Origin of the sequence: Streptomyces sp. NPDC052225 (assembly GCF_040679615.1) — a bacterium.
GTDB lineage: Bacteria > Actinomycetota > Actinomycetes > Streptomycetales > Streptomycetaceae > Streptomyces.
Genome location: NZ_JBFAVD010000012.1, coordinates 167,469 through 223,177, shown reverse-complemented (window position 1 = coordinate 223,177; position 55,709 = coordinate 167,469). Strand labels below are relative to the sequence as shown.

Here is a 55,709-nt window from a genome sequence, read left to right as displayed (position 1 = left end):
GCTCGTCGACGCGCTGCACGACCGACTCACCGAGGCGGGCTGGCCCGCGCACCTGTCCGAGCGGGCCCGCCGCCGCTCCGGCGTCGTCCTCGCCGCCGCCGGGTCGCGCGACCCCGAGGCCGCCGTCGACACCCACCGCACCGCCGCCCTGCTCGCGCGGCGCCTCGGCGTCCCGGTCGTGCCCGCGTACGCCTCCGCCGCGTCCCCCGACGTCGCCACCGCGGTCCGCGCGCTCGCCGCCCGCGGCCGTCACCGCACCGCGCTCGCCTCGTACTTCACGGCGCCGGGCCGTTTCGCCACCGAGTCGGCCGAAGCCGCCCCGGGCATCGTCGCCGCCCCGCTCGGCACCCACCCGGCCCTCGCGCGGCTCGTCCTGCACCGCTACGACACCGCGACGGCGGCCGCTCCCGAGAGCGCCCCACGGCATCTGGCGTCCGCCTGACCCCAACGGCCCCGTCCTCATTGTCAGTGCGTGCCCGTACTGTCAGTACATGGACGGCAGCAACATCTACGAAGGCGCGACCGCGTACGACGACGGCGCGGTGGAGCGCTGGGCCCCCGAGCCCGACAAGCGCCCGGGCCGCACCGCGTTCCAGCGCGACCGCGCCCGCGTCCTGCACTCGTCGGCGCTGCGCAGACTCGCGGGCAAGACGCAGGTCGTCACGCCCGGCACGCGCAGCAGACACTGGGACGCGAGCCCCCGCACCCGTCTCACCCACTCCCTGGAGTGCGCCCAGGTCGGCCGAGAGCTCGGCGCCGCGCTCGGCTGCGACCCGGACCTGGTCGAGACGGCCTGCCTCTCGCACGACATGGGCCACCCGCCCTTCGGCCACAACGGCGAGCAGGCGCTCAACGAAGTGGCCCAGGACTGCGGGGGGTTCGAGGGGAACGCGCAGTCGCTGAGGCTCCTCACCCGCATCGAGCCCAAGCGTTTCGTGCGCTCCGAGGAGTCCGGCGAGCTCGTCAGCGTGGGGCTGAACCTGACGCGGGCCGCGCTCGACGCCGCGACCAAGTACCCGTGGCCGCGCGGCGAGCACCCCACCGATCCGCACTCCCCGAAGTTCGGGGTCTACGAGGACGACCGCCCCGTCTTCGACTGGATCAGGAAGGAGGCGCCCGGCCGCCGCACCTGCTTCGAGGCGCAGGTCATGGACTGGTCGGACGACGTCGCCTACTCCGTGCACGACCTGGAGGACGGCCTGCACGCGGGCCACCTGGATCCGAACGTGCTGCACGCCGAGCCCGAGCGCGCCGAGATCTTCGCCGTCGCCATCGGACGCTATGTGTCGCACGACACCGACCCCGCCGAACTGTCCGCGGCCCTCGACCGCCTCCTCGACCAGGAGTGGTGGCCGCACGGCTACGACGGCACGGCGGTCGCCCAGGCCCGCCTCAAGGACGCCACCAGCCAGCTCATCGGCCGCTTCTGCCTCGCCGCCGAGACCGCGACGCGGGAGCGGTACGGCACGGGCCGCCTGACCCGCTACGGCGCGGAGCTCGTCGTCCCGCGCGCCGCCCGGTACGAGTGCGCGGTCCTCAAGGCCGTCGCCGACCGGTACGTGATGCAGCGCCCCCAGCAGGAGCGGCTCCGCGCCGACCAGCGCATCGTCGTGGCCGAGCTGGCCGAGGCCCTCACGGCCCGCGCCCCGGGCGGCCTGGACCCCCAGTTCCGCGCCCTGTTCGACGACGCGCCCGACGACCGTACGAGAAAGCGCGTCATCGTCGACCAGATCGCCTCCCTCACCGACGCCTCGGCCCGCTCCCTGCACGCCCGGCTCACAGCCGACCGTCCATGAGCGCGTCGCCCAGCCCGGTGCGCCGGTGCAGCACGCTGTTGCCGCGCCGCACCGAGGCGACCAGGCCCGCCTCGCGCAGCACCGTCGCGTGGCGGCTCGCGGTGGACGCCGTGAGCCGCAGCAGCTCCGCCAACTGACCGGTCGTCCGCGGCTGTTCGAGGGCGTCCAGGATCTGCGCCCGGGTCGGACCGATCAGCTGGGCGACCGGCGGCGGCGTGGACCGCGCGTGCCGCGCGCGGGCCAGCCAGCCGGGCGCGGGCCCCAGAGGATGCACCAGGACCGGATCCAGCGAGTCGTCGGCGAGGGCCACCGGCGTCACCACGCAGAAGAAGGACGGCACGAGCGTCAACGGGCGCCCGTGCAGCGGCAGTTCACGCTCCACCGGATACTCCGCCACCAGCGACGACTCCTCCCGCGACAGCGCGGGGCCGTAGCTCGCGAGCAGCCCGTCCCCGCCGCTGCCGAGCGCGGCCCGTGCCCGCACCGCCCGGTCGTCCGCGACCGCACCCCGCACCGCGGGCAGATACGGCTCCACCGCCACCGCGTAGTACGCGCGCAGCGCCTCCCCGAGCCGGCGCAGCGCCTCCACGTCACCCTCGGCGAGGCGCCGCGCCCCGTCCGGCACCGGTCCTCTCGCGAACACCTCGGACAGCTCGGCCGTGAGCCGCCGCCGCGGTGTGCTCAGCACGGTCGCGATGCCCGCTTCGAGGCCGCCGCCCGCCCCCGGCGTCAGAAAGTCCGGAAAGTAGGCAGCCCACGGCGACAACCGCGTCAGCGCGGCGGCCGTCCCCGTCAGCCCCGCCCGCGCCAGCCCCGCCCGCACTTCGCGCCGCCACGGATCGAACACCACCGCCGCCTGCCGGTTCTGGAGCAGATGCAGGCTCAGCACGATCTCCCACAGCGGATCGGCGTCCGGCGCGACCCGCAGCCGCCCCAGATCCTCCGCCGTGAACGCGATACGCAGCATGCGCCCAGGGTCCCCCAAGCTGTTTGCGTTGTGAACGAAATACCCCGCAACTTCCGCCTCGTACCGCACGGTTGGGACAGGGGGAACACGGGGGAGGGCACCGGCCGGGGCCGGGACGACGTTCACCGCCGCCCCGGACCCGGCCGCGCGCCGCCCTTCCACGGAACCCCACCCTCCGCGCCCCACGACCACTGGGCGTGACGAAAAGATGGTCTGTTCGGGCCACGCCCCCTTCCCGCATCACGCTCCGTGCGGGACGCTCGCATATGACGGCATGGCAACGAGGAGGCATCAAGTGGTCGACGCGGACCAGACGTTCGTCATCGTCGGAGGAGGGCTCGCCGGCGCGAAGGCCGCCGAGACGCTCCGCTCGGAGGGTTTCACCGGGCGGGTCATCCTCATCGGCGACGAACGGGACCACCCCTACGAACGTCCACCCCTGTCCAAGGGCTACCTCCAGGGCAAGGAGGAGCGGGACAGCGTCTTCGTCCATGAGCCCGCCTGGTACGCGAGCAACGACATCGAGCTGCACCTGGGCCAGACGGTCACCGGCATCGACCGGGACGCGAGGACGGTGCGCCTCGGCGACGCCACCGTCATCCGCTACGACAAGCTGCTGCTCGCCACCGGCGCCGAGCCGCGCCGCATGGACATCCCCGGCACCCACCTGGCCGGCGTCCACCACCTGCGCCGCCTCGCCCACGCCGAGCGGCTGAAGAACGTGCTGGCCGCCCTCGGCCGGGACAACGGACACCTGGTGATCGCCGGCGCCGGCTGGATCGGCCTGGAGGTCGCCGCCGCGGCCCGCGAGTACGGCGCCGAGGTCACCGTCGTCGAGCCGGAGCCCACCCCGCTGCACGCCGTGCTCGGCCCCGAGGTCGGCCAGATCTTCGCCGAGCTGCACAGCGACCACGGCGTCCGCTTCCACTTCGGCGCGAAGCTCACCGGCATCGTCGGCCAGGACGGCATGGTGCTCGCCGCACAGACCGACGACGGCGAGGAGCACCCCGCGCACGACGTGCTCGCCGCGATCGGCGCTGCCCCGCGCACCGCACTCGCCGAGGCCGCGGGCCTGACCCTGGTCGACCGGCAGCACGGCGGCGGCATCGCCGTCGACCAGCAGCTGCGCACCTCCGACCCCGACATCTACGCGGCAGGCGACGTGGCCGCGCTCCAGCACCCGCTGTTCTCCGCCCGGCTGCGCGTCGAGCACTGGGCCAACGCCCTGAACGGCGGCCCGGCCGCCGCCCGCGCCATGCTCGGCAAGGACATCACGTACGACCGCGTGCCCTACTTCTTCTCCGACCAGTACGACCTGGGCCTGGAGTACTCGGGCTGGGCGCCCCCGGGCAGTTACGACCAGGTCGTGCTCCGCGGCGACGCCGGCAAGCGCGAGTTCATCGCCTTCTGGCTCAAGGACGGCCAGGTCCTCGCGGGGATGAACGTGAATGTGTGGGACGTCACTGAGCCCATCCAGAAGCTGATCCGCTCCGGCGTGCGGCCCGGCGCCGAGCGCCTGTCCGACCCGAGCGTCCCGCTGAGTGATCTTCTGGAGGAGTAACGGGAGTGTCGGTGCGGGACCGTAGACTTGCCGCGTGGCAGGCAGGATCAATGACGAGGACGTGAAGGCGGTTCGGGACGCGGTCCCGATCGACGCCGTGGTGTCCGAGTACCTGCAACTGCGCAACGCGGGCGGCGGGAACCTGAAGGGCCTGTGCCCGTTCCACGACGAGAAGTCCCCGTCCTTCCAGGTCAGCCCGAGCAAGGGGTTCTTCCACTGCTTCGGCTGCCAGGAGGGCGGCGACACCATCACGTTCGTGATGAAGGTCGACCACCTCACGTTCTCCGAGGCGGTGGAGCGCCTCGCCGGCCAGGCCGGCATCACGCTCCGCTACGAGGAGGGCGGGTACAACCCGCAGCACCAGCGCGGCGAGCGGATCCGTCTCGTCGAGGCGCACAAGGTCGCCGCGCAGTTCTACGTGGATCAGCTGGAGTCCCCGGAAGCCGAGATCGGCCGCAAGTTCCTCGCCGAGCGCGGCTTCGACCAGGCGGCCGCCGCCCACTTCGGCGTCGGCTACAGCCCGGCGGGCTGGGACCACCTGACCCGCTACCTGCGCGGCAAGGGCTTCAGCGACAAGGAGCTGACCCTCTCCGGGCTCTCCCAGGAAGGCCGCCGCGGACCCATCGACCGGTTCCGCGGCCGCCTCATGTGGCCGATCCGCGACATCGGCGGCGAGGTCGTCGGCTTCGGCGCCCGGCGCCTGCGCGACGACGACAACGGCCCGAAGTACCTGAACACGCCAGAGACCCCGATCTACAAGAAGTCCCAGGTCCTCTACGGCATCGACCTCGCGAAGAAGGACATCGCCAAGTCCTCCCGCGCCGTCGTCGTCGAGGGCTACACCGATGTCATGGCCTGCCACCTCGCCGGCGTCACCACCGCCATCGCGACCTGCGGCACCGCGTTCGGCACCGACCACATCAAGATCCTCCGCCGCCTCCTGATGGACAACGGCAGCGCGCGCGTCATCTTCACGTTCGACGGCGACGCGGCCGGCCAGAAGGCCGCCCTGCGCGCCTTCGAGGACGACCAGAAGTTCGCCGCCGAGACGTACATCGCCATCGCGCCGGACAACATGGACCCGTGCGACCTGCGCCTGGCCAAGGGTGACGAGGCGGTCGCCGACCTGGTCGAACCCCGCACCCCGCTCTTCGAGTTCGCGCTGCGCCAGATCGTCTCCCGCTACGACCTCGAAACCCCGGCGGGCCGCGCCGCCGCGCTCGACGAGGCGGCGCCCGTCGTCGCCCGGATCAAGAACAGCGCGTCCCAGCACGAGGTCGCCGTCCAGCTCGCGGGCATGCTCGGCATCCTCGACACCCAGTTCGTCGTCAAGCGGGTGGCGCAGCTGGCCCGTTGGGCGCGCGACCGCGGCGGCAAGGGTCCGGCGCCCGCGCGCGGCCAGGCCCCGGTGGAGGCCGCCACAGGCCCCGCGTTCGGCGGCCCCGCCCTCACCCTGCGCAATCCGGTCTACGCGACCGAGCGCGAGCTCCTCAAGCTCGCCCTCCAGCACCCGCACCTGGTCTCCCCGGCGTTCGACGCGTACGGGATCGACGAGTTCACGGCCGCGCCCTACGCCGCCGTACGCCTGGCGATCCTGGAGGCGGGCGGCGCCGAGCAGGGCATCCAGGACCCGCACGAGTACCTGGTCAGGGTCCGTGACGCGGCACCCGACGACGCGGTGCGCGCCATGGTCACCGAGCTCGCCGTCGAGGCCATCCACCGCAAGACCGTCGACGAGGCGTACGCGGGGGAGCAGCTCGTCTGGGTCCGCCGGCGCGCCGTCGACCGCCGCATCCGCGACGTCCAGGGCACGTTGACCCGCCTCGGCTCCGGCGGCGACCCGGCCCAACTGGCAGCCGTGCAGAACGAGTTGTGGGTCCTCCAGCAGTACGGTCAGGCCCTGCGCGAGCGGGGCGCGGAAGCGCTCTAGAGGGCCGCGCGCGCCCGACCGCACATTCACGCGCTGTTTGTATCCGTATCGGTCGGGGCAGGGCGGGCACTCGTACATCACGGTAACCGCGCGGTCACGCACCGGACTCAAAAAGTCAACGCACGCCCCTCGTGGCGGCACTGTGTCGTACTCCACACTGGGTTGCGGTGCCTGAGTCCTCGGAGCGCGGCCGGAGCCCGGACAACGGGTCCGACACCCCCGCGGTTCCGCTCATCGTGTACGGGACGGACAGCGGCGAGGCCGCCGCTGACGCCCCCCGGCCGCACGCCTCAGAAGCGATCACCTTGGAGGTCGCCCCCGTGCAGACCCAGACCCTCAGTCAGAGCGACAGCACAGCGCAGGCCCTCGCCGATCCCGAAGCCGCGGCGGACAGCGACGTCCTCACCACGGTTCCGCCCCAGAGCCGTGCCACCCACCACCCGGAGGCGGAGGCCGCCGAGCCCGAAGCGCCGGACGAGCCGCCGGCCCCGGAACACAGCGAGCCCGTCGAGCCCCCCGAACCGGTCCGCGGCGCCCGCGCCGACACCAGCGGCCCCTCGTCCGACCTGTTCCGCCAGTACCTGCGCGAGATCGGCCGCATCCCGCTGCTCACCGCCGCGGACGAGGTGGAGCTCGCACGGAGCGTCGAAGCGGGCCTGTTCGCCGAGGAGAAGCTCGCCAGCACCCCCGACCTGGACTCCCAACTCGCCCTCGACCTCGACAAACTGGTCGTCATGGGCCGGATGGCCAAGCGCCGCCTCATCGAGGCGAACCTGCGCCTCGTGGTCTCCGTGGCCAAGCGGTACGTGGGCCGCGGCCTGACCATGCTCGACCTGGTCCAGGAGGGAAACCTCGGCCTGATCCGCGCCGTCGAGAAGTTCGACTACGCCCGCGGCTACAAGTTCTCGACGTACGCGACCTGGTGGATCCGCCAGGCCATGAGCCGCGCCCTCGCCGACCAGGCCCGCACCATCCGCGTCCCGGTCCACGTCGTCGAGCTCATCAACCGCGTCGTCCGCGTCCAGCGCCGCATGCTCCAGGAGCGCGGCTACGAACCCACCCCGGAAGAGGTCGCCGCCCACCTCGACCTCCCGCACGAGCGCGTCAGCGAAGTCCTGCGCCTGGCCCAGGAACCCGTCTCCCTGCACGCCCCCGTGGGCGAGGAGGACGACGTGGCACTCGGCGACCTCATCGAGGACGGCGACGCGACGAGCCCGGTCGAATCGGCGGCGTTCCTGCTGCTCAGGGAACACCTGGAGGCGGTCCTCTCGACCCTCGGCGAACGCGAACGCAAGGTCGTCCAGCTCCGCTACGGCCTCGCCGACGGCCGCCCCCGCACGCTGGAGGAGATCGGCCGCATCTTCGGAGTGACCCGCGAACGCATCCGCCAGATCGAGTCCAAAACCCTGAACAAACTCAGGGACCACGCTTTCGCGGACCAACTGCGGGGCTACCTGGACTGAAGCCCCGTGAGGGGCGCGGGGAACTGCGCGACCAGCCACATACGACCGGCACCCGACAACAGAACCCCACGCCCGACGGCGCCTAGTCGACCTCGGCGACAGCCTGAGCGAACTGGGCCTCGTACAGCCGCTGATACGCCCCACCGGCGGAGACGAGCGCGTCGTGCGAGCCCTGCTCCACGATCGCCCCGTCCTCCATGACCAGAATCGTGTCGGCATCGCGGATCGTCGACAGACGGTGCGCGATGACGAACGACGTCCGCCCGGCGGCGAGCCGGGCCATGGCCTTCTGAATGAGAACCTCGGTCCGCGTATCCACGGAACTGGTCGCCTCGTCAAGCACGAGAATCACGGGATCCGACAAGAAGGCCCGGGCGATGGTGATGAGCTGCTTCTCACCGGCGCTCACCCCGGTCCCCTCGTCATCGATCACCGTGTCGTACCCGTCGGGCAGCGTACGGATGAAGCGATCCGCATGCGCGGCCCGCGCCGCCTGCTCGATCTCCTCCCGCGACACGTCCTTCGCCGCGCCGTAGGCGATGTTCTCCGCGATGGTCCCGCCGAACAGCCAGGTGTCCTGGAGCACCATGCCGATCCCGGCCCGCAGCTCGTCGCGCGACATCGTGGCGATGTCGACCCCGTCGAGCGTGATCCGCCCGCCGGTGACGTCGTAGAACCGCAGCAGCAGGTTGACCAGCGTGGTCTTGCCCGCGCCCGTCGGCCCGACGATCGCGACGGTGTGCCCGGGGTCCGCCGTCAGCGACAGGTCCTCGATGAGCGGCTTGTCCTTCTCGTAGCGGAAGGCGACGTGCTCGAACTCGACGTGCCCGCGCAGGTTCTCCGGCTTCGCGCCCGGCACCGGATCCGCCGACTGCTCCTCCGCGTCGAGGAGTTCGAAGATCCGCTCGGCGGACGCGACACCCGACTGCACCAGGTTCGCCATCGAGGCGACCTGCGTCAGCGGCATGGAGAACTGCCGCGAGTACTGGATGAACGCCTGCACGTCACCGATGGAGAGCGACCCACTGGCCACCCTCAGCCCACCGACCACAGCGACCAGCACATAGTTCAGGTTGGAGATGAAGAACATCAGCGGCTGCATGATGCCGCTGTTGAACTGCGCCTTGAACGACGCCTGGTAGAGCGCCTCGTTCTGCTCGGCGAACTGCGCGGCCGACTCCTCCTGCCGCCCGAACACCTTCACCAGGTTGTGGCCGGTGTACATCTCCTCGACGTGCGCGTTCAGCACCCCCGTGGTCTTCCACTGCTGCACGAACTGCGGCTGCGAGCGCTTGCCGACCTTCGCCGCGACGAGCACCGACAGCGGCACCGTCACGAGCGCGACCAGGGCGAGCAGCCACGAGATCCAGAACATCATCACGAGGACGCCGACGATGGTCAGCAGCGAGTTGAGCATCTGCCCCATCGTCTGCTGGAGCGTCTGCCCGATGTTGTCGATGTCGTTCGTCGCCCGGCTCAGCACCTCGCCGCGCTTCTGCTTGTCGTAGTACGACAGCGGAAGGCGCTGGAGCTTCGCCTGCATGTCGCCGCGGAGCTTGGACACGGCCAGGTTGATCGCCCGGTTGGCGAGCCGCGTGCCGATCATCATGGACACACCCGCCACGGCGAACACGGCGAGCGCGAGCAGCAGCACCTCGCCGATCGCCCCGAAGTCCACGCCCTGCCCGGGTGTGAAGTCGACGCCGCCGAGCATGTCGGCCATGCCGCCGTCACCCTTGGCCCGCAGGCCCTCGATGACCTGCTCCTTGGTCTGCCCGGCCGGCATCTGCCCGCCGACGATCCCGCCGAACAGCAGGTCGGTGGCGTGCCCGAGGATCTTCGGCCCGACGACCGAGAGCCCCACGCTGATCACCACCGCGACCAGCACACCGACCACCGACGCGCGATGCGCCGCGAGCCGCTTCAGGAGTCGCTTGCCCGACCCCTTGAAGTCCATCGAGCGCGAACCGGGCCCACCGGCCGCCATCCGCGCCGCCATCGGCCCACTCATCAGGCGGCCTCCGCTTCCGTCAGCTGGGACAGGACGATCTCCCGGTACGTCTCGTTTTCGGCCATCAGCTCGTGATGCCGCCCGGTGCCGACCACCCGGCCCTCGTCGAGCACGATGATCCGGTCGGCGTCGCGGATGGTCGCGACCCGCTGGGCCACGATCACCACGGTCGACTCGGCCGTCTCGGCGCCGAGCGCACGGCGCAGCGCCGCGTCGGTGGCGTAGTCGAGCGCGGAGAACGAGTCGTCGAAGAGATAGATCTCAGGACGCTGGACGAGCGTGCGCGCGATGGCGAGCCGCTGGCGCTGACCACCGGAGACGTTGGTGCCGCCCTGCGTGATCGGCGCTTCCAGGCCGCCCTCCAGCTTGCTGACGAAGTCCTTCGCCTGCGCCACCTCCAGCGCGTGCCACAGCTCCTCGTCGCTCGCGTCGGGACGCCCGTACCGCAGGTTCGAGGCCACGGTCCCCGAGAAGAGGTACGGCTTCTGCGGTACGAGTCCGACGGTCTTCGCCATCAGGGTCGGGTCGATCCCGCGGACGTCCTCGCCGTCGACGTAGACGACGCCCGCCGTGGTGTCGTACAGCCGCGGTACGAGTCCGAGCAGCGTGGACTTGCCGCTGCCGGTCGAGCCGATGACCGCCGTGGTCTCGCCGGGCAGCGCGATCAGGTCGACGCCGCGCAGGACGGGCTCCTCGGCACCCGGGTAGCCGAAGTCGGCGCCCCGGATCTCCAGGTGCCCGCGCCGCCGCAGTTCCCGTACGGAGGCCTCGGGGGCCGGCGGCACGACGCTCGACTCGGTCGCGAGGACCTCCTGGATGCGCTCGGCGCACACCTCGGCGCGCGGCACCTGCATGAACATGAAGGTGGCCATCATCACGCTCATCACGATCTGCATCAGATACGCGAGGAACGCGGTCAGGTCACCGATCTGCATGCCGCCGCTGTTGATCCGGTGCGCACCGAACCAGACGACGGCGATGGACGCGACGTTCACGATCGTCATGACGAACGGGAACATCAGCGCCATGATCCGGCCGGTGGCCAGTGACGTCTCCGTCAGATCCCAGTTGGCCCGGCCGAACCGGTCCTTCTCGAAGTCGTCGCGCACGAAGGCGCGGATGACCCGGTTGCCGGTGATCTGCTCGCGCAGCACCCGGTTCACGGTGTCCAGCTTGACCTGCATGGACCGGAACAGCGGGCGCATCTTGCGGATGATCAGCGAGAGCACGACCGCCATCACGGGCAGCACGGCGAGCAGCACGCCCGACAGCGGCACGTCGAGCCCGAGGGCCATGACCACACCGCCGACGCACATGATCGGCGCCGACACCATGAGCGTGAAGCCCATGAGCACCAGCATCTGGACCTGCTGCACGTCGTTCGTGGTCCGGGTGATCAGCGACGGCGCCCCGAAGTGGCCGACCTCGCGCGCCGAGAAGGACTGCACCCGGTCGAAGACCCCGGAGCGCATGTCCCGCCCGAGGGCGGCGGCGGTGCGGGCGCCGAAGTAGACGGCGCCGGTGTTGCAGACGACCTGGACGACGGTGACGCCCAGCATCAGGGCGCCGAAGCTCAGGATGTAGCCGGTGTCGCCGTTGACGACACCGTTGTCAATGATGTCCGCGTTCAGAGTGGGCAGGTACAGCGCGGCGCAGGTCTGCAGAAACTGCAGCAGCACCAGTAGCCCGATGGGTTTCTTGTACGGGCGGAGATGGGTCCGCAGGAGTCGTATGAGCACGCTCGGTCTCTCGGTGGTCGGCGGTGGAAGACGGCACTGACCCCTATCGTCGGACACTCCACCCGTGTTACCTCAACCGATTAACCCAAGAGCGTTCAAAGACCGCCGGGGGCGTTCACGCGAACGCGCCCGGGTGGATCTGCTCCCGCACCGCCCGGTACTGCTGGCGCACCGCCTGTCCGACGGGCAGCTCCTCGCCCGGCTCGAAGACCTGCGTGGCCGCGCCCTGCCACATCGGCAGCTGCCCGCTCAGCGCCCACGCGGCCTGCCGCGCCGCACCGATCGCCGCGTAGTCCGCGGGCTGCGGCACCACGACCTGCGTGCCGAACAGCATCGGCGCCGCGGCCTGCACGGCGTGCAGCTCGGCCGCCGCCCCGAGCAGGAACACCCGCCGCACCTGCACCCCCCGCCCGCGCAGCACGTCCAGCGCGTCCGCGAGCCCGCACAGCATGCCCTCGAAGGCGGCCCGCGCCAGATGCTCGGGCTTCATGGACTCCCGCCGCAGCCCGCTCAGCGTCCCGGCGGTGTGCGGCAGATTCGGCGTCTTCTCGCCCTCCAGATACGGCAGGAGTACGAGTCCGTGGGCGCCCGGCGTCGACTTCATGGCGAGGTCCGACAGTTCCTCGGGCCCTCCGTCGAGACCGAGCATCTCCGCGGTCCCGCGCAGCGCCCGCACCGCGTTCAACGTATGCACCACCGGCAGATGCATGCCGGTCGCGTCGGCGAGCGACGTAATGGCGCCACTGGAGTCGACCAGCGCCTCATGGTGCACGGCCATCACGGAACCGGAGGCCCCGAGCGACACCACGGCGTCCCCGGCCTGCACCCCGAGCCCGAAGGCGGCGGCCATGGTCTCCCCGGTACCGGCCGAGATGATCAGCCCCTCCGGGGTCGTCCCCGCGGCGTCGCCGGGACCGAGCACCTCCGGCAGGACCGCCTGCTGCCCGAGCGCCAGCTCCACGAGGTCGGGCCGCCACGCACCGCTCGCCGCCGACCAGTACCCGGTGCCCGAGGCGCCGCCCCGGTCGGTGGTCCGGCGCGCGGGGCGCCCGAGCAGCTGCCACACCAGCCAGTCGTGGGCCTGCATGAGCAGGCCCACCCGCTGGGCGTTCTCCGGCTCGGCCCGCGCGAGCCAGCGCAGCTTCGCGATCGGCAGGGCTGCCTGCGGCACGCTCCCGACGGCCTCGGCCCACGCCTCGCGCGAGCCGAGCCGGTCGATCAGATCCGCGGCGGCCACCTGCGCCCGCTTGTCGCCGCCCACCAGGGCGGGGCGCACGGTGTTGCCCTGGGAGTCCATCGGCACCAGCGCGTTCTGCTGCGCCGAGACGCCGATGGCCTGCACGCCTTCGAGCAGCCCGCCGCCCGCGGCCTCGCCGAGCGAGAGCAGCCAGGCCTGGGGATCCACGTCGGAGGGCCGACCGCCCCCTTCGGCGGTCTCCAGCGGATGCGGGGCGTACCCCTGCCGGAGCACCGCCCCGGTGTCCGCGTCACAAACGACAATGCGCGTGAAATCGGGCGAACTGTCCAGCCCGGCGACTATCCCCATGCCTGAAATTCTGCCGTACCGCGCGCCACTCCCGTACCGCTACGTGTTGCTGGTGCCCCAGTCGTCGTCCTCGGCCCTGCCGCCGCGGTCCCGCAGCGACCGGACGCGGTCGGCCACCGAGTCCGGGACCTTGCCCTCGACCTTCTCGCTCACCGAGTGGAACGCCTTGCCGGCGTAGACCCGCGTCTGCTGCGCGGCGGACTCGGCGGTGTTGCGCACGGTCGGGTTCTGGGAGATCTCGCGTGCGGTCTTCTTCAACTTCTCGTACCGCTCGCGCCCGGCCCGCGTCCCCAGCACGTATCCCAGGGCCAGACCGGCGATGAATGTGAGCCGGTAGCGCATGTCGGCCACCCTTCCGTAGCGAGGTTCGACGTCGTTCCTGACAGGCTCGGTGATCGCAGGGGGGATACCGATTGGCGGAGCACCCCCCTGCTTGCGCTAATGTATGTGTCGCAGCGAGCGCACGCCGCCTGGCAAGTACCCAGGTAGGTACGTTCGAAGCAACGAGACATTCCCCTGTAGCTCAATTGGCAGAGCAGCCGGCTGTTAACCGGCAGGTTACTGGTTCGAGTCCAGTCGGGGGAGCTCGGTCTCCTGTAGCTCAATTGGCAGAGCAGCCGGCTGTTAACCGGCAGGTTACTGGTTCGAGTCCAGTCGGGAGAGCCATCGAACAAGCCCCCTCGGTGAACACGCCGGGGGGCTTTTTCGTGCCGGGTGGAACCGTGCGCGTACCTGCGGAGTCCTCAAGGTCGTGCAGAGCCGAACCATCCGAGGCAGGAGATCGTATGAGCGGCTATGCTGCGGCAGACGGCGCGCACACTTGTACGCGCCACGCCGTGACGGGGCGGTAGCTCAGCCGGTTAGAGCAGCGGACTCATAATCCGTCGGCCGTGGGTTCGAGTCCCACCCGCCCCACCAAGGTTGGTAGAGCAGAATCGTTCTGACCTGCCTGTACGTAACCTGATGGCCCGTCACTAAAACAGTGGCGGGTCATTTGTCACTCCATGGGCGGCATCCCGGATCCGCGCCAGCCACTCCGTGCCCAGGCGCTGCCCGTCGGGCAGGTGATCGTCCCGGTCCCAGCGCCAGGTGGTGACCATCGCGAGGACGAGGATCCGGCACGCGCGCAGCACGTCCCGGTCGATGGCCGGATAGCGCGCACCGACCTCTTCCGGCGCGTGGGCGACGTCGAAGACGACCGGGCCCCGGCAGCACGTCTCGAAGTCGATGAAGCGCGGGCCGCTCCGCGTGGCGAGGAGATTGCCCGGGTGCGGTTCGCCGTGCAGCAGTTGCTCCGCGCCGCCGTGCTCGGCGACCGTCCGGCTCAGTTCGCGCAGGGTGTCACCGAGCAGCTCCCGGTCCGCGTCGGCGAGGGCCGGGGTGCGGTCGCGGTCCGCAAGGAGGCGCCGGGCCTGCGCGACGCGGTCCGTGAAGTGCGGTGCCGGGACGTCGAGGGTGCGCAGGCCCGTGTGCAGGCGGTGGAGCGCGGCGGCGTAGTCGGCCGGGGAGAGCGCGGCCGGGCCCGCCGGTGCGTAGTACGTCCACAGGGTGATGTCGAAACCGTCGCGCTCGTGGACGCGCGGCCCGGACCGCGGGTCGAGTGCGGCCACCGGGCAGCCGGCCTCGGCCAGGCGCAGGGCGAGGCCGGTCTCGAACCCGGCGATCCGGTGCGCCGCCGGTGCCACGCGGGCCACGACGTCGCAGGGCAGCAGACGCAGCGTCAGCTTGTTCGAGTCGTGCAGGACGAGCGCGTCGTCGGCGGGGAGGCCGAGGGCGGCGGCGGTGGCCAGGGCCGCGGCCCTGGCCCGGGCGAACTCCGGTGCCTGCAAGGTGGTTCGCCCCTCCCGCGGTGGAATCCGGTCAGCCTAGGGCGTGTCGGGGGTGCAGCCGCAACGGAATACCGCGGTGGGGTGCGCCGTGCGGCCGCCCGCGAGGACGGACACCAGGTCGGCGCCGTACTTGTCGCGCGGGTCGGCGACCGCCCCTGGCTCGCCGCGTCGAGGCGGGCGGACAGCCGGCCACCGGGCCGTGTGCGCCAGGCGCAGGCGGACCTTGGCGGCGCTGTCGGTGAGGGCCTCGCTGACGAGGGCGGCGACCAGGACGTCGATGACGTTGAGCCCCTTCGTGCCCGTGCAGACGGGGCGCCGAGCGGCGGCGGGGCCGGCGGGCTCCACCACGGATGAACTGGCCGCCGAGGACCGCGTCCCCGGTCGTGTCGTCGCAGCCGGTCTCCAGCGTGGCGACGATGTCCTGCCCTTCAGCGGCGTCCGCGGTGCCGGACCACATCAGCCGCCCGTCCAGCGCGTCCACGGCCGACGTCATCACGCGGGCGGTGCGCGAGCGGACCGCGTCCAGGCCGATCTCCTCGCGGTCCGCCGGGGCGCCGCCGGGGCCGGTGGGCTGAGCACCAGGGACGCGCGGGGCGTCGTACGCCGCCGGTCGCCGCGAGGGCGGCGCAGGTCCGTCCGTGGTGGGCGTCGGGTCCCCGTCATCCGCCGGTCTGAATGGCTGTCATGTCCCCGGGAGGGGGCGCCGGCGGGGGCGGCCGATCACGACCGGGGCGCGGTGTCACCCGGTGCGGCCAGGCGCGGGTCAGGGCGGGGACTGCCAGGTGACCGTCGTCGTGGCCGCGCCGTCGTCCCTGGCGCCGTCGTCCGACACCGTCAGGCGGACGCCGGGGCGGCCGTCCGGCAGGGTCGCCTCGGCGTCGACCGTGACGTCGATACGGGAGAGGGGGGAGCGGCGCGACGCCGTGGCGAGGGCGCGGCGCAGGGCCGTGAGGAGGTGGCCCTGGACCTGGTCGGTGAGGGTCGCGTCGACCGGGCCGTGGAAGTGGACGGAGGGGGCGAAGCCGAGGATCGCGGCGGCGCCCGCCGTCTCGCGCAGGACCTTGCCGCGGAACGTCGTCGGGGCGTCGGCGGGCGGCTGCTGGAGCGCGAAGATCGTGGTGCGGACCTCCTGGATCGTCGACTCCAGCTCGTCCACCGCGTGGGCGAGCGCCTCGCGGACGTCCTCGACCTGGGTGCGGCGCTGCGTCGACTCCAGCATCATGCCCGTCGCGAAGAGCCGCTGGACGACCAGGTCGTGCAGGTCGCGGGCGATGCGGTCGCGGTCCTCGAAGACGGCCAGGCGCTCGCGGCCCGCCTGCGCGTCGGCGAGGACAAGGGCGAGCGCCGCTTGCGAGGCGAACTGGGTGGCCAGGAGATGGTCGACCGACGTGTACGGGCGGGCGCCGCGCGAGCGCGGCAGGGCGAGCGTGCCGATGAGCTTTCCGCCCGCCTGGAGGGGCAGCATCATGCTCGGCCCGAACCGGGAGCGGACCTCCGTCGTCATCCGGGGGTCCGTCGCCGAGTCCTCGATGAACACCGGTTCCCCGGTGAGGAGTTGGGCCAGGACCGCGCTGCCGGGCTGGATCGTCGTACCGAGCAGCCCGTGCGGATCGTCCGTCGTCGACGCGGCGACGATCTCCATGCCGCCCGCCTCCGTCGGCTGCAACACGACGCCGGCCGCCGCGTCGGCGAGCAGCCGCGCCCGCTCGGCGACCGCGGTCAGGGCGTCGTCCGCGCGGCCGGTGAGCAGCGCCGTGGTGACCGCGGCCGCGCCCTCGATCCAGCGCTCGCGCTGCTTGGCGGTCTCGTACAGGCGGGCGTTGCCGATCGCGATGCCCGCCTGCGTGGCGAGCAGCCGCAGCAGGTCGAGGTCGTCGTCGGTGAAGCCGCCCGGGGAGCGCTTGCCGGTCAGGCGCAGGCGCCCGAAGACCGTCTGCTGTACGTGGATGGGGACGGCGAGGACGTCCGGCTCGTGCACGACGGCGTCGGCGGCCTCGTCCGGCGGGAGCACCGGCTGCGCCTCGCCGGTGGTGACCTCCTCGACCACCACGGTGCCGTGCCCGGGGTCGAAGACGCCGAGGACGCCGTGCGCCGCGCCGGTCAGCGCGGCGGCGCTGTCCACCAAGTGCTGGAGCACGGACCGCAGTTCGAGGTCGGTGCCGACACTGAGCACGGCCTCCAGGAGGACGGAGAGGCCGGCGGGGACACCGGGCCCCGGGGCGGGTGCGGTCGCGCTCATCGTTCCGGGTGCCCCCGCGTTCTCGTACGGTCGTCAGCCGGCCAGCGGGTCGAGGACCAGCGGCTGGATCCGGCCCTCCATCATCGCGCCGAGGCCCTGCACCGCGCACACGTCGGGGCGTTCGGCGATGTGCACCGGCATGCCCGTCGCGTCGCGCAGCATCTGGTCGAGGCCGGGCAGCAGGGCGCTGCCGCCGACCATCATGATGCCGCGGTCCGCGAGGTCGGCGACCAGGTCCGGCGGGCAGTCGCGCAGCACCTTGCCGATGCCGTCGAGGACGGCGGTCAGCGGGGTGTGGATCGCGCGGCGCACGGCGGACGTGTCGACGTGCACCGAGCGGGCCAGGCCCGTCGCCACGTCGCGGCCGTGGATCTCGGTCTGCTCGGGGCCGTGCGGGGTGAGGCCGTTGCCGCTCAGGGCGAGCTGCAAAGGGCGTACGGACTGCGAAGGGAGCATCAACTCGTGCTGCTGGCGCAGGTGCTGGACGACCGCGTGGTCGATGGCGTCACCGCCGACCGGCACCCGGTCCGCCGTGACGATCGCGCCGAGGGAGAGGACCGCGATCTGCGTGGTCGCCGCGCCGCAGACGATGATCATCGTCGCCTCGGGCTGCTCGACGGGCAGGCCGCAGCCGACGGCCGCCGCGATGAGGGTGTCGACCAGTTCGACGCGGCGCGCGCCGAGGCCGACCAGTGTCTCGACGGCCGCGCGCTGCGCCAGCGGGTCCGCGTCGTGCGGGGTGCAGGCCGCCGCGCGCAGCCGGGGCTTGCGGCGCAGCGTGCGGCGCAGCTTCTCGCCGAGCAGGTGGCGCAGCATCCGCTGGGCCATCTCGATGTCGACGACGGTGCCGCCGGAGACGGGCCGGACGACGCGGATGTAGGACGGCGTGCGGCCCGTCATCTTCTCCGCGAACTCGCCGACCGCGATCAGGGCGCCGGTGCGGGTGTTGACCGCCGCGCAGCTCGGTTCGTCGACGACGAGGCCGGCGCCCTTGACGTAGACGCGGGTGCGCGCGGCACCCAGGTCGACGGCGAAGTGGCAGCGGCGCAACTGCTCCAGACTGACGGTCATGGCAGATCCTCCCGAGAGCGCAGACCGTGGGCGGACCACGGGTCCGCGGTCCTCCTGGCATCGTGCGGGCAGGGTCCGCGGGGCGCGCGCTGGGATGGGCCGGGCGGGGCGGGGCCGAGCGGGTGAAAAATCCGATGACCACCCGGGCCCCGGGTCGCTGCCGCGGCGGCCGGGGCTCACTTCTCGCGGGCGGCGTACGTCTCCCTGCTGGCCAGGATCTCGCCGTTGTGCTCGATGGCCCAGCCCGCGAGCGTCAGGGCGGGCGGGATGAGGCTCTTGCCCAGGGCGGTGAGTTCGTACTCGACGCGGGGCGGCACCTCCGCGTAGGCGGTGCGGGAGACGAGACCGTCGCGTTCGAGGTTGCGCAGGGTCAGGGTGAGCATCCGCTGCGAGATGCCGGGGATGTGCTCCTTGAGTTCGGTGAACCGCATCCGGCCGCCGTCGAGCGTGGCCACGATCAGCATCGTCCACTTGTCGCAGATCCGGTCCAGGATCGCGCGGATCGCCCGCCCGCCGTCGCCCCTGATCATGCAGGTGTGGTGGTACTCCTCCACGCCGTCTCCTCGACAGTCCTGTGTGCCTCACGCACATCTGTGTGCCTTTTGCAGGCCTTCGCTCAGTCACTCATCATGGGGCAACTTACGGTTCGTAACCATTGGCCCGGGAGGCCGTCATGCATGTCGGGTACTGGATCGTCGCCGGTCTGCTGGCCGTGTTCTACGCCTATGCGGGCGGCAAGAAAGTGCTTCAGACGCAGGAGCAGTTGCGCCCGATGATGGCCTGGGTCGACCGGATACCCATGCCGTACGTACGGGCCATCGGCGCCCTGGAGATCCTCGGCGCCCTCGGCCTGATCCTGCCGCCGCTGACCGGGATCGCGGAGGGGCTCGCGGTGGCCGCGGCGGTGGGGCTGGTGCTCGTACAGGTCGGGGGGACGGTGCTGCACCTGGTGCGGGGGGAGGCGCGGGTGATCGGGCTGAATGTGGGGTTGCTGGTGGTCGCGGGGGTGGCGGTGTGGCTGGGGGTCGCCGAGTGGCTCTAGCGGGCGGTGCCGCGTACCGCGTCGACGAGTTCCGTGAGGTGGCGTACGACGTGGAGGGCGCCCTCGTCCATCAGGCGCTTGGTGGCGTGGGGTGTCGGGGCGTAACCGACGAAGGGCAGGCCGATGGCGCGGGCGGCGCGCAGTTCGGCGGGGGACGAGCCGATCAGGACGCCGTGCGGGGTGGGGGAGCCCGGCTGGAGCAGTGCGCGGTTCAGGACGTCCGGGTGCGGCATGAGGCGGGTCGGGTCGGAGGTGCGGCCGTGCGCGCCGGCACGTACCGCCAGTGAACGGCCTTGCAGGTAGGACGAGATGACGTGCGTGGCGACGTCGGAGACGACCGAGACCGGGCGGCCCGTGGAGTTCAGCGCGCGCACGAGGAGGTCCGCCTCGCGGTACGGGCGCGCGGTGCGCAGGGCGCGCAGTTCCAGTTCGTCGAGGCGCCTGCCGAGGGGGATCCCCACGCGGGGGCGGTCGGCGAAGGCGCGCAGGACGTCGAGGGGGTGCACCCCGAGTTCGAGGCGCTCGCCCAGCGGGTCGCCGCTCAACGCGTCCTCGGGGTCGCGGAGTTCGGCGGCGAACGCGGTGAGCTCGCGGGCGGCGGCCGCGCGGAGGTCCTTGCGGGCGTACAGGTCGAGGAGGAGGCCGTCGAAGCCGAGGAGGTAGACCTCGGCGCTGGTGAGGGTGTCGGTGACGAGGCGGGGGCGGGCGGGACCGGCGGTGGTCGTGGCCGCACGCGGGCCGGGTTCGGGCCCGGCCGCGGGGAGGTGCCAGCGGACCGTGTACCCCGGGAGCGGCCGGAGGTCGAGGCGGCGTCGGAGTTCCTCCGTGTCCAGCGGGGCGGGCAGACGGGACGCCTCCGTCTCCAGGCGCTCGGTGAGGGCCGTGGCCGGGCTCGTGGTGCGGGAGGCGACGGCCTCCAAGGGGTCGTCGACCCGCACCAGCGCCTGCGCCTCCACGCCTGCGGCGGTCACCACCACAGTCCGCTCCCTCAGGTCCACCTCGAAGAACTCCCAGGCAAGCTCGGTCTCTTCGGGCGGGGTCAGGGTGAGGCTGCGGTCGGGGCGGCGGTGGACGATGATCGTGCGCGGGGCCGTGGGGCGCGGCAGCGAGCCGTCGTCGGGCAGCGGGTACGGGCCGCTGACCGGGGTGTCGTCGGCGTCGTCGGCGGCGTTCTCCGGGAGGTCCTGGGACCAGAGCCAGTACGCGGGCGGGGTGCCCACGGGACGCAGCGCGGCGCGGTCGGCCTCCGGCAGGAGCGCGTACAGGCCGGGCGAGGCCACCACGGTGGCCTCCCGGCGGGTCGGGAAGAAGTCGTGGTGGAGGGTGCCGGCCTCGGGCCGGTTCGCCTCCGCGACCGGCCAGAACACGACCACGAGGCCGAGTGCGCCCGACAGTTGGGACAGGTGGCCTCGGAGCCGGTTCAAGGTGGCGGACAGCAGGCGGCCTGCCGCGGGTGCCGTCTTCACCAGGACGTCGATGCTGTCGCCGGAGGTGGTGAGGCCGTGTTCGCGGGCGGTCAGCCCGGCCTCGGTGATCAGGCCGGTCACGACGCGGCCGAGCGCGGACGGGGTGTCCGGGGGGCGGACGTCGTCGTACGTGAAGTCGTCGTCGTACGTGAAGTCGAAGGTGACCGTGGTGTGGACGCGGGCCTCGGCGCTCGCCCTCGCGCGGTCCGCGAGGAGGTCGCGGTGCAGCTCCTCCAGTGCGGGGCCGGTGCGGCCGCCCAGGGCCTCGTACTGCTCGTACGCCTCCAACGCCTCGTCGGTTCGCCCGAGTTGGCGCAGGGCGATCATCTGGAGGCGGCGGAAGTCCTCGCGGGACGGGTGCTCGCGGACGAGGGGGGCGAGGGCTTCGGCGGCGCGCTCGGGCTCGCCCAGGTCCAGGTCGAGTTCGGCCGCGGTGCGGTGGAGGGTCAGGCGGAGCTGGGTGAGGCGGGTGCGGGCGGTGCGGGCGGCGGGGCCGGGGACTCCGTCGAGGGGGGTGCCGCGGAAGGCGGAGAGGGCGACCGTCACGTGCCTGCGCGCGGCGGCCAAGTCGCCTTCCGCGCGCAGCCGTTCGGCGTGGGCGACATGCGACTGGCAGCGGGCGATGTCCACCGTGTCGGTGCTCGTGTGCAGGGCGCAGCCGTCGGGCAGTGTGGCGATGCCGCCCAGTTCGCGGCGGAGCCGGGCGGCGAGTACGGCGGTCTCGGACGGGCCTTGCCCGGCAGACTCGGTGCCCCAGATCCCCCGGGTCAGCTCGGCGTGCGTGACCACGGTGCCGGGCTTCAGGAGCAGCATCGCCAACAGGGCCCGGGTTTCGGCCGTGTGCAGGGGCACGGGGTGCGAGCGCCCGTCCGGAGTCAGCAGGTCGGCCCGGACCGGACCCAGCAGCGTGAACGTGTACCGGTCCCGCTCGGGCATGGCGGGGATGCCCTCGGCGAGCCGGGTCAGGGCGGCCGTACGGCGCACCGGGTCCGGCGAGGAGAGGCCGGTGGGCGGGGCCCCCAACTGGTCCAGGAGACGGGCGAGCCGGCGCAGGTCGTCCTCGCGGCCCGCAGCCCCCTCGGTGCGGCCCACTTGGAACAGGGAGAGCTTCACCTTGCCGTCCGGCAGCAGCATCACTCGGGTCATGTCGACCGCGCCGTGCGTGACACCGGCCTCGTGCACCGCGACCAGCGCCTGGGCCAGCGACCGGGCGACCGTGTCCAGGAGGTTCCCCGGGAGGTGGTAACCCTGCGGTGCGGCAAGGGTGTTGAGGGCCACGCCGTCCACAGGCTCCAGGACGGTGTACGGCACGTCGTCGGCGATGCCGAAGTCGAGCAGCCGGACGATGTTCGGGTGGACGAGCCGGGACAGGACGCGTGCCGCCCGCAAGAACTCCCCGGCGTCGCGCGGTCCGTGCAGCCGCACCACCACTCGCCGCTCCAGGTCCAGGTCGCGGGCCTCCCACAACGACCCGTTCGGTCGCAGCCGCCGCACCAGGCGGTAGCGGCCGCCGAGCATCCGCCGGCCTGCCGAGAGCCGCCGCACGCTGTCCTCGCTGACCGCGGCGAACGCCTCCCCCTCCACCCCCCGCGTCGTCGCCCGGAACTCGCCCGCGCCCCGCCCCGCGCGCTCGTCGATCAGGCCGCCGACGCGGGCCAGGAACGCGGTCGTGCGGCCGCGGGCCGAGCGCGGCAGGGAGCGCAGGAGGAGGTCGCGGACGCCGTCGCGGAAGGCGTACGAGCCGGGCGGGCCCGGGACCGTCGTCAGCATGCCGCTGAGGATGACCTCGGCGAGGTGCTGGGGGCGCGGGTCGGGTTCGAGGGCCGCGTGGACCAGGCGCATCACCGGCAGGTGCGGGACGCCGACCGCCACGTGCCCGGCGAGGCGGTAGGCCTCGGGGGACGCCGTCGCCCGGAAGCCGCGCACCAGGTCCTCCGGGGTGAGCGGTGGCGCCTCGGCGGGCCGGCCCCGCGTGAGCGGCCGGGGCGTCAGCCAGGCTGCGGCGCCCGGGACGTGGGCGCCGCTCGGCGCACCGATCAGCCGCGACCAGTTGGCCAGCCAGAGCGGGGACGTCTCCAGGACCGGCAGCGCGAGCGAATGTGGCGGGCGGCCGGCCGCGTCCTCGGGGTCGTACGGCGTGAAGCGGAGCGCGGGCAGTGGCGGCGCCGCATGGGCGGAGGCGAAGCGGCCCGGCACGGCGGGCAGTGCCGTCGTGTGCCACAGGTGCTCGGGCAGCGGCTGAAGCACGGCGAGCGGAGTACGGCGCGCCAGGGCGTGCAGCGTGCGGAACCAGCGGTCCGCCGCCTCGCCGGGGTGCCACTGCGGGCCCGTGCAGTCGCTGAGCAGCAGTACCGCCGTGCGGCCGTCGCGCGGCAGCGTCAGGTGCGGGACGCGGCCGTCGGGCGTCGCGCGGTGCACCGTCACGGTGCGGAAGATGCCCGACTGGGTGAGCGCCGCGTGCAGTTCGCGCAGCAGCGGGCGCCAGATCGGCATCGTCGGGCCCGTGTCGTGGATCAGGGCGAGCCGCAGCCAGCGCTCCGGCGCGGGGCGCAGTACCGGCAGCCAGGTGTCGGGGGGCGCGCCGAGCCGGGCGATGCGGTCCGCCGTGGCCGCCTCGTCGAGGACCGGACGCCCGGACGCCGACGGGACCCGGCGCTTGAGGGGGCGCAGGGCGCGCTGGAGTGCCAGGGGGTGGCGCAGCATCGGTGGCGCCGGAGTCAGGAGCGATGCGGGGGTCGGCTCCGGGGACTCCTCTACGTAGAGGGGGACCAGGGCGGGTTCGGGGCGCGGCGGGTCGGGCTCGGGGGCCGGGAGGGGCGGGCGCCGGGGCGGTGGTCCGGCGGGGGCGGGCGGTGGTGGCGAGGGCTCTGGGACGGGGCGAGCGGGCGCTTCGGCCGGCTGTGGCGCCGGCGGCTTCTCCTCTTCCGGCTCTCCCTCCAACTGCCTTGCCAGCCACAGGACTTCGGCGAGTTCGACCGGTGTCGGCGGCGTGCCGTCCGCCGCGTCGCTCAACAGCGCGGCAAGGCGGGCCAGTTCAGTGCGCATCGCTGTCGGGGGAACCGTCGAGGCGCGGCATCAGGCGGTGCGCCAGCGCGTCGCGGGTGGGGGCGTCCAGGCCCGCGGCGCCGGTGAGGTAGATGGCGTTGAGGAGCTGGTCCGTGGCGAGCTCGCCGGTGCGGGAGCGCGACAGGAAGCGGGAGATCAGGGCCCGCGCGTCGGCGTCGGGTTCGCCGAGGTGGGCGCGGACGATCTCGGCGAGCTGGGTCTCGTCGGGGCGGTGCAGCCGCAGCGTGACGCAGCGGCGCAGGAACGCGGGCGGGAACTCGCGCTCCCCGTTGCTCGTCAGGACGACGAACGGGAACGCCCGGCACCGCACCCGGCCGCGCCTGATCGGCGCCTTCAGGTCGCTGCCGCCGTCCATGCGGACCTCCGACTCGCCGCCCGCACGGGCCAGTTCGGGGATCTCGTACTGGCCCTCCTCCAGGACGTTGAGGAGGTCGTTGGGCAGGTCGAGGTCGCTCTTGTCGATCTCGTCGACCAGCAGGGCGCGCGGCCGCTCGTAGGGGAGCAGCGCCGTGCCGAGGGGGCCGAGGCGCAGATGGTCCTCGACGCGCATCGTGCCCGCCTCGCGGGCCGCATACAGGCGCGAGAGCGGGTCGTACTGGTAGAGGCCGTCGGCGAGCGTGGAGCGGCTCGTGATGTTCCAGCGCAGGACCGGGCCGAGCTTCAGCTCGCGGGCGACCGCGTACGCGAGGGACGACTTGCCGGTGCCGGGCGGCCCCGTGACGAGCAGGGGGCGCCTCAAGTACAGGGCGGCGTTGACGAGTTGGACGCTCTCGGGGCCCGCGCGGTAGGTGTGGGCGCGGTGCACCCGGTCCGGTGAGACGGCCGCGTCGTCGTCGCCGTCGGCGGGCGGGGGCAGCGGCGGGCCCCCGTCGAAGGCACGCCAGGGCGGGGGTGCGGGCAGCCGGGCGATGCCGTCGTGCGGTTCGTTCGCGCCGGTGTACACGGGCCACTCGGGCATGGGGTGCGCTCTCCGTCGTCTCCGTCGGTGGGGCGGGCGTGGTCGGGCTAAGGGGATACAGGGGATACAGGGGATACGGGGGAGCAGTGGCGGGGCGCCGGGCCGTGCGGGCCGGGGAAGCAGTGCGGGGCGTCCCACAGCAGCTGTACGTCACCGGCCCAGTGCCCCTCGTCCCCCTGTGCTTCCTCCCGTAACTCCATGATGGTGTAGGGCAGTTCGTCCAGGGTCGCGCCATGGACGTAGGGCGCCAGCTCGTCCAGGAAGGCGGTGCCCGCGCACGGCGTCCCGGGCGGGTGGTCGCCGGAGCAGCCGGTGCGCGGCCACAGCAGGGCGGGGACCGGCTTGGTGAGCGCCGCGTCGAAGCGCTGGTCGGCGGCGCCGGCGGCGGGCGGCCGGGCGAAGCCCGCCACGTCGGCGGCGCGCAGGTCCCGCTGGCTCACGGGCGTCGCGCCGTCGTCGCAGTCGACGCGGTGCACCGTACGGACCCGCTGCCCCGCCGCGTCCTTCCAGCGGCGGGCCAGGCGGCGCTGCGGCCCCGCGTTCCTGCGGGCCGGGTGCGTGATGACGACCGGGTAGGCGCAGCCCAGCGGCGTCGGGTCGTCGGGGCCCGAGGGCCAGCTGTCCACCGGCCAGTTCAGCCACTTGGGCGGCAGCGTGAACGCCACCAGGTCGTCGGTGCCGGGCGGGAGACGGGCCAGCGCCTCGTCCATGACGTCCCCGACGTACGAGGCGACCTCCGTCTCCCGGATCGTGTCCGAGGCGACCGGGTGGCGCCGGCCCTCGCTGTACGCGGACACCTCGACCAGCGCGTGCTCCTCGCCCGCGCCGCTGCGCTGCACCTCCACCAGGACCGGGGTCCAGCGGGGCCGGGCGGCGGCCGGCTCCGGCGCGTCGAGCAGCTCTTCGAGGCGCTGCGCGAAACGGGCCGCGGGCTCCGCCTCCGGGACCTCCGACAGGACGTACACGGCCGCCGCCCACAGGGACGCGAACCCGCCGGGCGGCACATCGGGGCCGAACTCGCCCACCGCGTACCGGTACAGGCGTTCCGGGTCGCAGTCGAGGTGCGAGCGGGTCGCCTTCTCGATCAGGGCGTGCAGGCGGCCCGTGTCCCTGCGGTGGCACGCGGCCTCTCCGGGACGGCCGGCGGGGATGCGGTCGGCCAGGTCCGGCCAGTAGCGGGCCATCACGCCCAGCGGCAGCATCCGGCCGGTGAGGACGCCCCGGCCGCCGGTCGTCGCCGTCACCATGCCGACGACGCGGTGCGAGCCCGCGAGGGTGACGGCCGCGCCGCTGAAGCCGTGGGCCAGGGGCTGGCCGTGGCCGTCGAACGCGACGAGCTCGACCCACTCGTCGCGGACGAGCAGATCCGCTTTGGCGCGGTACTCGGCGATCGTGCCCTCGTCGTAGCCGTCCGGGAACCCGTACGCCACCAGGCGCGGGGCCGGGTCGCCGAACGCGGCGTCGGGCGCGGCGAACTCGGCGGGCGCCGCGTCGACGTCCCGGTCGAGGGTGAGGACGGCGAGGTCACCGCGGTCGGTGGGGCCGCCCGCCCAGGGGCCGTGGGTGTGGACGCGGGCCCCTACCGGGGGCTCGGCCGGAAGCTGGGGGAACGTCACGGTGACCTGCGCGTCCGGGGTGAGGACGTGGGCGCAGGTCAGGACGGTGCGCGCGGAAACCAGGAAACCGGCGCCTATTTGGCGGCCGCTTTCCACTCTGACCTGCCACTTGGCTCCGCTCATGGGCGGGGGGTCTCGGTTCGCGGGGTCGTGGCGGTCGCGTCTGCCGGGTCAGGGTCGTCGTGGCCTGTGCGGGTTGTCTGCGGCTGGGCGCGCAGTTCCCCGCGCCCCTGTCCGGGCTGACCATCAGCGGGGCTGGCCGGGGTCCAGGTCAGGCGGACCACCAAGTGGCCCTCTGCCGTGCCCTTGGTGATGAAGGCGCCCGCCTCCGCCGACAGCTTCACCCCGAACTCGATCTCCACGCCGTCGGGCGAGAGCGGGCCGTCGCGCAGGACCCGTAGAGCCGACTGGGCCGCCGAGCGCACCGAGTCCAGAGCTGTTTCGAAGGTGGCCGACGCCTGGACGGGGCCGGTGCCGCGGGCCACCAGGCGGGCGCCCGCCGACTCGTCGTCACCGGCCGCCTCGAACAGGACCGGTGTCCCGCTCCCGTCGACCTTGAACTCCACCAGACCGTCCATGCCGTCCACGTGCCGCCCCCGTACTCCGTGCTCCGTGCCCTGTGCGTTCCGTTCCGTCCTGCCTGTGGCCATTGTGGCGTTCGTTGGCGAGAAAGCGCCAGGGCAGCTTCCCGCCAGGGGTCGTCAACTTCCGCGTAACACAAGCCTCTTGAGAATCTCTTACGTACTCGGGTACCACTCCGCACCGAGGCCTACGAAGAGAGGCAACGATGACCAGAGGACCTGCCGCGAGACCTGTCGCGAGACGTGGCGCCGCCCTGCTGTCCGCCGGTGTCGCGTTCGCGCTGCTCCCCGCCCCGGGGGCCCAGGCGGCGCCGGAACCGGCGCACGGCGGCAAGGCCGTGGCCGCCGCGCACACCGTGACCCTGGTGACCGGCGACAAGGTGACCGTGACCGACCTGGGCGGCGGCAAGCGGACCGTCACCGTCGACCGCGCGAAAGGTGCGACCGGTGCCGTCCGGACGCAGGTGTCGGGCGGCGAGGTGAGCGTGGTGCCCGACGAGGCGCGGCCCTATCTGGAGGCCGGCACCCTCGACGCCCGCCTCTTCGACGTCAGCGGGCTGATACGGCAGGGGCTCGCGGACACGAAGACCGACGCGACCCCGCTGATCGTCACCTATGGCGGCAAGGCCGCCCGCGCCGCCGCCCTCGCACCCAAGGGCGCCGAACGCACCCGCACGCTCGCCAGCATCGGCGGCGCAGCCCTGGACGCCGACAAGGGCCGTACGTTCTGGAACGCGGCGACCACCGGGAAGAGCGGGTTCGCCGACGGGATCGGCAAGGTGTGGCTCGACGGACGCGTCGAGGGCGCCATGGAGCAGTCCAACGCGCAGATCGGCACGCCGGACGCCTGGGCGGCCGGTCTTACCGGCAAGGGCGTCAAGGTGGCCGTCCTCGACACCGGCTACGACCCGTCGCATCCCGATCTCGCCTCGCGGGTCACCGAGTCCAAGTCCTTCATCGAGGGGGAGGAGGTCGCCGACCGGCACGGGCACGGCACCCACGTGACCTCGACCGTCGGCGGCTCCGGCGCCGCGTCCGACGGCAAGGAGAAGGGTGTCGCCCCCGACGCGACGCTCGCCGTCGGCAAGGTCCTCGACAACGAGGGCTCCGGCAGCGAGTCGCAGATCATCGCCGGGATGGAGTGGGCCGCCAAGGACATCAAGGCCAAGGTTGTCTCCATGAGCCTCGGCTCCCAGGAGGCGAGCGACGGCACCGATCCGATGGCGGCCGCCGTCAACTCCCTGTCCCAGGAGACCGGTTCGCTGTTCGTGGTCGCCGCGGGCAACGCGTACGGCGCGTACACCATCGGCTCGCCCGGCGCCGCCGACGCGGCGCTGACGGTCGGCGCGGTCGACGCCGACGACCGTCGCGCCGACTTCTCCAGCCAGGGCCCGCGCACCGGCGACAACGGCCTCAAGCCCGATGTCTCCGCACCCGGCGTCGACATCCTCGCGGCCCGTTCGTCGCTGGTCGACGGCTCGGGTGCGTACACGACCATGAGCGGTACGTCGATGGCGACGCCGCACGTCGCGGGCGTCGCCGCCCTGCTCGCCCAGGAGCACCCGCAGTGGACCGGCGCCCAGCTGAAGGACGCGCTGATGTCGTCGAGCAGGCAACTCGGCGAAGGCGCCTACGAGGTGGGGTCCGGGCGGGTGTCCGTGCCCGACGCGATCGCCGCGAAGGTCACCGCCACCGGCAGCGTCGACCTCGGTTCCTACACGTGGCCGTACGAGAACAACGAGCCGGTCAGCAAGAAGCTCACGTACACCAACTCCGGTGACACGGACGTGGAGTTGGACCTCTCCGTGCAGGGCGGCAGCGGGGTCGCCGTGCTCGCCGACAGCAAGCTGACCGTACCCGCGCACGGCACCGCCGCCACGACCGTCACCGGCGACGGCGCCAAGGCCGCCGTCGGCACCGACAGCGGGCAGATCGTGGCCAGTTCGGGCGGCGCCGTCGTCGCGCACACCGCGTACGGGCTGGTCAAGGAGGACGAGCGGTACACGCTCACCGTCCACGTGAAGGACCGATCCGGCGCGCCCACCGCCGCGCACCTCGTGTACCAGCAGCTCGCCGGGGGCACCGACGCGGTCCCGGTGGCCGTGGGTGACTCCGGAACCGTTCAACTGCGCCTGAAGCCGGGCACGTACGACCTCTCCACCTTCCTCGACGTGCCCGGCAGCCACGGCCCCGACTCGCTCGGTCTCGCCCTTCTCGCCGCCCCCGAGGTCGTCCTCGACCGGGACCGGGAGGTCACCCTCGACGGCACGAAGCTGCGCGAACTCGCCGCCCGGCTGCCGCAGGACACCGACCCGCACCAGGCGGTCATGGAGTACGCGCGGGTCGCGGGCGGCGCCGACATCATGGGAGCCGTCCAGGTCCCCGTGAAGTACGACTCGCTGTTCGCCGCGCCCACCGGGAAGGTCACCGAGGGGACGTACGAGTACCGGACCGTCTGGCGTCAGGCCCAGCCGCGGATCGACGCCGCCGGGGTCAACGAGGTGTGGGAGCAGCCGGGTTCGACGCTCATCGAGGGCCGCAGCCGTCTCACCCTCGTGAACGCCGGGGCCGGTGCCCCCGCCGACTACGTGGGCAGGAACCTCAAGGGCAAGGGCGCCCTCGTCCACGTCGACGGCACCCGCACCCCCGCCGAGATCGCCCAGGCCGCGCAGGACGCGGGCGCCAAGGCGCTCTTCCTCACCGACGACGTCCGTGGCCGCCTCAACACGAGCTTCTACGACGAGAACGACGGCTCGGCGCGCCCGATCCAGATCGCGAGCGTCACCCACGCCGACTTCGACCGCCTCCTCGCCCTCGCGCGCCGCGGCGACCGCCTCACCCTGACCGGCACCGACAACGCCGGCTACGTCTACGACCTGTCCAAGGGCTACCCGGGCGGCATCCCGGACCGCAGCCTCGTCTACGCGCCGGACAGCGACGATCTCGCCGCCGTCGACACCACGTACTACGGAGCGCAGACGAGGGAGGGCAGCGAGTTCCGCTACTCGCTCACCGACGCCTTCACCATCGGCCTCGGCTTCCAGGAGCGCTACGACTTCCCGGGCCGGCGCACCGACTACGTGTCCATGGAGCCCGGCGGCCAGACCTGGCACGAGTCCGTCCAGCTCGGCTCCGACCTGGAGGAGCGAGGCGGCCTCGTCACGTACCGCACCGGCCGGCACACCCCGCTGAACTGGTTCGCGCCGGTCTGGCACCCGTGGCTGGGCACCGGGCTCGGCTGGGGGCAGGAACGGCGCGGCGACCAGATCCAGTTCAACGTCCCCGGCTGGGGCGACTCCGGGCCCGACCACACCGGGTTCGGCGACGCGTACAGCAGCGAGAGCGGCATGACCCAGTACACCGAGGTCTTCGCCGACGGCGTCAGTCAGGGCCGCCAGGTCGGCTCCGCCGGATACGTGTGGGAGGCCGACCCGGCCGAGAAGCCGTACAAGGTCGTCACCGACACCGCGCTCGACCCGGCGAAGTGGCGCCTGGGCGGCACCGGGCACACCGAGTGGACGGTGCGCTCCGCGCGGCCCGCCGGTGACGCGTCCGTGTTCCTGCCCCTCATCAACCTCGGCTTCGACGTCGACACCGACCTCGCGGGCGACGTCCGCGCGGGCTCCCGCATCCCGGTCGGCCTGTACGCGCGGTACGTGGCGGACGCCGTCGGCACGGGCACGATCGGCGGCGGCTCGCTCCAGGTGTCGTACGACGACGGCGCGACCTGGTCCAAGGTCGCGCTGAGCGGCGACCGCACGTCCTGGACGGGCACGCTCGACGTGCCGCGCGGCGCCAAGTCGGTCTCGCTGCGGGCGTCGGCCAAGGACGACAAGGGGGCGAGCGTCACCCAGGAGCTGATCCGGGCGGTGGGGGTCAAGTAGGCCGTTCCGGGTCCGTTCAGGCGGGCCGGTCCCGGCGCGGAGCCCTGGCTCCGTTCCGGACCGGCCCACCTGTCGTCCCGCATGCTGGGATCGGATTGTCCGGGATCCGGGACATGGCTTGTCGTGGCGGCGGGCGCGCGGACAGGATGCCGACCATGGGCCCCGTCCTCCTCGTCCTCGTCTCGCGTCGGCACGTGGATCTGCTGCGTGTCGCGACGGCGCTCTGTCCGACCGACTGACGTCGCCGCGATCTCGCACACCAGCCGCTTCCCGCCGCGCAGTTGACCCGGACCCGAGGTGCCCTCCCATGCCCGAGAACCATCCTTTGCTGCACTGGCTCCTGCCCGCCGGCGGCGACGGCCGCGACCCCGGACGCCTCGTGCGGGTGGCGCGCGCCGCCGAACAGGCGGGCTTCGGCTCACTCGTGACGCCGGTCGGCCCCGGCTGCACCGACCCGTGGACGCTCGCGCCCGCACTGTGTCGCCAGACGGAGCGCATCGGCTTCCTGATCGGCTGTCGCGCGGGCTTCGGGAGCCCCACGACGCTGGCCCAACAGGCGGACGCCTTCCGCCGGTTCGCGGGCGGCCGGCTCGGTCTCCTCTACGGGGATCAGCAGACCCGCGATCAACGCTACGGCCGCACGGACGAGGTGATGGCCGTGCTCCGCGCGCTCCTCGACGGCAAGCGCGTCGACTTCCAGGGCGACCACGTCCAGGTCGAGGGCGCCCAGCTGGCGGATCCCGCGGTCGAGTTCAAGGTCCCGCTGTACTTCGGCGGCGCCTCACCGGCCGCCGAGGACCTCGCCGCGCGCCGCGCGGACGTCCAGGTCCTGCGCATCGAACCGGGCGAGCCGCTCTCCGCCGTCGCCGGACGCGTCACCCGCGTACGCGACCGCAGTCCGGCCCTGCGACTGGCTCTGCGCGTCCCGCTCACGGACGGTGACAGTGCGCACGAGGCGTCCCAACGACTGCTCGCCTATGCCGAGTTGGGGGTCGACGAGTTCGTGCTCTCCGGAGGGCTGCCGCACCTGGAGGTCGCGCCGCGGCTTCGGGAGCGGTGGCACGAGCGGGGGACGGCCGGGGTGGCACCGGGGGTGTGACCGGACCCGGAAAACGCGGCGGCGCCGCCTCCCCGTGGGACCGGGGGAGACGGCGCCTTCGGCGTCCGACGCCGTTACACCAGCCAGCCGACGAAGTGGGCGAGGCCGGCGAGGATGTCGGTGATGAGGTTCATGGTGAAGCGTTCTCCTAGCGGTGTTGCATGTGTGTGGGACGTGCACTGCATCGCGATGCGGTCGCTACGGTCTGCAGCCCGTTGCTTGCGCCCCGTAAGCATCGTTGTTCTCGGGCGCCGCATGCAAACTCTGGAGCGACGATCACCTGTTCCAGGGAACAACTGCTCCCTTGTTCGTTTCCCGAGGCAACCGATCGGGTAGTCCGCCGGGTAGCGTGGTGGGCAACCCCACCCCCAACTTCCGTACGACATCTGCCCGGTGAAGAAGTCGGCGCAGGGCGCGCGTCCCCGCCCACGCCACCACTGGACGGCTTCAGGCGCAGCCACGGGTCGGCACATCCGGACGCCGACGACCCCGTGTGGCGCGTCCCGCCGGGCGGCGAAAGGGACGCGCCGTGTCCTCGGCAACCGTCAACTACCGCTCACTGCTGCGCACGTCGGGCGCCGCCGCCTTCTTCGTTCCCGCCGCCGTCGGGCGCGTGGGCATCGCCATGACCGGGATCGCGCTCGTGTGGCTGGTGCACGCGCGCACCGGGTCGTACGCGGACGCCGGCCTCGCCACCGGCGGGTTCGCCGTCGCGGACGCGCTCGTCGGGCCCCAACTCGGCCGTCTGGTCGACCGGTTCGGGGAGCGGCGGGTGGTACCGGGGGCGCTCGCCGTGCACGCCGTCGCGGTGGCACTGCTGCTCACCGGGGCTGCGCCCGACCCGGTCGCCGGTGCGCTCATCGGCGCCACGCTGCCGCAGCTCAGCGCCCTGTCCGCGGCCCGCTGGTCCGCCCTGCTCTCCGGCGACCGCGCCACCGCCCTGACCACGGCCTTCGCTCTGGAGGCCCTCGCCAACGGCGTCTCCTTCATGGTGGGCCCGGCCCTCGCCGGCGTGCTCGCCGCGGGCGGGCACCCGGAGGCGGGCGTGCTGCTCGCCGCGCTCCTCGTGATCGGCGGCGGCGTCGCCCTCACCGCCCAGCGCCGCACCGCGCCGCCCCTCACCGGGCACGCCGAACGCCGGCACGCCGGACGCGCCCTGCTCCGCCCCGCGTTCCTGCGCCAGGCCGCGCTGGGCCTGGCGCTCGGCGTGTTCTTCGGTGCGATGCAGGTCTCGGTCGCCGCGTACGCGACCGGTCGCGGCACGCCGGGCATCGCCTCCCTCCTCTACGCGGCCTCCAACTGCACGAACCTGGTGGGTGGTTGGGCCTACGGGACCTGGGGACGCGGGGTCCCGCCGCAGCGCGGTCAGGCGGCGGCAGCGGCGGGCCTGACGGTCCTGGCCCTGCCCCTCACCTTCCTCGACGCACCCCTGGCTGTCGGCGCCACCCTCGCCCTGACCGGCCTCGCCGTCCCGGTCCTCCTGATCCTCGCCACCGTACGCACGCAGGCAGCGGTCCCGCGCGCCGTCCTCACCCAGGCGTTCACCTGGGGCAACTCGGCGAGCGCTGCGGGCTCGGCGGGGGCCGCGGCGGTCGCGGGCCGGGTGGTGGACACGGGCGGCGCGCACGGGGGGTTCGCGGTGGCCGTGGGGGCGGCGGCGGTGATGGCGGTGCTCGCGGCCGGGGGCGCCGCCAAAGCGGCCGAGCCGATGGGGGCGGCCGAACAGCAGGGCCAGGACCTGGGCCGCCCCTGACCGGTCGTACTTCCAGCCGTCAAGAAGAGGAAGAGGAAGGGAAGGAAGGGGCGGGGGCGGGATCGGCCCGGCCGATCGGCCCCGACCCGGTCGCCGCGACGGACAGGTCCCACAGCCGTTCCGCCGCGGCCGGGTCGACGGCATGGGCGCGGACCCAGCCGTCGCCCACCGGGCCGGTCTCCTCCGTGACCCGGGCCACCTCGCAGTCCTCCAGGTAGAGCCCGCCGCGGTCGGTGAGGAGCGGGGAGGTCGCCGCCCACAGGCCCGTCGCGGCGCCCTGGGACGGGGTCTTGAAGCCTTCGCCGATCACCGTTCCCTGCTCGTCCACCCAGCCCAGGTCGACCTGTTCGCGGCGCGTCAGTTCGCGCTGGAGGCCGGTGATGATGCTGCCCGGGTGAAGTGCGAAGGCCCGTACGCCGTCGTCGCGGCCGAGTGCGTCCAGGTGGACGGCGAACAGGACATTGGCGGTCTTGGCCTGACCGTAGGCCTGCCAGCGGTCGTAGCCGGTGCGGAAGTGCGGGTCGTGCCAGCGGATGCCGGAGATGCCGTGGCCGGCGGAGCTGTAGACGACGACGCGGGCGCCCCGCGCTGCGCGCAGCAGCGGGTACACCTCGCTCACCAGGGCGAAGTGCCCGAAGTGGTTGGCGGTCAGCTGGTACTCCCAGCCGGGCCCCACGCGCCGCTCCGGGGTGACCATCACCCCCGCGACCGCCATGAGGACGTCGATCCGGTCGGCCGTCTCCCGGATCCGGGCGGCGGCCTCGCGGACGCTGCCGAGGTCGGTGAGGTCCATGGGGACGATCTCGCAGGGGGCGCCCGGAAGTCCGGCGAGCGCCTTCCTGGCGGCCTCGGGGCGCCGCGCGGGCACGATGACCCGGGCTCCGGCGGCGGCCAGGGCCCGCGCGGTCTCCAGGCCGAGGCCGGAGTAGCCGCCGGTGACGACGGCGGTCCTGCCGGAGAGGTCGACGCCGGCCATGACCTCGTCGGCGGTGGAGACGGCGGAGAAGGGGGAGTTGATCGGTTGCTGCGCGGCAGCGTTCTGAATGCCCATGCCGGGGACGCTACGAGCTAGAGGAAGGTCTAGATCAAGCCCTAGAGTGACCCGCATGGCGACGACTGAGCCCTCTGCCGAACCCCTCGCGAATGCCGGTACGGAATGGCTCGGCATCGGCGAGGTCGCCGACCGCACCGGCCTGAGCGTCCACGCCCTCCGCTTCTACGAGCGCGAGGGCCTGCTGGTCGGACCGGTCCACCGCAGCGCGGGCGGGCGCCGGCGCTACAGCCCCACCGACGTCGACTGGCTCGGGATCTGTGTCCGCCTTCGGGAGTCGGGGATGCCGCTGGCCGAACTGAAGCGATTCGCCGAACTGGTCCGCCAGGGCCCGGGCAACGAACCGGAGCGACTGCGCCTCCTCGACGCCCATCAGCGCCGCGTCGAGGACCAGATCCGCGCACTGGAGGAGTGCCGCGCCGTCATCGCCACCAAGGTCGGCGTCTACGCCGAACACGTCGCGCGCGGCACGGCCGCGGGGCTGTGGGACCCGACAGCGGCGTCCTGAGCCCCCGGGCTTACCGGTGCACCGCCGGGGAACTCGGCCCCGTATGGGAGCTGTTGACCGCCGGCCGGCGAGCCGGGACCGGACGCACATCCCCACCACGGAGCGCAGGGTGAGAGCGACCGCATGGCTCGCCTTCGCCGTGGCCGTGACGCTGAATCTGGTCGAGGCCACCGCCGATCCCTCGGGGGTGCTGTGGGGCGCGGCGCGGGTCGCGGCGTCGGTGGTGTTCACGGTCGCGATGATCGCCAACGTGGCGATGCGGCTGTCCCGGGAGCGTCCATAGGCGCGTGGCCGTCGGCCGGGGCATCGCGTTAGCCTCGGGGGACGGCCGCCTCCTCCGCCGGCGCGGCCGACCGCACCAGCACCGCCGAGGAGTAACGACGTATGCCGCGCATCGCCCTGGTCACCTACCGGCCCGGCCCCGAGCAGTCCGTCGACCGTGATCTCCCGCTTCTCGCAGCGGAGTTGGAGCGTGCCGGAGCCGAGGCGTCCGTCGTGTGCTGGGACGACCCGGACGTCGCGTGGAGCTCCTTCGACCTCGCCGTACTGCGCTCCACGTGGGACTACAGCTGGCGGCGCGCCGAGTTCCTGGAGTGGGCCGCGCGGTGCGCCACCGTCACCCGGCTCGCCAACCCGGTCGACGTGATCCGCTGGAACACCGACAAGCGCTACCTCGGTGAACTGGCCCGGCGCGGCGTCCCCACGGTCCCGACCTCGTACGTCGCCCCGGGCGACCTCCCCGAACTGCCCACGGACCGCGACTACGTCATCAAGCCGACCTCGGGCGCGGGCGCGCGCTACGCGGCCCGCTACTCACCGGCCGAACGGGACGTCGCCCTGCGCCAGCTGGCCCGTATGCACGCCGAAGGCCTGACCGCGATGGTGCAGCCGTACGTGGACGGCATCGACGTCAACGGCGAGCGCGCCGTCCTCTTCTACGGCGGCCGCTTCCTGCACTCCATCCGCAAGGGTGCGGTCCTCGCCCCGGGTGTCGCCTTCGACGCACGCAAAGTCCCCCACCCGTCCCTGGAGCCGTGGAACCCGACGCAGGCCGAACTCGCCGTGGCGGAAGCGGCGTTGGCGGTCGTCCCCGGCGGCCCGGACCAGCTCCTCTACGCCCGCGTCGACCTCGTCGACGGCGCGGACGGGAACCCGTGCGTCATGGAACTGGAACTCGTCGAACCGAACCTGTTCCTGGCTGCCGTGCACCCGGGGTCGGTGCCGGTCGTCGCGGAGGCGATGGTGAAGGCCGCGGGCTGACCCGCGGCCTTCACCCTCGCGCTCAGTCGACGCAGAACTCGTTGCCCTCGATGTCCTGCATCGTGATGCACGACTCGTTCTCGTCGTCGGCGACCTGCGTGTAGAGGTGCACGGCGCCGAGCTTGACCAGCCGGTCGCACTCGGCCTGCAGCACGGCCAGCCGCTCCTCGCCCACGAGACCGGTGCCGACCCGCACATCGAGGTGCACCCGGTTCTTGGCGACCTTGCCCTCGGGAACCCGCTGGAAGAAGAACCGCGGCCCCTCCCCGGTGGGGTCACTGGCGGCGAACCAGGCGTTGCGTTTCTCGGCGGGCAGCGACGCGTTGTACGCGTCCCAGCTCTCGAACCCCTCGGGCGGCTCCGGCGCGACGTACCCCATGACCTCGCACCAGAACCGGGCGACACGTTCCGGGTCGGCACAGTCGAAGGTGACTTGGATCTTCCTGATCGTGGACATCGGCGCACCGTAGCAGGGCCTCGGCCGACGCCACACCCCTCTTCGCGCGCCGATAAATGCGCTCGACACGGGCCCGCCCATCGGGGACGCTGCCCCCGATGACTCGTATCGATGACACGCCGCCCGCCTGGGACGAACGCACCCAGATCACCAGGTTCCTCGACTACGCGCGGGACACCGTCCGCGTCAAGTGCGAGGGCGTCTCCGAGGAGCACGCACGCAAGTCGCTGCTCCCGGGCTCCCCGCTGATGACCATGAGCGGGCTGATCAACCATCTCCGCTGGGTCGAGTACCACTGGTTCCAGGTGATCTTCCTCGGCGAGGAGGACCACGGCCCCTGGACCGACGAGGACCCCGACCGCGAGATGCGCATCGCCGTCGACTTCCCGCTCGCGCAGCTGCTCGACGAATACGCCGAACAGAGCGCCCGCTACCGCGAGCTGGCCGCCGCCCACGACCTCTCCGAGAAGTCGGTCGGAACCGTCCGGGGCGGCGTCCACGTCGACCTCCGCTGGATCCTCCTCCACCTCACCGAGGAGACGGCCCGCCACAACGGTCACTTGGACATCCTGCGCGAGCTGCTGGACGGGGTGACCGGGGACTAGGTCCTGCCTCCTCGGTGAAGCGGAGGGAACTCGGCGCTTCAAGGGTTCAGCGGTTGGATCCGGTGTGCTCCGGCACAGGTCCTGCCTCGCTCGTCGCCGTCCCGGACTCCGGCTCGGCGTTCTTCCTGACGAACCCGCGCCGGCCCGGCAGGACCGCGAGGACGATCGCCGTTCCCGCGGCCATGATGATCCCGCCGATGAGGCTGGTCTGGGCGACGCCGTGGGCGAATGCCTGGTGGACGGCGTCGACAGCGGCCCGGGCCTGCTGGGGCCCGGCAGAAGGATCCTGCGCGACCCGCTGCGCGACGGCCAGGCCGGCGCCGACCGAGTCCTTGGCGGTCTCCATCGCCTGTGCCGGGAGCCGGCTGCCCACCAGGTCGGTCAGCTCGTCCCGGTAGGCCGTGCCGAGCAGCGAACCGAGGACGGCGATGCCCAGCGCCCCGCCCAGTTCGAGAGCGGTGTCGTTGACACCGCCGCCGACGCCCAGCTCGGACTCGGGGAAGGAACCCATGATCGTGTCAGTCGCCGGGGAGATGGCCAGTCCGAGCGCGAGGCCCAGCATCATCAGCGGCGCCAGGAAGTCCCCGTACGTCGACCCCTTGTCGATCTGGGTGAGCAGGAACATGCCCGCCGTGCCGATGGCCAGGCCGGTCACGGCCATCACCCGCACCCCCAGCTTCGGGGCGAGTACCCCGGTCACCGCGGACCCGAGGAACACCGCGCCGCCCAGCGGCAGCAGTCGTACGCCGGTCTCCAGGGGGCCGCAACCGAGGACGAACTGCAGGAACTGCGTCGAGTAATAGATCACGGCGAACATGCCGAAGAAGAAGAACATCACCGCGAGCATCGAGCCGGTGAAGGGCCGCAGCGCGAACTTCCGGACGTCAAGCATCGGGTGCGGGTGCCGCAGCTCCCAGGCGACGAAGGCGACCAGACCGGCACCGGCGACCACGGCGGCGGCGACGGGGCCGACGCCCCAGCCGGAGTGCGGGCCCTCGATGGCGGCGTAGATCAGGGAGCCGACGGTGACGATCGACAGCAGACCACCGACGTAGTCGATCCGGCCCATGCCCTCCGCCTTGGACGGCGGCACCAGGGCGAGCGCGCCGAACACGGCGAGGACGGCGATCGGCACGTTGATCAGGAAGGTCGAGCCCCATGCGTGGTCCTCGAGCAGCCAGCCGGAGACCAGCGGGCCGAGGGCCACCGCAAGGCCGGAGGTCGCGGCCCAGGCGGTGATGGCCTTGGCCCGCTCGCTGCGCGGGAAGGTCGCGACCACCAGGGACAGCGTGGCCGGCATCACGACCGCGGCACCGATACCCATGATCGCGCGGGCCACGACGACCAGCGAGGTCTCGTCGACCATGCTCCCCATCACCGAACCGCCGGCGAAGATCAGCAGGCCGAGGACCAGCGCGCCGCGCCGGCTGTACTTGTCGCCGATCGCGCCGAGCACCAGCATCAGCGCCGCGTACGGGACGGTGTAGCTGTCGACGACCCACTGCAGATCGCTGCTGCTCAGGCCCAGGTCGGTGGTCATGTCGGGGGCGGCGACGATCAACGACGTGTTCGCCATCACCGTGATCAGCAGGCTCAGGCACAGCACGAGCAGCGCCCACCAGCGCCGCGCGTACGGCGCGGTCATCTTCTCCACGGGGGTGTTCGCGAGGAAGGGCATCAGTAGCTCCCCTGGAGGGCTGCGTCGGTGTCCGCGACGGCCAGCACCTTGTTGATGTCGATGCCGGCCAGCGCGCCGGCCGCTGCGGAGGCCCCGACCTGGGCAACCGGATCGGTGACGTTGCCCGCCACCCAGACACCCGGCACCTCGGTGGTGCCGTCGACACCGGAGGCGAAAGTACGGCCCGTCGGCAGGTCCTGCACCGGCAGGCCCAGACCTTCCAGGCCCTGGGTGCGGGCCTGCATCTGCGGGGCGACCGCGAGGACGCGGCGAGCCACGACCTGTCCGTCGGCCAGGCGCACGCCGGCGAGGGCGCCGTCCTCGTCGCTGACGACCTCGGTGACCGGGGTGTCGACGACGCGGATGCCGCGGGCGGCGAAGCGGGCGCGGCTGTCCTCGTCCAGGTCGGTGCCGTGGGTGAAGTAGGTCAGGTCCCCGGTCAGCTGACGGAACAACAACGCGTGGCCGATGGAGGCAGGGCCGGTGGCGAGGATGCCGACGGGCTCATCGCGCACTTCCCAGCCGTGGCAGTACGGGCAGTGCAACACACTGTGTCCCCAGTGCGCGGCGAGCCCGGGCACCTGTGGCAGCACATCCGTGAGGCCGGTGGCCACCAGGATTCGGCGGGCGGTGATGCTCCGGCCGTCGGCCAGGGCGACGGTGAACCGCAGGTCCCCGTCCGCCGACGGGGCGGTGGACTCTGCCGAGACCACCTCACCGAACACGACGCGTCCGCCGTACTGGCGCACTTGTTCCCGGCCCCGTCGAAGGATCTCGGACGGTGGGGTGCCGTCCAGGGCGATGAGGCCGTGCACGGCCTCGGCGGGTGCGTTGCGCGGGGAGCCGCTGTCGATCACGACGACCGAGCGGCGGGAGCGGGCGAGGATCAGCGCACCGTTCAGCCCCGCGGCGCCCCCGCCGATCACCACGGCGTCGACAGCCTTCTCGGTCAGTGCGTCACTCGCGTACGGAGGAGCCGTCGCAGCCATGGCTTCCGGCCTCTTCTTGTCAGTCATTGGTTCGGTCAACCCTTGAGGTCAGGATGGTTCTTTACTGAACGGTACGAAACCCTGGCAGTTCTGTACTAGGTTGTCAAGAATGGTGGATCGGCTTTACCGTCTACGTATGGCGAGACCACGAAGCTTCGACCGCGACCACGTCATCCATGCCGCCGAGCGGCAGTTCCGTGCCTCGGGCTACAACGGCACGAGCGTCGACGACATCAGTGCCGCCACCGGCCTGGGCCGCGGCAGCCTCTACGCCGCGTTCGACGGCAAGCACGGCGTGCTGTTGCAGGCGATGGGCGGGTACTTCGCCCGGCTGGGGCAGTTCGCGCCGCAGGCTCTCGCCGGACCGGACGAGGGCGCCCTGGAGCGGCTGCACGACTACTTGCTCCGCGCCGTCCACGGGGTGCCGCTCGCCGACGACGTACCCCCGGCCCCCGACCGGGCGGCGGCGGCCTGCTTCGCCGCCAAGATGGCCCTGGAGATCGGCGCCTCCGACCCTGAGGTGGAGCGCCTGGCCGGCGAGTGCTTCACCGTGGTCGTGACGGCGGTCACCGACTGTGTGCGGGCGGCGCAGCGCAACGGCGACATCGACCCCGACGCGGATCCCGAGGACCTCGCGCACCTTCTGCTGACCGTCGTCCGAGGGATCGATGTCGTAGGCGCGCTCGGCCGCAGTCCCGCCCAACTGACCTCGATCGCGGAGAGCGCGTTCGCCCTGCTGCCTCGACCGCGGCACCGCTGAGGAAGGGCGACCGCGCTCAGCCCTGGGCGGACTCGGCGGCGCGCAGCGGGCAGCCGGTGCCGACGCGGTCGGTCAACTCGGCCCGCAAAGCGGCCAGTTCGGCCATGCGGGTGTCGACGACCTGGATCTTCGCCGCGAACAGTTCGGACAACGCGGCTGCGCTGTCCGGTGCGTTCTGGAGTTCCTCGCGGTGGCGCTGGATCTCCGCGAGTGAGAACCCGAGGGTCTGCGCGGTGCGCACGTAGCGCAGCCAGGGCACTGCCTCCGGCGGGAAGTCCCGGTATCCGTTGGCCAGCCGCTGCCCCTCGAGGAGGCCGACCTTCTCGTAGAACCGGATCGTGTCCTTGGTCGTGCCGGCCTGAGCGGCCAACTCCCCGATGCGCATTCGGCCCCCCGAAGTCCCGGACTTGACCTTGGACCCTACTCCACTGTTTAGCGTGAGGCGTTCCCTTCTGAGACCAACAGGAGCCTCACGATGGCCAGTTCACTGTCTCCCGACCGTCCCTTCTACCTCCGGGTCGTCCGCGCGAATGCCTGGTACGACCTCGTCGTCACGGCAGGATTCGCCACGCCGTGGACCTTGTCCCTGGTGCACAACGCCCTGTCGTCGGCGGGCGATTCGCTGGGCCTGGGCGCCACCCCCGAACTCGACCTGATGCAGACGCTGTACGCGAATCTGATGGGCACGGTCGTCGTCATCTGGGCCACCTTGCGCCTGGTCAAGCCGCTGCCGATACATGGTCTGTACGACGGCATCGGCCGCGTCCTGTTCGCAACGTGGATGTCTTACGCCCTGGCGCACGGCGCCCCGCAATGGCTGTGCCTGTTCCTCGCCGTCGAAGCGACGCTCGCCGTCACCGAACTGGCACCGTGGCTGGCCCACCGCAAGGCCGGACGGGTGGAGAGCTTTATCGGGGGCGGCCCTCGATTTCAACGGCTATGACGGATGGTCGACGCCGCAGACTTTGGCGAGTAGCCTCCTCCCGGTATTCGCGACAAGGGGGAACAAGTGAAGAAACTACGGGGTTTTGCGTCCGCGCTGGCACTCTTGACCGGAATCGCCATTGCCTCCACAACGTCCGCCTCCGCCGCAACGGACAGGAGCGGCGCGGAACGGCTGAACATCCCGAACAGCAGCGCATGCAAGGCAGGCCGCACCGTCATGCAAGGCATGGTCGCGGGGCCGGGCGGCCAGCTCTACATCATCTTCACCAAGGGGGGCGGGGCCGAGCCGGTCCTGTCCAGGTGGTTGCGCGACGGCTCGACCTGGGACGGTGCCAGCTGGACCTGCGCCGGAACGCCGACCTCCATCCCCGCACTCGGCCACGGAAACGACCTCGCCTACCACCCGAACTATCTCGGCCAGGGCCCTGCCCTGATCGCCACCCAGGGAAGTCAATCGGAATACCCGAGCGCCGATGTGACCGTCGTTCACCTGAACTCCGCGGGAGCCGTCGGTGCGAGCGAGGTGGTCCATCTGCCCGTCGGCAATATCAGCGGTTTCTGTTACAGCGCGACCGCGGCCGACGGAGCCGGCAAATATGCCGCCCGCCGCGCGGGCTACCTGTGGACCCATTCCGGTTCCGGTTCGCTGACGAGCGGATGGACGCGGGTGACCAGCAATCTCACCAGCCACGACAATCGTTCCGACCAGGGAATCGACTGCTCCGAGAATTACATCTGGAACACCAAGTCCATCAACACGTCGACGCCCGAAACCGGTTGGAACTGGGTGTACCAGTACAACTGGTCCGGAGGTGATGTGGAGAGCGACATCGGGATTCCGGGCAACAACCTGGTCGACGAGATCGAAGACGTCACGCACATCGGGAGCGACTTCTTCATCGGCGTCAACCGGAATGACGGGAACGACGACTCCGTGAAGGTCTTCGTCGAGTAGGGACACACAGCGCCACGAACCGCCGGATTCCGTCCGGCGGTTCACCCGAGGAGACCCGGGTCGGTTCCGTCCAGCTGTCGGCAGGTGTCACGGGCGATACCGAGCAACTCCGTCATGGGTACGGTGCGGCGGCTGGTCGCGGAGATGTTCTGGTGGGCCTCGGCGGACCACAACGGCGGGAACAGTGACACGCCTTGGTCGCCGCTCAACGCCCGGGCATCGTCCTGCCAGCCGGGCCACCGCAGATCCGCGTAGAACTCATCGAGCGCCCCGGACACCAGCCAGGTCAGCCACGCGGAGTGCCTGATTCCCAGGGACTCCCAGCGGAGTGTGTCCGGGGCGAAGTAGATGATGTCGCCGGGTGCTCCGGGGCAGCCGGCCTCGGCGGGGTTTCCGCCGTTGAGAGCGAAGACGCCGTTCAGGACGTCGTGGGCCACCACCAGACCGGCTGCGGGGTGCCAGGCGGAGTCGTACGGCTCGGGGAAGCGATTGACGCGGGCGAGGCTCGGAAGTGAGCCCTCCGATTCGCCCTCGGGGCTGCCGAAGACTCGTACCCACCCGTGGTCGATCAGGAGGCCGCCGGAGTGCAGCACCACAGCGCCGAGATAGGACCCGGCCGTCACCTGGAGTTGAAGCAGCGATGCCCTGGCCAGGTCGCTGTCGGGCGGGAGTACCTCGATCGGCACCCGTCCGCCGTTGACGGTCTCCCTGAGCTCCGGCCACGCCGGATCCTCGACGTCGATCAACTCAGTCAACTCGCGCATGCCCGCATCGTCGCACCCGCGCGCTGATCAGCTGCGGCGGGTTGATCTCCTCGTTGCACTGCGGAGAGGCTGCGCCCCATGAGATCGACAGGCCGGGGTATGCCCGCCTTCCGGTACCACCCCGACCCGCTCGCCAGCGGCTCCTTCCGGGCGAGCTCCGAGGTCTGCGTCTGCTGTGATCGCCGTACCGGGTGGATCTACACCGCCACCTTCTTCACGGCCCAGGACACGAGCGGGCGGTTCTGCCCTTGGTGCATCGCCGACGGCAGCGCCGCCGAACGGTACGAAGACGAGTTCACGGACTCCTACGGCCTGGACGGCGTCAGCGACGAGGTCGTTCATGAGGTCACTCGGCGTACCCCCGGTTTCCGCTCCTGGCAGGACCCGCACTGGCTGGTCCACTGTCATGACGCGGCCGCCTTCATCGGCGAGGTCGGCTACGCCGAACTGGCTCGGCACCCCGAAGCCCTTGAGCAACTGCGGTTCGACCTGCGGATGGGCGGCTGGCACGACGCCGCGAGCCTTGAGGCCTTCTTGACGCATCTCGGTGACGCCGCGACAGCCATGCTCTTTCGCTGCGCCGTCTGCGGCACCCATCTCGCCTACGCCGACTCCTCCTGACCCCGCTCCTACGCTGCCCCCAGCTCGCACCACACGAACTTGCCCCGGTTCGCTCCGCTCCCCAGTGGATGCCAGCCCCATTCGTCCGCACAGGCTTGGACCAGGAGCAGGCCTCGGCCCTCCTCCGCTGCTGCTTCGGGGTTCCAGGCCGGTGGCTCCGGGGGTTCGGGGCTGGTGTCCCAGGCGCCGAGGCGCAGGACCCCGACCGCCCACCTCACCCTCAGCCCCGCGGGGCCTTTCGTATGGCGTACCGCGTTGCCGACCAGTTCCGCCGCGAGCAGCTCCGCTGTGTCGGCCAGGCGGATCAGGTTGTGGACGGTGAGGATCAGGCGCAGGGTGCGGCGACCGACCGTCACCGCCCGCGGGTCGTTGGGGATGTAGAGGGAGTACTCCCAGGGCTCTGATTCGGGCATGCGTCAACTCCGTTCGGGTGAGCGGGAGTTGCGGTCTTCCGGCGGTGGCCTGTCGCTTCCGTCCTGGCAGGGCGGAGCGGTGCGCTTCCGGGTCCCCGGGTGCCGCAGTGTGTGCGTCGCGTCACTGACGGTAGACGTTAGATTTAAGGTCTCGCAAGCGGGTCGCGTAATCTTCCCCTGAACGGGCCGCCCTGTTGGGCGAGTTGGAGCTAGGAGCGTCGATGGGTACCAAGCGCGAACCGACAGCGCGGCAGTTGCGGTTGGCGGTGGAGCTGCGCAGGCTCCGCGAGGCGGCGGGGCTCAGTGCGCGCGAGGCGGCTGCGCTGCTCGGGGTCAACTCCGTGCAGATCAGTCAGATCGAGGCCGGGACCTCGGGCGTCAGTGAGCAGCGCCTGCGGCGGATGGCCGCCCATTACGCCTGCGAGGACGGTGAGTTCGTCGACGCGCTGGCCGGCATGGCGTCCGAGCGTGCCCGTGGGTGGTGGGAGGAGTATCGAGGGCTGCTGCCCACCTCGTTCCTGGACCTGTCCGAGCTGGAGCATCACGCCGCGTACAGGTGGGACGTGGACTTCCTGCACATCCCCGGCCTCCTCCAGACCGAGGGGTATGCGCGTGCTCTCTTTTCGTGTCGTGTGCCTCAACTTCCGGACGGGGAAAGGGAGATGCGCGTACGGCATCGGATGCAGCGGCGCGCCGTCATCGAGGGGGAGCGCCCCATCCCGTACGACGTGCTGGTCCATGAAGCTGCGCTGCGGATCAGGGTCGGCGGGCGTGCAGTGTCCCGGGCTCAGCTCATGCAGGTGCTGGAGCTCTCCGAGGGGGACCACGTCAGTGTGCGGGTGATCCCGTTCGATCTGGACGAGTTCGCCGACGTCACGGCAGACATGGTGTACGCCGGTGGTCCTGTTCCGAAGCTGGACACCGTCGTGCGCGACGGGCCTCACGGTGCCGTCTTCGTGGACTCCGAGGCTCAACTCGGCGTCTTCCGAACACTCTTCCGTAGGGTGGAGGCGGTGTCACTCGACCCCGACCGGTCCCGTGACGTCATCCACCGGCTGGCCAAGGAATTGTGAGGCATCCCGTGACTGATCCCGGCGTCTGGCGCAAGTCCTCGTACTCGGGAAGCGGCGACGGCAACGCCTGCGTGGAAGTAGCCACCGCCCCTACCCACATATCCATCCGCGACTCCAAAGACCCCGCCCGCACCCCCCTAGCCGTCGGTCCCGCCGCGTTCACCGCCTTCCTCGCGGCCCTCACGCCAGGGACCACCGCTGAAGCAACCCCCAGGTGAACTCCGCCCGCACCTCCCGTGCGACCCCCTCCGCGTCCGGCGCCGTGAAGGTCAGGCCCCAGCGGGTGGGGGCCGAGCCCTCCAGGGGGCGGGCCGGGGGGAAGGCGCGGGCCGCTTCGTCGACCGTGCAGGACCAGGGGGTCAGGTCCGTGAGGGTGTGGAGGGGCGGGGCGGGGGCGCCGGGGGTGCGGATCAGCCATTCGTTCCAGACCGCGCCCGTCGGGGCGAGGAGGACCTCGAAGCGGAGGTCCGGCCAGAGGGGGACCGGCCAGAGGAGCGCCTCGCATTCGAGGTCGCCGATCTTGCGGAGCAGGCGTTGCTCAGGAGCGCCGAGGATCGCGCGGTAGCGGGAGACCGCCGAGCGGCCGCCCGGGCGTGCAGCATCGCCTGCCAGCGGCGATTGGCCTCGCGCATGTCGGCGACCGAGACGCCGAGGTCGGCGCGGGCCGTCTCCACCAGGCGTGGATTGTGGTCGGCCATGCGGCGCAGCAGGACCAGCTGGAAGTGGAGCGGGGTGAAGGGTTCAGCGGGGCCGGTGGGCGGGCGACGGGGCATGCCGTCCATGGTCGCGCACCCGGCCCGGTACCCGCCCGTCGGGAAGGAAGAGGACCGAGTTCACGTAGCGCGGGCGGCGTGCGGTGGGGGTGAGGGCTCTGCGGAGCAGGCCCTGCGAGGCGATGTGTGACGTGGCGCTCTGGTGGGCCGCCAGGTCGAAGCGGGGGAGGGGGAGCCAGGTGTGCGCCGGCAGGACCCAGCCCTCGTAGCCCCGGGCCCGGAGATGGTCGACGACCGGCGCGATCGGCTGGATGCGGGTCTCCAGTTCGATGAAGAGGGCCGGGCGGTCGCGGGCGAGGAGTGCGTGTGCGCCGCGCAGGACCTGGAGCTCCGCTCCGTCGACGTCGATTTTGATCAAGTCGACGTCAGTCAGGGCCAGTTCGTCCAGGGTCACCGTCGTGACCTCGTGGCCTGTCGCCGCGTGCAGGCCGTCGCGGCGGACCAGGGACGACACGCCGCGTTCGCCCCGTTCGTCGTGCGGTGGCTGCCACAGCGGTGCCGTACCGGGGCGGTCGCTGGCCGCCGCGCGGACGACCTTGACGTTCGGGGGCGCGGACGCGGTGAGCGTGCGGGCGAGGTGCGGGACCGGTTCGAGGGTGACGACGCGGTGGGCGCGGGCCGCGAGGCGGTGCGTCCAGGGGCCGTACCAGCCGCCGACGTCCACCGCCGTACGGAACGTTCCGTCCGCCGGGGACATGTCCGCCAGCCGGGCCAGTTCGGGTTCGAAGCGGGGGTAGAGGGCGCGGGCCGTCGCGGCGGTGAGGCGGGCGGGGAGGTAGGGGGCCATGCGGGCGGCGAGGGTCGTCATGGGGTCGCCCGGCCCGCCTGCTCCACCTGTTTGAGGAGCTGTTCGTGGGCGTCCTCGGGGAGCTGCTCGCCGGAGGAGGGCAGCAGCTGCGGGATGCCGTCGACGATCGGGTAACGGCGGTGCAGGCGCGGGTTGTAGAGCGCCTGGCCGTGGGTGCCGTCGTCCGGTACGAGGAGCAGCGGGCCCTTGTCGAGCGGGCAGGCCAGGATCTTCAGCAGCGGGTCGTCGGGGGTCATGGCGCGGCAACTCCGGTGGGGTGAGGGTCGGTTGAGGGTTCGGGGGCCGGCTGTGCGTCGTGCTTCGGCATGAGGACGAGGACCGCCACCGCCAGCGCCGTGCCCGCTACGCGCAGGGTCAGGCGCAATGGCTCGTGCGGGAGCGATTCGCCGAACGCCAGCGTGCCGAGTACGGCCGTGAAGAGGCTCGTCACCGTGGTGCAGACGGGGACGATCAGTGAGGCCCGGCAGCGTTGCAGCGCCGCCTGCGACATGACGAGGCCGCACGCGCCCGTGCAGAGGAGGAGGTAGGGGTAGGGGGACGTGAAGAGTGCCGGGACGTCGGGGAGCACGCCGGACACGCCCTTGATCGCCAGGGAGCTGACCCCGTAGAGCAGGCCGACCGCGACGCCGTACTCGACGCCCGCCGTCGGCATCCGGTGCCGGTGGCGGGCCCTGCGCTCCGCGGCCCCGTACAGGTAGAGGCCGGCCGCGAGCGACGGGATGCAGACCGTGAGGATGAGCGGCGCCGGGGCCCGGCCGCCGATCGCGTCCTGGCCCTGGCCGGTGTCGCGCAGCGAGAGGACGACCATGAGGAGCGCCGCGAGGATCGCCCCGATCGCGTACCGCTCGCGGCCGCTGGTGCGCTCGCCCAGGAGGCGGGAGGAGAGGAGGAGCAACAGGACGAGACCTGATACGAAAATGCCCTGCGCCGCCGCTATGGGCAGCGTGCGGTAGACGGCTAACTGGGCGCCGAAACCGGAGGCCAGGGCGATCGAACCCGCCAGCCACAGCGGGCTGGTGATCACCTGCCGCAGGAGGTGCGCAGGGCGGCGCACGCTCACTTCCGGCAGCCGGGTGAGGGCACGTTTCTCCAGGACGAATCCGACGCTGTAGAGGGTGTTCGCGAGGAGCGCCGCGCCGACTCCCCATGCCACGGCGGGCATCCCGGGTCACGTCCTTCGGGCGTGCAGGAGGAGGATCGAGGAGAGCGCGGGGGCGGCGCAGGCCAGTCGGTCGAGCGGGCGCAGGGGGCGCGGCACTCCGTGGAAGGGTGCGCCTGTCACTCGTACGACCTCGAAACCCGACGCGGCGACGAACTCCCGCAGCGCACGCGCCGTGTAGAGGCGCAGGTGGCCGACCACCTCCGTCCCCGGGCGGCCGTGGATCGCGCGCAGGCTCACCTCCGAGAAGACGGGCTGCACGCCGGCGAGCAGCAGGGCGCGGTTGTACCAGGCGGCCAGGTTCGGTGTGGAGAGCATCAGGTGGCCGCCGGGGCGCAGCACGCGGCGGATCTCGTCGAGCGCCGCGTCGGGGTCGACCAGGTGCTCGATGACCTCGGAGAGGAGGACCGCGTCGGCTGCACCGTCCCTGAACGGCAGTCCGTGGTCCGTGAGTTCACCCCGTACGACGTGCGGGACGCGGGACGCCGCGCGGCGCAGGGCGTCCTGCGACCAGTCGACGCCGATGAGGTGGTGGCCGGGCAGCAGCCGGGTGGCGACCGCCGCCGCCGAGCCGTCGCCGCAGCCGACGTCGAGGACCGTCGCTGCTCGGGTGCCGGTCAGCGCGGACGCGAGGATGCGGGTCTGGCGCAGGGTGCGGGGGGTGCCGGAGGCCACCGGGACGGCGGGGTTCTCGTAGAAGTCCCGCAGGTCGGGGCCGGGGGTGGAGAGGGCGCTCGTCATCGTGGCTCCTCCTGTGTCGCGTGGAGGTGGTGCTCGAACAGGTCGCGCAGGTGCGCCCCGTCGCCGTGGCCGAGGAGCGTGCGCGACCAGCGCAGGGCCAGGTGCAGGCGGCCCGCCGTGGACGCGGTGGTGAACGTCAGGCCGCGCGGCATCCGGGCCGGCGCCGAGAACCACACGGCGCTCGCCCGCCCGCCGTCCCCGAAGTCCAGCGGGTACGGGATGCGGCCGATGTTGCTGAGCAGGGTCGTGGACGTCCACGGCGCGGCCGCCGTGCGCAGCGCCCGGGTGGCCGCAGCCCGCCAGGAGACCGGCGCGTACGGCGACGTCAACAGGGCGGCCCCGTGGCCGAGCTGAGGACGCGGGAGCGACTTGAGGGCCGTGGTGCGGGTGGACGTGAGGTGGAGGAGTTCGGGTGTGGGCAGGTGCAGGTCCGCCGGGGTGAAGGGGACCTCGACCAGACGCGTGCCGTTGCCGATGGGCATCGTCGCGTCCCGGGGGCGGTCGTCCACCGGCATCGTGATGCGCAGCGGCCTGCGGCGGCTCGGGGCCGTGCCGTGCTCCTCGTTCCAGTCGGCGAGCGTGCGGGCGGTGGCCACCATGAGCTGGTCGTTCACCGTGTACGGGGCGCCCTTGGGGCGGCGCGGCACGGGCAGCTCGCAGACCAGGAGGCCGTTGCCGGGGCTGGGTTCGGGCCTGCCGTGCGCCACGCGGGCCGGGCGGGACCAGGTCGAGGGGAGATCGGGGGCCGGGGCCGTCGCGGAGGGCGGGGCCGGGGTCGGCGGGGGTGCGTTGTCGCGGCCGCCGTAGAGTTCCGCGGCCGTGGCCAGGATGCGGAGGCAGGCGGGGCCGTCGAGGGCCGTGTGGTTGATGGTGAGGAAGAGGACCGTTGCGCCTGTGGGTGAGTCGGGGTCCGGGACCGCCTCCAGGCGGATCGGCGGGGACGCCGTGAGCGGCGGGGCCTCGGCGAGCGCGCGGGTGCGGGCCTCTTTGAGGGCGTCGGGGGTGGGGGCGGGGAACGTCACGGGTGGAACGTCCGGGGCGTCGGTCAGCTCCCACTCGTAGCGGCGGGCGTACCAGGGGCGGGGGGCCTCGCGCATGAGGATGCGGGGGTGGCGGTGCAGGGCTTCGGTGAACGCGGTGTTCAGGCGGGCCTCGTCGAGGTGGCCGGTGAGGTGTACCTCGATGTGGACCGTTTCGGGTTCCTCGTGCTGGAGGCAGTGGCGGGAGATCTCGTCGACGGTGGGGAAGGGGACCCTCTGGGGGGTGCGGGTGTGAGGGGCGTCCAGGGTCGTCATCGGGCGGTCCCCTCTTCGGAGTTCTTGCCCGGGGGCGCGGTGCGGGTCTCGGGGCTCTGCCCCGGACCCCGCTCCTCAATCGCCGGAGGGGCTTGATTTGTGCCTGGTGCGGCTTGATTTGTGCCTGGTGCGGGTTGAGTTGTGCCTGGTGCGGGTTGAGTTGTGCCTGAAGGGTCCGGATTTGACCGGGGTTGATTTGCGCCAAGAAGGGCTTGGTCGGGTGTCACCAACGCTGCGAACAGTGCGATCAGCGCCAGGAGTTGAGCCGCCGTGCTGAACGCTCCCTGGCCCTCCCGGACCGGGTGCCCCGCGCCCACCGCCGCGATGATGCCCGCCGCCGCCATCGCCAGGAACGCCAGCGGTACGAGCAGTGCGTGGCGTTTCCAGGCGAGGAGGGCCAGGGCCGGGACGAGGGCCGCCCAGGGGCCCGCGATCACGATGCCGATGAGGGTGAGGGCGATCGTGCCGAGGATCCAGCCGGGGGCCGGAGGTTCGGCCGGGGCTTCCAGGTGGTCCGGGGGTTCGCGGCGCCACAGGGCGAGCGCGCCGAGCGCGAGGAGGGCCACGCCTGCCGCGATCAGCCCGATGTCGTACGTCGACGCGGGCTCGTACGACAGCTTGATCGTGCCGCTCGCGCCGCCGGGGACCAGCCATGCCTGCTGCCAGCCGTCGAGGCGCAGGGAGGTGAGCTCCTTGCCGTTCAGGGTGGCCTTCCAGCCGTCGTTGGCGTTCTCGTAGGTGGTCAGGTAGGTCGCCTCGCCCGCGCCGACGTGGACCTCGCGGTGGTCGCCGAGCCAGTCCTGGATGCTGAGGTCGCGGTTGGTGGGCGTGATCTCCTCGTCCGTGTCGGCGGCGGCGCGGGTGAGGGTGAGGTCCGTGAGGGCGAGCGCGCCGCCGCCGGACGAGGTGAGGGAGTGTTCGCCCGCCGGGAGCGTGAGCGTGTCGCACAGGGTGATGTCGACCGGGCGGCGCTCGGTGAGGTCCTGGAGCGTGCCCCGGGCGGAGGTGCGGTGGCGGGTGCCGTCGATCGTGACGGTCGGGCCCTTGCCGCAGGGGAGTGTGAACTCCCGCTCGGGGGTGGGCTGTTGGACCCGGTACTGGTCGAGGCTCGGGATGTACGCCTCCGTCAGGCCGACGGGGAGCTGGAGGTCCTCGTCGGCGATCGGGTTGTAGACCTTCAGCGGCGCCTTCTTCGTGATGGTGATGTCGAGGCGGTCGGTGGTGATCGGGTCGAAGTGGGCGACCCCGTTCTCGTCGACACCGGCCACTGCCGCGCCGTCGGGGCTGCTGATCTCGATCTTCTCGGGCCGGGTGGACAGGCCGCCCGCCGCCGGGAGCACGAGGGTGGAGACCGGCTGCTTGTCCGGCCAGCGGAGGTGGATCGTCGGGTCGTCGCCCGCGATCCAGGCCGTGGTCAGGTCGCCGTCGGTCAGGTTGCGGGCCGAGGTGTTGGTGCCGATCCGCGCGGTGGAGCCGGCCGTCGCCGTGATCTCGCGGCGCTGGTCGGGGGCCACGGAGTAGAGGAGCTTGTCGAGGGCGTCGGTCGGGGTCGGGGTGGCCGTCGCCTTGAAGCTGTAGCGGCCGGAGGACCCGGTGGTGAAGACGCGGTCGAGGTCGGGCTCGGTGTCGGTGAGGGTGAGCGCCCCGTCGCCCCCGGCGCGGTGGAAGGTGTACTGGTCGGCCCGCGCGGAGTCGGCGGGCAGCGCCAGAGCGCGGGTCACCTTGACGCCCGGGATGTCGATGCCGGAGAAGCCGGCGCCGGTCACGCCGGGGCGCACCCGCTGGGTTTCGAGGATGGTCACCTTCAGCCACTTCGCCGTACCGCCGGGGGAGTTGACGCGCTGCCGCTTGCCGTTCGGCTGGAGGGTGGCGGTGGCCGACCCCTTGTCCGTCTCGATACGGACCCGGGTGGGCGCCGCCCGTACGCCGTCCTGCGGGAGCGGGGTGAGCGCGAGCGTTGCCGGGATGTCGGTCGCCTCGTCGAAGTCGACGCGCACCCACTCGCCCTTCGCCGAGCCCGGACTGCCCTCCGCCCACGCGGTGTCGGGATCGCCGTCGAAGGCGTTCACCGGGTCGAACTGCGGGAGGTACAGGAGCCAGTTGCCGCTCGACGACGCCGTGACGGAGCGCGCGCCCTCGATACGGGCCGTCGTCTGATGGCCGGAGCCCTTGGTGGGAAGCAGCTGTTTCGGTTCCTCGCCCGGGTTCTGTGCGGCCTCCGGGTTGTTGCGTTCCTTCGGCGTGTACGGGTACGAGGTGTTGGTGTTGACGAGGCCGAAGCGGGTGTCGGCACGCCGCAGCCCGTCAACCGCCGTGCGCAGGGCGGGAGTTCCGATGCCCGGGTGGTTGTCGCCGGTCAGCACTGTGGGGCGGTCGCGGAAGGACGGGTCGGCCGAGAGCGGGAGGAGCGACTCGGGGCCGCCGCTGACCTCCGCCATGTTCCGCACGGGGAGCAGTCCGGCCTGCCCGGGGCGGTGGGTGTCGGCGCGGGGCGCGTAGATCTCGACGGAGCGGGTGCGCGGGTACAGGCCCTCGACCTGCGCCGGGGTGTTCTCGGCGATCCGGCCGCCGGTCACCATCGGGCCGAAGCCGGTGACGCGGTGGAAGCCGGACTCGCTGAGGGTGCGCTTGACCGTGGCGGTCGGCACGTAGCCGAACTGGTCCGGGTCGAGGTCGTTGCGGACCACGACGTAGTAGAGGCCGGCCCGGCTCAAGTAGTCCTGGAGCCCCGGGACTTGGGCGCCGGACATCAGGGCCTGCTCGATCGCGTCGAGGGCGCGCCGGTTGCCCGCCGTGCCGAACGGCACGAAGTCGCGCTGCGCCCAGCGCGAGTCCGCGAGGACGTCGAGCGGCTGGTCGATGGGGGAGCCCCAGGTGTAGATGCCGTGGGCGGTCGCGGGCACCACCAGGGCGCGCGAGTCGGGGGAGTACTTGTGCAGCCAGTCGGCCGTCGTCTCCCAGTACGTGGGGAGCTTCTGGAACGAACCCGGTTGCAGGATCGCACCGTTGAGATACGGCCAGGCGAGGCCGGGCACGATCAGGATCGCGGCGATCAGCGGCGCGTGCCGCCGGGCGCGCAGCGGGCGCGTGCCCCGGGACTCCGTGGCGATGCCGACGAGATGGGCGAGGCCGAGGACGAGGGCGAGGGCGATGCCCGTCTGGAACTTGTAGATGTTGCGGAACGGGGCGAGGCCCCCGTCCAGCCACGTCTGCACCGCGCCGTGGAAGGGGGCGCCGAGCGAGCCCCCGTATCCGGCGAGGGTGATGAGCGCCGCCGTCATCACGGTGAGCAGCAGCCAGCGGCGCTCCGGCAGGTCGCGGCGGGCCAGGCCCGCGAGGCCGAGCCCGGCGGCGAGCGCCGAGCAGACGATCGTGACCGCCGCCGTCGCCACGGTCCAGCCCGCGGGCAGCCAGGCCTCGCCGAGATGCAGATAGGCGACCCAGTTGCCGGCGCCGCGCAGGGTCTCGGTCGCCGCCATCGTCTCGGTCGTGGTCTGCGAACTCTCCACGTACGGGAGGAAGTTCTCGCCGTGGATGCCGAGCAGGAGCAGCGGGATCACCCACCACGCCGTCGCCAGGATCACTGCCGGGATCCACCAGGCGATCTGCTGCCGCTTACGGGGAGACGGCGGCCGGGACAGGAGGTAGAGGCCGACCGGGACGAGCGAGGCGAGGGTCGCCGACGCGTTCACCCCGCCCATGAACGGGATGAGCAGCGCCGAGCGGACAGCCGAAATGCGGCCACTGGTACGGGGGTTGGCGAGCGGGAGCAGCACCCAGGGCAGGAACGCGCCCGGCAGCGCCGCCGCCGACGTCGAGCCGACGACGATCGTGAACGTCGGCCACAGCGCGTACGCCACCGCGCCGAGCAGGCGGCTGCGCGGTGTGCCGACACCGAGGCGTTCCATCAGCCGCAGCGCACCCCAGAACGCCACCGTCACGACGATCGACAGCCACAGCCGTTCCGCCAGCCACACCGGGAGCTGGAGCAGATCGGCCAGGCCGTAGAAGGGGAGCATCGGGAACGCGTAGCCGATGTACTGGTCCGCGATCCCGCCGAACCCGGCTCTGTCGTGCCACAACTGGCCCAGATCCGCGATGAACTGCCACGGGTCGAGGGCGACGCCGAGCTTCGTCTCGAACGTCATCCGGCCCGGATGCACCGCGCAGAACGCGACGAACAGCACGGCCCAGAAGGAGAACAGCCAGCGGCGCGCGTGCGGGCCCGGCTCGGGCTCGGGGTTCGTCGCCGCGGCGGGTGGAGCCTGGACCATGGTCGTCATGGGGGACACCGCCTGAGGATGAGGAGAAGGTTCCAGGTGGCGAACTCGCGCACCCCGGGGACCCGCGCGACCGCCTCCGTGAGGAACGGCCAGTAGCGGGAGCGCGCCGAGACGACCGCCACGTCGTCGCGGGCGCGGACATGGCGCAGCGTGGGCCCGATGTGGTGGGCGAAGAGGTTCTCGCCCAGCGTGTGCTTGGGGTCCTTGCCCGTACGGCGCCGGTAGCGGGCCTGCGCGCGGTCGGCGCCCAGGTAGTGCCAGGGCGCCCACTCGTGACCGCCCCAGGGGGAGAACCAGTTGGTGAACGAGACGTAGATCAGGCCGCCCGGACGCGTCACCCGCACCAGCTCGCTCAGGAACGTGTCGCGGTCGGCGACGTGCTCCAGGACGTTCGAGGAGAACGTCACGTCCGCCGACGCGTCGGCCAGCGGCAGCAGATAGCCGTCCGCCACGACCGTCGCGGCCGGCGGATGCGACCCCAACTCCCTTGTGTCCGGCTCGAAGAGGATGCCCGTCGCGCCGCGCGCCCGGAACTCGCGCGTGAAGTGCCCGCTGCCGCCGCCGACGTCGACGACGACCTTCCCGGCCACCTTCCCGTACGCCTCGACCTGATCGGCGGCGTCCCTGGCGAGCAGCGCGTAACACGCCTCGGGATCGCGCTGCTCGCGCAGGAACGCCCGGAAGAGGGTGAGGGAGCGGCGCGGCGAGGGATCCCTCAGGCCGGTGGCCGTCACGGTGCCCAGCCCCTCACCGCCTCCGCCGCGACATTTCTGAACTGCCGTACGGAGTGCGCCCATCGGTAGGCCGACGCGCGCTCCTCCGCCGCCTTGCCCATCAGCTCGCGGCGGTGCGTGGACAGGGCGAGGGTGCACCAGGCCGCCGCGAACGACGAGTCGCCGTGCGCGAGCAGGCCGGTCACGCCGTCCTCGATGGAGTCGCGCACCCCGGGCACGT

Annotated in this window: 50 protein-coding genes, 3 tRNA genes and 1 pseudogene (2 of these 54 cut by a window edge); 24 read left to right on the top strand and 30 right to left on the bottom strand. The window is 72.3% G+C overall.

From position 1 onward, the window contains the following. Together AB0L37_RS19990 and AB0L37_RS19985 are read left to right on the top strand one after the other, a co-directional pair. On the top strand, positions 1 to 442 hold the 3' portion of the coding sequence (locus AB0L37_RS19990) for a sirohydrochlorin chelatase (RefSeq protein ID WP_365506828.1). Its footprint begins 368 nt before the window's first position; only the last 442 of its 810 coding nucleotides appear in the window; the start codon falls outside the window, past its left edge; its stop codon occupies positions 440 to 442. A 49-nt stretch (positions 443 to 491) separates the two neighbouring features. After that, complete coding sequence (locus AB0L37_RS19985; RefSeq protein ID WP_365506770.1) at positions 492 to 1,796, top strand: deoxyguanosinetriphosphate triphosphohydrolase; 1,305 nt, start codon at positions 492 to 494, stop codon at positions 1,794 to 1,796. Here the strand turns inward: AB0L37_RS19985 and AB0L37_RS19980 are convergent. Further along, positions 1,777 to 2,763 carry a winged helix-turn-helix domain-containing protein gene (locus tag AB0L37_RS19980; protein ID WP_365506768.1) on the bottom strand — a complete coding sequence of 329 codons (987 nt, stop codon included), beginning with the start codon at positions 2,761 to 2,763 and terminating at the stop codon, positions 1,777 to 1,779. The two genes, AB0L37_RS19985 and AB0L37_RS19980, sit on opposite strands and share 20 nt — an antisense overlap. 295 nt (positions 2,764 to 3,058) lie before the next feature. Between AB0L37_RS19980 and AB0L37_RS19975 the strand changes: the two genes are divergently transcribed. The 3 genes from AB0L37_RS19975 to AB0L37_RS19965 all read left to right on the top strand — a co-directional run bounded on the left by AB0L37_RS19975 (position 3,059) and on the right by AB0L37_RS19965 (position 7,717). After that, complete coding sequence (locus tag AB0L37_RS19975; protein WP_365506765.1) at positions 3,059 to 4,324, top strand: FAD-dependent oxidoreductase; 1,266 nt, start codon at positions 3,059 to 3,061, stop codon at positions 4,322 to 4,324. Positions 4,325 to 4,358: 34 nt separating this feature from the next. Further along, positions 4,359 to 6,254: a DNA primase gene (gene dnaG, locus AB0L37_RS19970; RefSeq protein ID WP_365506762.1), complete on the top strand. Its 1,896-nt coding sequence runs from the start codon at positions 4,359 to 4,361 to the stop codon at positions 6,252 to 6,254. 167 nt (positions 6,255 to 6,421) lie between these two features. Further along, the gene (locus AB0L37_RS19965; protein ID WP_365506760.1) at positions 6,422 to 7,717 is read left to right on the top strand and encodes an RNA polymerase sigma factor; all 1,296 of its coding nucleotides are present in this window, start codon (positions 6,422 to 6,424) and stop codon (positions 7,715 to 7,717) included. An 82-nt stretch (positions 7,718 to 7,799) separates the two neighbouring features. Here AB0L37_RS19965 and AB0L37_RS19960 read toward each other — a convergent pair whose 3' ends face one another. The 4 genes from AB0L37_RS19960 to AB0L37_RS19945 all read right to left on the bottom strand — a co-directional run bounded on the left by AB0L37_RS19960 (position 7,800) and on the right by AB0L37_RS19945 (position 13,355). Beyond that, a complete protein-coding gene (locus AB0L37_RS19960; protein WP_365506757.1) occupies positions 7,800 to 9,728 on the bottom strand; it encodes an ABC transporter ATP-binding protein in 1,929 nt (642 codons plus the stop codon). Further along, positions 9,728 to 11,467, bottom strand: coding sequence for an ABC transporter ATP-binding protein (locus AB0L37_RS19955; RefSeq protein ID WP_365506755.1), 1,740 nt, complete (start codon positions 11,465 to 11,467; stop codon positions 9,728 to 9,730). Before AB0L37_RS19955 ends, AB0L37_RS19960 begins: the two co-directional genes overlap by 1 nt. Before the next feature lie 115 nt (positions 11,468 to 11,582). Further along, positions 11,583 to 13,013, bottom strand: coding sequence for an FGGY family carbohydrate kinase (locus AB0L37_RS19950; protein WP_365506752.1), 1,431 nt, complete (start codon positions 13,011 to 13,013; stop codon positions 11,583 to 11,585). Positions 13,014 to 13,052: 39 nt separating this feature from the next. Then, positions 13,053 to 13,355 carry a YtxH domain-containing protein gene (locus tag AB0L37_RS19945; protein ID WP_365506749.1) on the bottom strand — a complete coding sequence of 101 codons (303 nt, stop codon included), beginning with the start codon at positions 13,353 to 13,355 and terminating at the stop codon, positions 13,053 to 13,055. A gap of 170 nt (positions 13,356 to 13,525) precedes the next feature. Between AB0L37_RS19945 and AB0L37_RS19940 the strand changes: the two genes are divergently transcribed. From AB0L37_RS19940 to AB0L37_RS19930, 3 genes are all read left to right on the top strand, one after another. Next, positions 13,526 to 13,598: transfer RNA gene (locus AB0L37_RS19940), tRNA-Asn, on the top strand. 5 nt (positions 13,599 to 13,603) lie between these two features. Further along, positions 13,604 to 13,679: transfer RNA gene (locus AB0L37_RS19935), tRNA-Asn, on the top strand. Positions 13,680 to 13,854: 175 nt separating this feature from the next. Beyond that, positions 13,855 to 13,931 (top strand) — tRNA-Ile (locus tag AB0L37_RS19930). Positions 13,932 to 13,987: 56 nt separating this feature from the next. Here the strand turns inward: AB0L37_RS19930 and AB0L37_RS19925 are convergent. Beyond that, positions 13,988 to 14,842 carry an aminoglycoside phosphotransferase family protein gene (locus AB0L37_RS19925; RefSeq protein ID WP_365506746.1) on the bottom strand — a complete coding sequence of 285 codons (855 nt, stop codon included), beginning with the start codon at positions 14,840 to 14,842 and terminating at the stop codon, positions 13,988 to 13,990. A gap of 36 nt (positions 14,843 to 14,878) precedes the next feature. Further along, complete coding sequence (locus tag AB0L37_RS19920) at positions 14,879 to 15,190, bottom strand: hypothetical protein (RefSeq protein WP_365506743.1); 312 nt, start codon at positions 15,188 to 15,190, stop codon at positions 14,879 to 14,881. Positions 15,191 to 15,225: 35 nt separating this feature from the next. On the opposite strand from AB0L37_RS19920, the gene AB0L37_RS19915 reads away from it, so the two are divergent. After that, the gene (locus tag AB0L37_RS19915; protein WP_365506740.1) at positions 15,226 to 15,417 is read left to right on the top strand and encodes a hypothetical protein; all 192 of its coding nucleotides are present in this window, start codon (positions 15,226 to 15,228) and stop codon (positions 15,415 to 15,417) included. Positions 15,418 to 15,605: 188 nt separating this feature from the next. Here AB0L37_RS19915 and AB0L37_RS19910 read toward each other — a convergent pair whose 3' ends face one another. The 3 genes from AB0L37_RS19910 to AB0L37_RS19900 all read right to left on the bottom strand — a co-directional run bounded on the left by AB0L37_RS19910 (position 15,606) and on the right by AB0L37_RS19900 (position 18,706). Further along, complete coding sequence (locus tag AB0L37_RS19910) at positions 15,606 to 17,081, bottom strand: GAF domain-containing protein (protein WP_365506737.1); 1,476 nt, start codon at positions 17,079 to 17,081, stop codon at positions 15,606 to 15,608. Positions 17,082 to 17,114: 33 nt separating this feature from the next. Further along, positions 17,115 to 18,152 (bottom strand): rod shape-determining protein, encoded by a 1,038-nt coding sequence (locus AB0L37_RS19905; RefSeq protein WP_365506734.1) that lies wholly within the window; start codon positions 18,150 to 18,152, stop codon positions 17,115 to 17,117. Positions 18,153 to 18,328: 176 nt separating this feature from the next. Then, complete coding sequence (locus tag AB0L37_RS19900) at positions 18,329 to 18,706, bottom strand: helix-turn-helix domain-containing protein (RefSeq protein ID WP_365506731.1); 378 nt, start codon at positions 18,704 to 18,706, stop codon at positions 18,329 to 18,331. A 119-nt stretch (positions 18,707 to 18,825) separates the two neighbouring features. Between AB0L37_RS19900 and AB0L37_RS19895 the strand changes: the two genes are divergently transcribed. Further along, positions 18,826 to 19,194, top strand: coding sequence for a DoxX family protein (locus tag AB0L37_RS19895; protein ID WP_365506728.1), 369 nt, complete (start codon positions 18,826 to 18,828; stop codon positions 19,192 to 19,194). Here AB0L37_RS19895 and AB0L37_RS19890 read toward each other — a convergent pair. From AB0L37_RS19890 to AB0L37_RS19875, 4 genes are read right to left on the bottom strand one after another with little or no spacing between them, the layout of a single operon-like run. After that, positions 19,191 to 23,705, bottom strand: a complete 4,515-nt coding sequence (locus AB0L37_RS19890; protein ID WP_365506726.1) for an SAV_2336 N-terminal domain-related protein — start codon at positions 23,703 to 23,705, stop codon at positions 19,191 to 19,193. The genes AB0L37_RS19895 and AB0L37_RS19890 overlap by 4 nt on opposite strands. Then, positions 23,695 to 24,684 carry a MoxR family ATPase gene (locus AB0L37_RS19885; RefSeq protein WP_365506723.1) on the bottom strand — a complete coding sequence of 330 codons (990 nt, stop codon included), beginning with the start codon at positions 24,682 to 24,684 and terminating at the stop codon, positions 23,695 to 23,697. Before AB0L37_RS19885 ends, AB0L37_RS19890 begins: the two co-directional genes overlap by 11 nt. 47 nt (positions 24,685 to 24,731) lie before the next feature. Beyond that, complete coding sequence (locus AB0L37_RS19880; protein WP_365506721.1) at positions 24,732 to 26,423, bottom strand: trypsin-like peptidase domain-containing protein; 1,692 nt, start codon at positions 26,421 to 26,423, stop codon at positions 24,732 to 24,734. Continuing rightward, positions 26,420 to 26,950 carry a CU044_2847 family protein gene (locus tag AB0L37_RS19875; protein WP_365506719.1) on the bottom strand — a complete coding sequence of 177 codons (531 nt, stop codon included), beginning with the start codon at positions 26,948 to 26,950 and terminating at the stop codon, positions 26,420 to 26,422. The genes AB0L37_RS19880 and AB0L37_RS19875 overlap by 4 nt, the downstream gene beginning before the upstream one ends. Before the next feature lie 137 nt (positions 26,951 to 27,087). Between AB0L37_RS19875 and AB0L37_RS19870 the strand changes: the two genes are divergently transcribed. The 4 genes from AB0L37_RS19870 (at position 27,088) to AB0L37_RS19855 (ending at position 33,617) form a co-directional block, all read left to right on the top strand. Beyond that, on the top strand, positions 27,088 to 30,765 hold the full coding sequence (locus AB0L37_RS19870) for a S8 family serine peptidase (protein ID WP_365506716.1): 3,678 nt from the start codon (positions 27,088 to 27,090) through the stop codon (positions 30,763 to 30,765). 113 nt (positions 30,766 to 30,878) lie between these two features. Next, positions 30,879 to 31,004, top strand: a complete 126-nt coding sequence (locus AB0L37_RS19865) for a putative leader peptide (RefSeq protein ID WP_365506713.1) — start codon at positions 30,879 to 30,881, stop codon at positions 31,002 to 31,004. 68 nt (positions 31,005 to 31,072) lie between these two features. Further along, a complete protein-coding gene (locus tag AB0L37_RS19860; RefSeq protein ID WP_365506711.1) occupies positions 31,073 to 31,864 on the top strand; it encodes an LLM class flavin-dependent oxidoreductase in 792 nt (263 codons plus the stop codon). 529 nt (positions 31,865 to 32,393) lie between these two features. Next, the gene (locus AB0L37_RS19855; RefSeq protein ID WP_365506709.1) at positions 32,394 to 33,617 is read left to right on the top strand and encodes an MFS transporter; all 1,224 of its coding nucleotides are present in this window, start codon (positions 32,394 to 32,396) and stop codon (positions 33,615 to 33,617) included. 19 nt (positions 33,618 to 33,636) lie between these two features. Here AB0L37_RS19855 and AB0L37_RS19850 read toward each other — a convergent pair whose 3' ends face one another. After that, the gene (locus AB0L37_RS19850; RefSeq protein ID WP_365506707.1) at positions 33,637 to 34,668 is read right to left on the bottom strand and encodes an oxidoreductase; all 1,032 of its coding nucleotides are present in this window, start codon (positions 34,666 to 34,668) and stop codon (positions 33,637 to 33,639) included. Positions 34,669 to 34,723: 55 nt separating this feature from the next. Here AB0L37_RS19850 and AB0L37_RS19845 point away from each other — a divergent pair, with 55 nt between their 5' ends. The 3 genes from AB0L37_RS19845 (at position 34,724) to AB0L37_RS19835 (ending at position 36,436) form a co-directional block, all read left to right on the top strand. Beyond that, complete coding sequence (locus AB0L37_RS19845) at positions 34,724 to 35,176, top strand: MerR family transcriptional regulator (protein ID WP_365506705.1); 453 nt, start codon at positions 34,724 to 34,726, stop codon at positions 35,174 to 35,176. 109 nt (positions 35,177 to 35,285) lie between these two features. Then, positions 35,286 to 35,459, top strand: coding sequence for a hypothetical protein (locus tag AB0L37_RS19840; RefSeq protein ID WP_365506702.1), 174 nt, complete (start codon positions 35,286 to 35,288; stop codon positions 35,457 to 35,459). Between the two features lie 101 nt (positions 35,460 to 35,560). Further along, positions 35,561 to 36,436, top strand: coding sequence for a hypothetical protein (locus tag AB0L37_RS19835; RefSeq protein WP_365506699.1), 876 nt, complete (start codon positions 35,561 to 35,563; stop codon positions 36,434 to 36,436). 22 nt (positions 36,437 to 36,458) lie between these two features. On the opposite strand, the gene AB0L37_RS19830 is transcribed toward AB0L37_RS19835, so the two are convergent. After that, entirely contained in the window at positions 36,459 to 36,893 is a 435-nt protein-coding gene (locus AB0L37_RS19830) for a VOC family protein (protein WP_365506696.1), read from the bottom strand. A gap of 98 nt (positions 36,894 to 36,991) precedes the next feature. Between AB0L37_RS19830 and AB0L37_RS19825 the strand changes: the two genes are divergently transcribed. Further along, complete coding sequence (locus AB0L37_RS19825; protein WP_365506693.1) at positions 36,992 to 37,498, top strand: DinB family protein; 507 nt, start codon at positions 36,992 to 36,994, stop codon at positions 37,496 to 37,498. Positions 37,499 to 37,544: 46 nt separating this feature from the next. Here AB0L37_RS19825 and AB0L37_RS19820 read toward each other — a convergent pair whose 3' ends face one another. Then, entirely contained in the window at positions 37,545 to 39,176 is a 1,632-nt protein-coding gene (locus tag AB0L37_RS19820; protein WP_365506690.1) for an MFS transporter, read from the bottom strand. Next, the gene (locus AB0L37_RS19815) at positions 39,176 to 40,165 is read right to left on the bottom strand and encodes an NAD(P)/FAD-dependent oxidoreductase (RefSeq protein ID WP_365506687.1); all 990 of its coding nucleotides are present in this window, start codon (positions 40,163 to 40,165) and stop codon (positions 39,176 to 39,178) included. Before AB0L37_RS19815 ends, AB0L37_RS19820 begins: the two co-directional genes overlap by 1 nt. A 136-nt stretch (positions 40,166 to 40,301) precedes the next feature. On the opposite strand from AB0L37_RS19815, the gene AB0L37_RS19810 reads away from it, so the two are divergent. Beyond that, positions 40,302 to 40,925: a TetR/AcrR family transcriptional regulator gene (locus AB0L37_RS19810; protein ID WP_365506684.1), complete on the top strand. Its 624-nt coding sequence runs from the start codon at positions 40,302 to 40,304 to the stop codon at positions 40,923 to 40,925. A 16-nt stretch (positions 40,926 to 40,941) separates the two neighbouring features. On the opposite strand, the gene AB0L37_RS19805 is transcribed toward AB0L37_RS19810, so the two are convergent. Next, a complete protein-coding gene (locus AB0L37_RS19805) occupies positions 40,942 to 41,310 on the bottom strand; it encodes a MerR family transcriptional regulator (protein WP_365506681.1) in 369 nt (122 codons plus the stop codon). Positions 41,311 to 41,400: 90 nt separating this feature from the next. Here AB0L37_RS19805 and AB0L37_RS19800 point away from each other — a divergent pair, with 90 nt between their 5' ends. After that, a complete protein-coding gene (locus tag AB0L37_RS19800; RefSeq protein WP_365506678.1) occupies positions 41,401 to 41,868 on the top strand; it encodes a hypothetical protein in 468 nt (155 codons plus the stop codon). A 66-nt stretch (positions 41,869 to 41,934) separates the two neighbouring features. Then, on the top strand, positions 41,935 to 42,825 hold the full coding sequence (locus AB0L37_RS19795) for a hypothetical protein (protein WP_365506675.1): 891 nt from the start codon (positions 41,935 to 41,937) through the stop codon (positions 42,823 to 42,825). Positions 42,826 to 42,866: 41 nt separating this feature from the next. Here the strand turns inward: AB0L37_RS19795 and AB0L37_RS19790 are convergent, their stop codons facing one another. Next, the gene (locus AB0L37_RS19790; RefSeq protein ID WP_365506672.1) at positions 42,867 to 43,589 is read right to left on the bottom strand and encodes a DUF2625 domain-containing protein; all 723 of its coding nucleotides are present in this window, start codon (positions 43,587 to 43,589) and stop codon (positions 42,867 to 42,869) included. A 78-nt stretch (positions 43,590 to 43,667) separates the two neighbouring features. Between AB0L37_RS19790 and AB0L37_RS19785 the strand changes: the two genes are divergently transcribed. Further along, complete coding sequence (locus AB0L37_RS19785; RefSeq protein ID WP_365506669.1) at positions 43,668 to 44,210, top strand: CbrC family protein; 543 nt, start codon at positions 43,668 to 43,670, stop codon at positions 44,208 to 44,210. 8 nt (positions 44,211 to 44,218) lie between these two features. On the opposite strand, the gene AB0L37_RS19780 is transcribed toward AB0L37_RS19785, so the two are convergent. Continuing rightward, positions 44,219 to 44,623 (bottom strand): ATP-binding protein, encoded by a 405-nt coding sequence (locus AB0L37_RS19780; RefSeq protein ID WP_365506666.1) that lies wholly within the window; start codon positions 44,621 to 44,623, stop codon positions 44,219 to 44,221. 221 nt (positions 44,624 to 44,844) lie between these two features. On the opposite strand from AB0L37_RS19780, the gene AB0L37_RS19775 reads away from it, so the two are divergent. Next, a complete protein-coding gene (locus AB0L37_RS19775) occupies positions 44,845 to 45,696 on the top strand; it encodes a helix-turn-helix transcriptional regulator (protein WP_365506663.1) in 852 nt (283 codons plus the stop codon). Between the two features lie 8 nt (positions 45,697 to 45,704). Further along, complete coding sequence (locus AB0L37_RS19770; RefSeq protein WP_365506660.1) at positions 45,705 to 45,914, top strand: DUF397 domain-containing protein; 210 nt, start codon at positions 45,705 to 45,707, stop codon at positions 45,912 to 45,914. Here the strand turns inward: AB0L37_RS19770 and AB0L37_RS19765 are convergent. The 9 genes and pseudogenes from AB0L37_RS19765 to AB0L37_RS19725 form a co-directional block, all read right to left on the bottom strand. Then, a pseudogene (locus AB0L37_RS19765) lies at positions 45,877 to 46,469 on the bottom strand (hypothetical protein). The gene AB0L37_RS19770 and the pseudogene AB0L37_RS19765 overlap by 38 nt on opposite strands. Beyond that, positions 46,438 to 47,277 carry an FkbM family methyltransferase gene (locus AB0L37_RS19760; RefSeq protein ID WP_365506657.1) on the bottom strand — a complete coding sequence of 280 codons (840 nt, stop codon included), beginning with the start codon at positions 47,275 to 47,277 and terminating at the stop codon, positions 46,438 to 46,440. Before AB0L37_RS19760 ends, AB0L37_RS19765 begins: the two are co-directional and overlap by 32 nt. Beyond that, a complete protein-coding gene (locus AB0L37_RS19755) occupies positions 47,274 to 47,513 on the bottom strand; it encodes a Trm112 family protein (protein WP_365506654.1) in 240 nt (79 codons plus the stop codon). Before AB0L37_RS19755 ends, AB0L37_RS19760 begins: the two co-directional genes overlap by 4 nt. Then, positions 47,510 to 48,439 (bottom strand): hypothetical protein, encoded by a 930-nt coding sequence (locus tag AB0L37_RS19750; RefSeq protein WP_365506651.1) that lies wholly within the window; start codon positions 48,437 to 48,439, stop codon positions 47,510 to 47,512. The genes AB0L37_RS19755 and AB0L37_RS19750 overlap by 4 nt, the downstream gene beginning before the upstream one ends. A gap of 6 nt (positions 48,440 to 48,445) precedes the next feature. Beyond that, entirely contained in the window at positions 48,446 to 49,177 is a 732-nt protein-coding gene (locus AB0L37_RS19745) for a methyltransferase domain-containing protein (RefSeq protein ID WP_365506648.1), read from the bottom strand. After that, positions 49,174 to 50,472: a condensation protein gene (locus tag AB0L37_RS19740; RefSeq protein ID WP_365506645.1), complete on the bottom strand. Its 1,299-nt coding sequence runs from the start codon at positions 50,470 to 50,472 to the stop codon at positions 49,174 to 49,176. Before AB0L37_RS19740 ends, AB0L37_RS19745 begins: the two co-directional genes overlap by 4 nt. Next, positions 50,469 to 54,755 (bottom strand): alpha-(1->3)-arabinofuranosyltransferase, encoded by a 4,287-nt coding sequence (locus AB0L37_RS19735; protein ID WP_365506642.1) that lies wholly within the window; start codon positions 54,753 to 54,755, stop codon positions 50,469 to 50,471. Before AB0L37_RS19735 ends, AB0L37_RS19740 begins: the two co-directional genes overlap by 4 nt. Next, positions 54,752 to 55,489, bottom strand: a complete 738-nt coding sequence (locus AB0L37_RS19730) for a class I SAM-dependent methyltransferase (RefSeq protein WP_365506639.1) — start codon at positions 55,487 to 55,489, stop codon at positions 54,752 to 54,754. Before AB0L37_RS19730 ends, AB0L37_RS19735 begins: the two co-directional genes overlap by 4 nt. Beyond that, positions 55,486 to 55,709 carry the 3' portion of a glycosyltransferase family 4 protein gene (locus AB0L37_RS19725; RefSeq protein WP_365506636.1) on the bottom strand. Its footprint extends 931 nt past the window's final position, so only the last 224 of its 1,155 coding nucleotides appear in the window; its start codon lies beyond the right edge, outside the window; it ends in the stop codon at positions 55,486 to 55,488. Before AB0L37_RS19725 ends, AB0L37_RS19730 begins: the two co-directional genes overlap by 4 nt.

Bases quoted from the DNA above. Each gene is read 5' to 3' on its own strand.
- AB0L37_RS19985 (WP_365506770.1), top strand. From the start codon at position 492: ATGGACGGCAGCAACATCTACGAAGGCGCGACCGCGTACGACGACGGC.
- AB0L37_RS19980 (WP_365506768.1), bottom strand. From the start codon at position 2,763: ATGCTGCGTATCGCGTTCACGGCGGAGGATCTGGGGCGGCTGCGGGTC.
- AB0L37_RS19960 (WP_365506757.1), bottom strand. From the start codon at position 9,728: ATGAGTGGGCCGATGGCGGCGCGGATGGCGGCCGGTGGGCCCGGTTCG.
- AB0L37_RS19950 (WP_365506752.1), bottom strand. From the start codon at position 13,013: ATGGGGATAGTCGCCGGGCTGGACAGTTCGCCCGATTTCACGCGCATT.
- AB0L37_RS19945 (WP_365506749.1), bottom strand. From the start codon at position 13,355: ATGCGCTACCGGCTCACATTCATCGCCGGTCTGGCCCTGGGATACGTG.
- AB0L37_RS19910 (WP_365506737.1), bottom strand. From the start codon at position 17,081: ATGAGCGCGACCGCACCCGCCCCGGGGCCCGGTGTCCCCGCCGGCCTC.
- AB0L37_RS19905 (WP_365506734.1), bottom strand. From the start codon at position 18,152: ATGACCGTCAGTCTGGAGCAGTTGCGCCGCTGCCACTTCGCCGTCGAC.
- AB0L37_RS19895 (WP_365506728.1), top strand. From the start codon at position 18,826: ATGCATGTCGGGTACTGGATCGTCGCCGGTCTGCTGGCCGTGTTCTAC.
- AB0L37_RS19890 (WP_365506726.1), bottom strand. From the start codon at position 23,705: ATGCGCACTGAACTGGCCCGCCTTGCCGCGCTGTTGAGCGACGCGGCG.
- AB0L37_RS19885 (WP_365506723.1), bottom strand. From the start codon at position 24,684: ATGCCCGAGTGGCCCGTGTACACCGGCGCGAACGAACCGCACGACGGC.
- AB0L37_RS19880 (WP_365506721.1), bottom strand. From the start codon at position 26,423: ATGAGCGGAGCCAAGTGGCAGGTCAGAGTGGAAAGCGGCCGCCAAATA.
- AB0L37_RS19875 (WP_365506719.1), bottom strand. From the start codon at position 26,950: ATGGCCACAGGCAGGACGGAACGGAACGCACAGGGCACGGAGCACGGA.
- AB0L37_RS19870 (WP_365506716.1), top strand. From the start codon at position 27,088: ATGACCAGAGGACCTGCCGCGAGACCTGTCGCGAGACGTGGCGCCGCC.
- AB0L37_RS19865 (WP_365506713.1), top strand. From the start codon at position 30,879: ATGGCTTGTCGTGGCGGCGGGCGCGCGGACAGGATGCCGACCATGGGC.
- AB0L37_RS19860 (WP_365506711.1), top strand. From the start codon at position 31,073: ATGCCCGAGAACCATCCTTTGCTGCACTGGCTCCTGCCCGCCGGCGGC.
- AB0L37_RS19850 (WP_365506707.1), bottom strand. From the start codon at position 34,668: ATGGGCATTCAGAACGCTGCCGCGCAGCAACCGATCAACTCCCCCTTC.
- AB0L37_RS19845 (WP_365506705.1), top strand. From the start codon at position 34,724: ATGGCGACGACTGAGCCCTCTGCCGAACCCCTCGCGAATGCCGGTACG.
- AB0L37_RS19835 (WP_365506699.1), top strand. From the start codon at position 35,561: ATGCCGCGCATCGCCCTGGTCACCTACCGGCCCGGCCCCGAGCAGTCC.
- AB0L37_RS19830 (WP_365506696.1), bottom strand. From the start codon at position 36,893: ATGTCCACGATCAGGAAGATCCAAGTCACCTTCGACTGTGCCGACCCG.
- AB0L37_RS19825 (WP_365506693.1), top strand. From the start codon at position 36,992: ATGACTCGTATCGATGACACGCCGCCCGCCTGGGACGAACGCACCCAG.
- AB0L37_RS19820 (WP_365506690.1), bottom strand. From the start codon at position 39,176: ATGCCCTTCCTCGCGAACACCCCCGTGGAGAAGATGACCGCGCCGTAC.
- AB0L37_RS19815 (WP_365506687.1), bottom strand. From the start codon at position 40,165: ATGGCTGCGACGGCTCCTCCGTACGCGAGTGACGCACTGACCGAGAAG.
- AB0L37_RS19810 (WP_365506684.1), top strand. From the start codon at position 40,302: ATGGCGAGACCACGAAGCTTCGACCGCGACCACGTCATCCATGCCGCC.
- AB0L37_RS19805 (WP_365506681.1), bottom strand. From the start codon at position 41,310: ATGCGCATCGGGGAGTTGGCCGCTCAGGCCGGCACGACCAAGGACACG.
- AB0L37_RS19800 (WP_365506678.1), top strand. From the start codon at position 41,401: ATGGCCAGTTCACTGTCTCCCGACCGTCCCTTCTACCTCCGGGTCGTC.
- AB0L37_RS19790 (WP_365506672.1), bottom strand. From the start codon at position 43,589: ATGCGCGAGTTGACTGAGTTGATCGACGTCGAGGATCCGGCGTGGCCG.
- AB0L37_RS19785 (WP_365506669.1), top strand. From the start codon at position 43,668: ATGAGATCGACAGGCCGGGGTATGCCCGCCTTCCGGTACCACCCCGAC.
- AB0L37_RS19780 (WP_365506666.1), bottom strand. From the start codon at position 44,623: ATGCCCGAATCAGAGCCCTGGGAGTACTCCCTCTACATCCCCAACGAC.
- AB0L37_RS19775 (WP_365506663.1), top strand. From the start codon at position 44,845: ATGGGTACCAAGCGCGAACCGACAGCGCGGCAGTTGCGGTTGGCGGTG.
- AB0L37_RS19760 (WP_365506657.1), bottom strand. From the start codon at position 47,277: ATGACGACCCTCGCCGCCCGCATGGCCCCCTACCTCCCCGCCCGCCTC.
- AB0L37_RS19755 (WP_365506654.1), bottom strand. From the start codon at position 47,513: ATGACCCCCGACGACCCGCTGCTGAAGATCCTGGCCTGCCCGCTCGAC.
- AB0L37_RS19750 (WP_365506651.1), bottom strand. From the start codon at position 48,439: ATGCCCGCCGTGGCATGGGGAGTCGGCGCGGCGCTCCTCGCGAACACC.
- AB0L37_RS19745 (WP_365506648.1), bottom strand. From the start codon at position 49,177: ATGACGAGCGCCCTCTCCACCCCCGGCCCCGACCTGCGGGACTTCTAC.
- AB0L37_RS19740 (WP_365506645.1), bottom strand. From the start codon at position 50,472: ATGACGACCCTGGACGCCCCTCACACCCGCACCCCCCAGAGGGTCCCC.
- AB0L37_RS19735 (WP_365506642.1), bottom strand. From the start codon at position 54,755: ATGACGACCATGGTCCAGGCTCCACCCGCCGCGGCGACGAACCCCGAG.